Origin of the sequence: Algibacter aquimarinus, assembly GCF_039543265.1 — a bacterium.
GTDB classification, from domain to species: Bacteria; Bacteroidota; Bacteroidia; order Flavobacteriales; family Flavobacteriaceae; genus Algibacter_B; species Algibacter_B aquimarinus.
The window spans coordinates 1-57,671 of the sequence record NZ_BAABJK010000009.1 but is presented as its reverse complement, the minus strand read 5'-3'; the positions used below and the strand labels follow the sequence as shown (position 1 = coordinate 57,671).

General features: G+C 31.7%; 51 protein-coding genes and 1 other RNA gene (1 of these 52 running past the window's edge). 23 read left to right on the top strand and 29 right to left on the bottom strand.

All coding sequences use genetic code 11. The annotated features are described in order from the left end of the window. On the top strand, positions 1–2,343 hold the final stretch of the coding sequence (locus ABD939_RS12830; protein WP_345169351.1) for a T9SS type B sorting domain-containing protein. Its footprint begins 5,928 nt before the window's first position; 2,343 of the gene's 8,271 nt are visible here — the last part of the coding sequence; the start codon falls outside the window, past its left edge; its stop codon occupies positions 2,341–2,343. Between the two features lie 40 nt (positions 2,344–2,383). Then, positions 2,384–3,361: a PorP/SprF family type IX secretion system membrane protein gene (locus tag ABD939_RS12825; RefSeq protein ID WP_345169348.1), complete on the top strand. Its 978-nt coding sequence runs from the start codon at positions 2,384–2,386 to the stop codon at positions 3,359–3,361. A 22-nt stretch (positions 3,362–3,383) separates the two neighbouring features. On the opposite strand, the gene ABD939_RS12820 is transcribed toward ABD939_RS12825, so the two are convergent. Beyond that, positions 3,384–4,418, bottom strand: coding sequence for a glutaminyl-peptide cyclotransferase (locus ABD939_RS12820; protein ID WP_345169345.1), 1,035 nt, complete (start codon positions 4,416–4,418; stop codon positions 3,384–3,386). Between the two features lie 87 nt (positions 4,419–4,505). Between ABD939_RS12820 and ffs the strand changes: the two genes are divergently transcribed. The 3 genes from ffs to ABD939_RS12805 all read left to right on the top strand — a co-directional run bounded on the left by ffs (position 4,506) and on the right by ABD939_RS12805 (position 5,946). Continuing rightward, positions 4,506–4,604, top strand: an RNA gene (ffs, locus tag ABD939_RS12815) — signal recognition particle sRNA small type. A gap of 58 nt (positions 4,605–4,662) precedes the next feature. Continuing rightward, the gene (locus ABD939_RS12810) at positions 4,663–5,466 is read left to right on the top strand and encodes an SDR family oxidoreductase (RefSeq protein ID WP_345169342.1); all 804 of its coding nucleotides are present in this window, start codon (positions 4,663–4,665) and stop codon (positions 5,464–5,466) included. Between the two features lie 48 nt (positions 5,467–5,514). Next, entirely contained in the window at positions 5,515–5,946 is a 432-nt protein-coding gene (locus ABD939_RS12805) for a hypothetical protein (RefSeq protein ID WP_345169339.1), read from the top strand. Between the two features lie 5 nt (positions 5,947–5,951). On the opposite strand, the gene ABD939_RS12800 is transcribed toward ABD939_RS12805, so the two are convergent. Continuing rightward, complete coding sequence (locus ABD939_RS12800) at positions 5,952–7,376, bottom strand: TlpA family protein disulfide reductase (protein WP_345169337.1); 1,425 nt, start codon at positions 7,374–7,376, stop codon at positions 5,952–5,954. A gap of 195 nt (positions 7,377–7,571) precedes the next feature. Between ABD939_RS12800 and ABD939_RS12795 the strand changes: the two genes are divergently transcribed. Continuing rightward, a complete protein-coding gene (locus ABD939_RS12795; protein ID WP_345169335.1) occupies positions 7,572–9,197 on the top strand; it encodes an ABC-F family ATP-binding cassette domain-containing protein in 1,626 nt (541 codons plus the stop codon). On the opposite strand, the gene ABD939_RS12790 is transcribed toward ABD939_RS12795, so the two are convergent. From ABD939_RS12790 to pheT, 3 genes are all read right to left on the bottom strand, one after another. Next, positions 9,198–9,437, bottom strand: a complete 240-nt coding sequence (locus tag ABD939_RS12790; protein ID WP_345169331.1) for a putative signal transducing protein — start codon at positions 9,435–9,437, stop codon at positions 9,198–9,200. Between the two features lie 75 nt (positions 9,438–9,512). Beyond that, positions 9,513–10,370, bottom strand: a complete 858-nt coding sequence (locus tag ABD939_RS12785; protein WP_345169328.1) for a phosphatase PAP2 family protein — start codon at positions 10,368–10,370, stop codon at positions 9,513–9,515. A gap of 2 nt (positions 10,371–10,372) precedes the next feature. Then, positions 10,373–12,799 carry a phenylalanine--tRNA ligase subunit beta gene (pheT, locus tag ABD939_RS12780; RefSeq protein ID WP_345169326.1) on the bottom strand — a complete coding sequence of 809 codons (2,427 nt, stop codon included), beginning with the start codon at positions 12,797–12,799 and terminating at the stop codon, positions 10,373–10,375. A gap of 142 nt (positions 12,800–12,941) precedes the next feature. On the opposite strand from pheT, the gene ABD939_RS12775 reads away from it, so the two are divergent. Then, complete coding sequence (locus tag ABD939_RS12775; RefSeq protein WP_345169324.1) at positions 12,942–14,153, top strand: TlpA disulfide reductase family protein; 1,212 nt, start codon at positions 12,942–12,944, stop codon at positions 14,151–14,153. A 250-nt stretch (positions 14,154–14,403) separates the two neighbouring features. On the opposite strand, the gene ABD939_RS12770 is transcribed toward ABD939_RS12775, so the two are convergent. The 14 genes from ABD939_RS12770 to uvrA form a co-directional block, all read right to left on the bottom strand. Next, the gene (locus ABD939_RS12770) at positions 14,404–14,952 is read right to left on the bottom strand and encodes a DinB family protein (protein WP_345169322.1); all 549 of its coding nucleotides are present in this window, start codon (positions 14,950–14,952) and stop codon (positions 14,404–14,406) included. 100 nt (positions 14,953–15,052) lie between these two features. Beyond that, complete coding sequence (locus ABD939_RS12765) at positions 15,053–15,892, bottom strand: LytR/AlgR family response regulator transcription factor (protein WP_345169320.1); 840 nt, start codon at positions 15,890–15,892, stop codon at positions 15,053–15,055. A 34-nt stretch (positions 15,893–15,926) separates the two neighbouring features. Further along, on the bottom strand, positions 15,927–16,397 hold the full coding sequence (locus ABD939_RS12760; RefSeq protein ID WP_345169316.1) for a hypothetical protein: 471 nt from the start codon (positions 16,395–16,397) through the stop codon (positions 15,927–15,929). Positions 16,398–16,420: 23 nt separating this feature from the next. Then, positions 16,421–16,804 (bottom strand): DoxX family protein, encoded by a 384-nt coding sequence (locus ABD939_RS12755; RefSeq protein WP_345169313.1) that lies wholly within the window; start codon positions 16,802–16,804, stop codon positions 16,421–16,423. Between the two features lie 74 nt (positions 16,805–16,878). Beyond that, positions 16,879–17,247, bottom strand: coding sequence for a hypothetical protein (locus ABD939_RS12750; RefSeq protein ID WP_345169310.1), 369 nt, complete (start codon positions 17,245–17,247; stop codon positions 16,879–16,881). Positions 17,248–17,312: 65 nt separating this feature from the next. Beyond that, complete coding sequence (locus ABD939_RS12745; protein WP_345169307.1) at positions 17,313–17,774, bottom strand: GIN domain-containing protein; 462 nt, start codon at positions 17,772–17,774, stop codon at positions 17,313–17,315. Between the two features lie 6 nt (positions 17,775–17,780). Then, positions 17,781–18,170 (bottom strand): hypothetical protein, encoded by a 390-nt coding sequence (locus ABD939_RS12740; RefSeq protein ID WP_345169304.1) that lies wholly within the window; start codon positions 18,168–18,170, stop codon positions 17,781–17,783. A gap of 2 nt (positions 18,171–18,172) precedes the next feature. Next, positions 18,173–18,661 (bottom strand): hypothetical protein, encoded by a 489-nt coding sequence (locus ABD939_RS12735; protein WP_345169302.1) that lies wholly within the window; start codon positions 18,659–18,661, stop codon positions 18,173–18,175. Positions 18,662–18,667: 6 nt separating this feature from the next. Continuing rightward, positions 18,668–19,153 (bottom strand): DoxX family protein, encoded by a 486-nt coding sequence (locus tag ABD939_RS12730; RefSeq protein ID WP_345169299.1) that lies wholly within the window; start codon positions 19,151–19,153, stop codon positions 18,668–18,670. A gap of 102 nt (positions 19,154–19,255) precedes the next feature. Beyond that, entirely contained in the window at positions 19,256–20,254 is a 999-nt protein-coding gene (locus ABD939_RS12725; RefSeq protein ID WP_345169295.1) for a helix-turn-helix domain-containing protein, read from the bottom strand. 212 nt (positions 20,255–20,466) lie between these two features. After that, positions 20,467–22,878, bottom strand: coding sequence for an alpha-ketoacid dehydrogenase subunit alpha/beta (locus tag ABD939_RS12720; protein WP_345169292.1), 2,412 nt, complete (start codon positions 22,876–22,878; stop codon positions 20,467–20,469). 160 nt (positions 22,879–23,038) lie between these two features. After that, a complete protein-coding gene (locus tag ABD939_RS12715) occupies positions 23,039–25,795 on the bottom strand; it encodes a gluzincin family metallopeptidase (RefSeq protein WP_345169290.1) in 2,757 nt (918 codons plus the stop codon). 201 nt (positions 25,796–25,996) lie between these two features. After that, entirely contained in the window at positions 25,997–26,686 is a 690-nt protein-coding gene (locus tag ABD939_RS12710) for an LOG family protein (protein WP_345169287.1), read from the bottom strand. Between the two features lie 15 nt (positions 26,687–26,701). After that, a complete protein-coding gene (uvrA, locus tag ABD939_RS12705; RefSeq protein WP_345169283.1) occupies positions 26,702–29,533 on the bottom strand; it encodes an excinuclease ABC subunit UvrA in 2,832 nt (943 codons plus the stop codon). Positions 29,534–29,635: 102 nt separating this feature from the next. Here uvrA and ABD939_RS12700 point away from each other — a divergent pair, with 102 nt between their 5' ends. Then, positions 29,636–30,160 carry a hypothetical protein gene (locus ABD939_RS12700; protein WP_345169280.1) on the top strand — a complete coding sequence of 175 codons (525 nt, stop codon included), beginning with the start codon at positions 29,636–29,638 and terminating at the stop codon, positions 30,158–30,160. Positions 30,161–30,184: 24 nt separating this feature from the next. Here ABD939_RS12700 and ABD939_RS12695 read toward each other — a convergent pair whose 3' ends face one another. From ABD939_RS12695 to ABD939_RS12685, 3 genes are all read right to left on the bottom strand, one after another. After that, a complete protein-coding gene (locus tag ABD939_RS12695) occupies positions 30,185–30,904 on the bottom strand; it encodes a hypothetical protein (RefSeq protein WP_345169278.1) in 720 nt (239 codons plus the stop codon). 72 nt (positions 30,905–30,976) lie between these two features. Further along, positions 30,977–32,665, bottom strand: coding sequence for a gamma-glutamyltransferase (gene ggt / locus ABD939_RS12690; protein ID WP_345169275.1), 1,689 nt, complete (start codon positions 32,663–32,665; stop codon positions 30,977–30,979). Next, positions 32,652–33,260 (bottom strand): acyl carrier protein phosphodiesterase, encoded by a 609-nt coding sequence (locus ABD939_RS12685; protein ID WP_345169272.1) that lies wholly within the window; start codon positions 33,258–33,260, stop codon positions 32,652–32,654. Before ABD939_RS12685 ends, ggt begins: the two co-directional genes overlap by 14 nt. 77 nt (positions 33,261–33,337) lie before the next feature. On the opposite strand from ABD939_RS12685, the gene glmM reads away from it, so the two are divergent. From glmM to ABD939_RS12670, 3 genes are read left to right on the top strand one after another with little or no spacing between them, the layout of a single operon-like run. Next, positions 33,338–34,726, top strand: coding sequence for a phosphoglucosamine mutase (gene glmM / locus ABD939_RS12680; RefSeq protein ID WP_345169269.1), 1,389 nt, complete (start codon positions 33,338–33,340; stop codon positions 34,724–34,726). A 25-nt stretch (positions 34,727–34,751) separates the two neighbouring features. Next, the gene (locus ABD939_RS12675; RefSeq protein ID WP_345169266.1) at positions 34,752–35,288 is read left to right on the top strand and encodes an acyl-CoA thioesterase; all 537 of its coding nucleotides are present in this window, start codon (positions 34,752–34,754) and stop codon (positions 35,286–35,288) included. Between the two features lie 9 nt (positions 35,289–35,297). Further along, complete coding sequence (locus ABD939_RS12670) at positions 35,298–36,083, top strand: class I SAM-dependent methyltransferase (RefSeq protein WP_345169263.1); 786 nt, start codon at positions 35,298–35,300, stop codon at positions 36,081–36,083. Positions 36,084–36,088: 5 nt separating this feature from the next. Here ABD939_RS12670 and ABD939_RS12665 read toward each other — a convergent pair whose 3' ends face one another. Then, the gene (locus ABD939_RS12665) at positions 36,089–36,967 is read right to left on the bottom strand and encodes a lysophospholipid acyltransferase family protein (RefSeq protein ID WP_345169260.1); all 879 of its coding nucleotides are present in this window, start codon (positions 36,965–36,967) and stop codon (positions 36,089–36,091) included. A 62-nt stretch (positions 36,968–37,029) separates the two neighbouring features. On the opposite strand from ABD939_RS12665, the gene ABD939_RS12660 reads away from it, so the two are divergent. From ABD939_RS12660 to cmk, 4 genes are all read left to right on the top strand, one after another. Further along, a complete protein-coding gene (locus ABD939_RS12660) occupies positions 37,030–37,680 on the top strand; it encodes a rhomboid family intramembrane serine protease (protein ID WP_345169258.1) in 651 nt (216 codons plus the stop codon). A gap of 166 nt (positions 37,681–37,846) precedes the next feature. Continuing rightward, positions 37,847–40,297, top strand: coding sequence for an endopeptidase La (lon, locus tag ABD939_RS12655; RefSeq protein WP_345169256.1), 2,451 nt, complete (start codon positions 37,847–37,849; stop codon positions 40,295–40,297). A 108-nt stretch (positions 40,298–40,405) separates the two neighbouring features. Beyond that, entirely contained in the window at positions 40,406–41,425 is a 1,020-nt protein-coding gene (gene porQ, locus ABD939_RS12650; protein ID WP_345169254.1) for a type IX secretion system protein PorQ, read from the top strand. A gap of 29 nt (positions 41,426–41,454) precedes the next feature. Further along, positions 41,455–42,150, top strand: a complete 696-nt coding sequence (cmk, locus tag ABD939_RS12645; RefSeq protein WP_345169253.1) for a (d)CMP kinase — start codon at positions 41,455–41,457, stop codon at positions 42,148–42,150. 47 nt (positions 42,151–42,197) lie between these two features. Here cmk and ABD939_RS12640 read toward each other — a convergent pair whose 3' ends face one another. Continuing rightward, positions 42,198–42,575 (bottom strand): LysM peptidoglycan-binding domain-containing protein, encoded by a 378-nt coding sequence (locus ABD939_RS12640; RefSeq protein WP_345169250.1) that lies wholly within the window; start codon positions 42,573–42,575, stop codon positions 42,198–42,200. 332 nt (positions 42,576–42,907) lie between these two features. On the opposite strand from ABD939_RS12640, the gene rpsA reads away from it, so the two are divergent. The 6 genes from rpsA (at position 42,908) to ABD939_RS12610 (ending at position 48,083) form a co-directional block, all read left to right on the top strand. Beyond that, complete coding sequence (rpsA, locus tag ABD939_RS12635; RefSeq protein ID WP_345169246.1) at positions 42,908–44,755, top strand: 30S ribosomal protein S1; 1,848 nt, start codon at positions 42,908–42,910, stop codon at positions 44,753–44,755. Between the two features lie 131 nt (positions 44,756–44,886). After that, positions 44,887–45,426, top strand: a complete 540-nt coding sequence (pyrR, locus tag ABD939_RS12630) for a bifunctional pyr operon transcriptional regulator/uracil phosphoribosyltransferase PyrR (RefSeq protein ID WP_345169243.1) — start codon at positions 44,887–44,889, stop codon at positions 45,424–45,426. A gap of 9 nt (positions 45,427–45,435) precedes the next feature. After that, positions 45,436–46,365 (top strand): aspartate carbamoyltransferase catalytic subunit, encoded by a 930-nt coding sequence (locus tag ABD939_RS12625; RefSeq protein WP_345169239.1) that lies wholly within the window; start codon positions 45,436–45,438, stop codon positions 46,363–46,365. 4 nt (positions 46,366–46,369) lie between these two features. After that, complete coding sequence (locus ABD939_RS12620; protein WP_345169236.1) at positions 46,370–46,702, top strand: ribonuclease Z; 333 nt, start codon at positions 46,370–46,372, stop codon at positions 46,700–46,702. Continuing rightward, positions 46,703–47,173, top strand: a complete 471-nt coding sequence (locus tag ABD939_RS12615) for a DUF3291 domain-containing protein (RefSeq protein WP_345169233.1) — start codon at positions 46,703–46,705, stop codon at positions 47,171–47,173. 1 nt (position 47,174) lies between these two features. Then, the gene (locus ABD939_RS12610) at positions 47,175–48,083 is read left to right on the top strand and encodes a ribonuclease Z (protein WP_345169230.1); all 909 of its coding nucleotides are present in this window, start codon (positions 47,175–47,177) and stop codon (positions 48,081–48,083) included. Here the strand turns inward: ABD939_RS12610 and ABD939_RS12605 are convergent. Beyond that, the gene (locus ABD939_RS12605) at positions 48,076–48,489 is read right to left on the bottom strand and encodes a hypothetical protein (RefSeq protein ID WP_345169228.1); all 414 of its coding nucleotides are present in this window, start codon (positions 48,487–48,489) and stop codon (positions 48,076–48,078) included. The genes ABD939_RS12610 and ABD939_RS12605 overlap by 8 nt on opposite strands. Before the next feature lie 85 nt (positions 48,490–48,574). On the opposite strand from ABD939_RS12605, the gene pdxH reads away from it, so the two are divergent. Together pdxH and ABD939_RS12595 are read left to right on the top strand one after the other, a co-directional pair. Next, positions 48,575–49,222: a pyridoxamine 5'-phosphate oxidase gene (gene pdxH, locus ABD939_RS12600; protein WP_345169225.1), complete on the top strand. Its 648-nt coding sequence runs from the start codon at positions 48,575–48,577 to the stop codon at positions 49,220–49,222. Positions 49,223–49,388: 166 nt separating this feature from the next. Then, the gene (locus ABD939_RS12595; protein WP_345169222.1) at positions 49,389–49,886 is read left to right on the top strand and encodes a CAP domain-containing protein; all 498 of its coding nucleotides are present in this window, start codon (positions 49,389–49,391) and stop codon (positions 49,884–49,886) included. 287 nt (positions 49,887–50,173) lie between these two features. Here the strand turns inward: ABD939_RS12595 and ABD939_RS12590 are convergent, their stop codons facing one another. The 4 genes from ABD939_RS12590 to ABD939_RS12575 form a co-directional block, all read right to left on the bottom strand. Next, entirely contained in the window at positions 50,174–52,090 is a 1,917-nt protein-coding gene (locus ABD939_RS12590) for an OmpA family protein (RefSeq protein ID WP_345169219.1), read from the bottom strand. A gap of 69 nt (positions 52,091–52,159) precedes the next feature. Further along, positions 52,160–54,079 (bottom strand): OmpA family protein, encoded by a 1,920-nt coding sequence (locus ABD939_RS12585; protein ID WP_345169216.1) that lies wholly within the window; start codon positions 54,077–54,079, stop codon positions 52,160–52,162. Between the two features lie 10 nt (positions 54,080–54,089). Beyond that, positions 54,090–55,010 (bottom strand): PorP/SprF family type IX secretion system membrane protein, encoded by a 921-nt coding sequence (locus tag ABD939_RS12580; RefSeq protein WP_345169212.1) that lies wholly within the window; start codon positions 55,008–55,010, stop codon positions 54,090–54,092. A gap of 11 nt (positions 55,011–55,021) precedes the next feature. Further along, on the bottom strand, positions 55,022–57,671 hold a 2,650-nt coding region (locus tag ABD939_RS12575), incomplete at its 5' end, for an HYR domain-containing protein (RefSeq protein WP_345169207.1).

Here is a 57,671-nt window from a genome sequence, read left to right as displayed (position 1 = left end):
GGTAATTATACTGTAGTAGTAACAGAAACAGGCAGTCCATTTTGCTCTACAACATCAGGAACTGTAACTGTAGGTTCTCCTTTAGCTCCATTAACTCTTGTAGCTACAGAAACATCAAACGTAACTTGTGATAATAATAGCGGAACTATTTCTGCGGTGGCAAGTGATGGTTGGGGCTCTTATGAATATGAATTAACAGGAGCAGCTACTGTAGCTTACTCTCCAAATGGAACATTTACAAATTTATCTGCAGGAACATATACTGTTAATGTGAGAGATGCAGGAGGCTGTATTGCATCAGATGGTGCAACGCTTGTTATTCCTCCTCCAATAAACGCTACGGTTACAGCTAGTACAACAACGCTGTCTTGTTTTGGAGATACCAATGCTACAATAACTGTAACTACAGTTTCTGGGGGACAAGGAAGTAATTATTCTTATACACTTAATATGATTGCTCCAACAATAACATCATCTGGTCCTCAAACAACTCCAGTATTTAATAATTTAGGAGCTGGGACTTATAGTGTAGTGGTAACGGATGGATATAATTGTTCATTCAATTCACCAAATATTGTAATTACAGAGCCAACACAAATACAAGCGAATTTAGTTAAAGAAACGTCGCAAACTTGTACAACAAGTTCTACATTAAGATTAAGTGCAACTGGAGGTAACAGTCCATATACATATAGTGATTCTCCAACATTTACAACAGTTTTAGGAACTTTTACAACAGATGTAACTTTCCCTGTATCATCAGGAACATACATGTACTATGTTAGAGATGCTAACGGTTGTGATGCCAATGCGTCAAATGAAATTACAATTGATTTATTACCTGTACTTACTGTAAGTTTAGATGTAACTAACGCAACTATTAATTGTGCTGGAGATGATTCTGGAGTTATTGTAGCAATTGCTCAAGGTGGTTTGGGTAGTTACACTTACATGCTTCAAGATACAGCCGGAAACGACATCACACCTGTAACACAAAATAGTCCAGGAGTTTTCACAAACCTTTCTCCGGGAAATTATCAAGTACGTGTAGAGAGTGGCGACTGTTTAACTACTAGTGCTCAAATTCCAGTAACAGAACCTTTAGCGCCAGTAACTGCAACTTTTGTTGCAACAGACGTTACTTGTCCTGGAACTAACAATGGACGATTAGAAATTACAGCTTCTGGTGGTACCGGTATTATTAAATACGCCATATCACCTAGGTTAGATCAGTTTTTTGAATCACCAATTTTTGATAATCTTCCACCAGGAACTTATCAAGCTATAGCTCAAGATGAGTTAGGTTGTTTTGTTACTGATACATTCACTATTAACGACCCAGTTCCAGTTTCTTTAACTATTGTTGCAAACTCAATTATTCCAGAAGCTTGTGAAGGTGATTTAGACGGAGAGTTTAGCATTGATATATCTGGAGGAGAAATGCCATATAGTGTTAGTTTAGATGATATAAACGGAACTTATACTACCGGTGCTATAACTCAAACACAATTTGATTTTACTGGTTTAGCAGGTGGCGATCACATTGTTTTTGTAAGAGATAATTTAGGCTGCGAAACGGAATGGAATATAACATTCCCTAATTCAGTGTTAATAGAAGCAGAATTAGATATTGCTTACTGTACAGATAATACTGATGCCACAAGTAATATGGTTACTGTAACTGTAGACGATACATCGGTAAACCTTACAGATATTGATTATTCGTTAGATGGTGGTGCTTTTCAAATGAACAATACGTTTATGGATATTCCTGCTGGCAACCATTTTATTACCGTAAGACATTCTAACACCTGTGAGGAAATACTAGATTTTGTAATTGAGCAGTATGATCCGTTACAACTATCAATTGCTGATGGTAACATCAATGAAATTGTAGCTTCTGCAACAGGTGGGTCTGGAATTTATGAATACGACGTTCAATTTGAAACATCAACAATTGTAGAGCCTTATGGAGATACAAATACATTTACTGTTTATGAAACAGGAAATTACACAGTAACTGTTACAGATAGTAATGGTTGTATTGCCATAGCTACAGGATTCTTTGAATATATAGATGTATGTATTACTAATTATTTTACTCCTAATGGAGATGGTAATCAAGATGAATGGGGGCCAGGTTGTACCAATCAATATCAAAACCTAACTTTTGATATTTTCGATAGATACGGACGAAAAGTAGTTACATTAAGAATAGGACAAAAGTGGGATGGTACATATAAAGGAAGAGACCTTCCGTCAGGCGATTATTGGTACGTTGTAAGACTAAACGATAGAAGAGATGATAGAGAATTTGTTGGGCATTTTACGCTATACAGATAATTAATTAGTGACAATAAGCACTAAAATGAAAATAATGCAAATGCGAAAGTTAATTATATACGTTTTTATTCTAATCATGGCAAAAAGCTATGGGCAAGAGTTAAATCTACCTGTATTTACACAATATTTGGCTGATAATGATTTTGTTGTTTCACCAACATACGCTGGTATTGGAGATAACCTGAAGATTAGAGCGAATGGGTTAACACAATGGGTTGGTATAAAAGGTGCTCCAGACAATCAATCTATTTATGGTGATTTTAGAATTGCAGATCGCTCAGGAATTGGATTGTCTTTTTATAATGATAGAAACGGAAATACAATACAAACAGGTGCTAAATTCTCGTTCGCACATCATCTTATTTTAGATTATTACTCTAAACAATATTTATCATTCGGTATTTCTTATAACTTGAACAATTTCAGGATTGATATTAATAACTTTAACACCACTTACGAAAACCCTATTATTGATCCTTTTGTTACAGACGACAGAAGAACAACAAATCATAATTTTGATGTTGGTTTCTTGTACCGACTTAAAGGGTTCTTCTTAAGTTTTAATGTGAATAATGTTTTAGACAAAGATTTTGATAGCGCCATAAGAACATTGGAACCTAATTTACTTTTAAATTACCAAGTGTATTCTGGGTATAGATTTAGAGGTCCTAAAAAAAGCGGGTTAGAGTTTGAGCCTTCTATTTTTTATCAGATGTTTACAAGTGATAAACGATCTAGTACAGATTTAAATTTCAAATTTAGAAAGTATAACAGAAATGAAGATTACTATTGGGCTGGAATATCATACCGTTTCTTAAACGACCAACTTTTAAAACCATTAAATATTGGCCCTATGGTTGGGTTTCAAAAATCAATATTCTATTTTGGTTATGCTTATCAAATTACTACAAATGAGCTTTCTGCTTTTAATTCAGGAACTCACGTAATAACTATAGGTTTAAACTTTTTACAAGGTATTAGTAATTGCCCTTGTACACAAAGTGCGGTACATAAATAAAAGTCTTAATAATTTTCGTTTTTTACTTTTCAACAATTTCAACTTCGAAAATTTTGTCCCAACGCTTACCAGTTACAAATACTGTTTTTGTTTTAGGGTTGTATGCAATACCATTTAAAACGTCTAAACCATCATGTTGAGTTACTTTATTTTTAAGTGAAGTAAAATCGATAACACCTGTTACTGCGCCATTTTTTGGATTAATTATGGCCACACCATTTTTTTGGTATCTATTTGCATAAATTTTGTCATTTATCCATTCCATTTCATTTATTTCTATAATCTTACCCTTATTAGTATAAACTTGTATATAGTTTTCTTCTATAAGTGTTTCTGGGTTTAATATCCAAATTTTTTCAGTACCATCACTCTTATAAATTTGTTTGTCATTATTGCATAGTCCCCATCCTTGTTTACTATTTCCGTATTTAAAACTGCTTAATTTGTCAAATGAATTTATATCATAAACAAAGCCTAAACCTTCTTGCCATGTTAATTGATATACTTTGTCATTCAAAATGGTAAGACCTTCTCCAAAATATTCATCTGCTAAAGTAATTTGCTTTAATACTTTCCCTGTTTTGTAATCTAATTTTCTGAGTTTAGATTCTTTATACTGGCCAGTGCTTTCATAAAGTGTGTCGTTAAAAAACTCAAGACCTTGTGTGTACGAAGTAATATCGTGTGGGTATTCATTAATAATATTGTAGGTATAAATTTTTGGTGTTTCACTATTTAAAATTGTAATGGTTGTATTTACGGTTTGGTTATTGTTTTCAAAATAAACTACCGCTTGAATAGTTTGTTTGCCTAATTTAAAGTTGTTTAATGCTGAGGTTTTACTAATACTTTTTCCATCTAAAAAGTAATTTACAGAATCTATTTCATGATTTTTTTTATTTTTTAATGTAATCGTTAAAGTTTCGTTATTAGAAATATCACCCTTTTTCGCATTAGTTAGTATTGTAAAATCATTTTTTTTACTTCCTGAATTTGATCCACATGCAATAACTACCATTGCTAAAATTATGATTGTTAGGTTTTTAAATATCTTCATTTTGACAGTAAATTTGAAGCAAGGTATTTATTAAAAATCAGTTAAAAAAATCATTGTGAAAATTTTAAAAGGTTGTATCTTTGCAGCCGGCAAGTCCTACACAACCAGCTCCTGTTGAATCCTCCAGGTCGGGAACGAAGCAAAGGTAAATGGTCGTAGCGGTGTGATGTAGGTAGCTTGCCTTTTTTTGTGCTTTTTAGTTTGGCAAATCTTCCTATCTTTAAACTCTTAAATTACTTAAAAAATGTCTAAAGTTGTTTTAATAACTGGTGGTTCTTCTGGAATAGGAAAATCCATTGGAGAGTTTTTGGTTAAAAAAGGTTTTACAGTTTATGGTACTAGCAGAACTCCAGCAAATTATAAAGACAGCCAGTTTCCTATTTTAGCTTTAGATGTAAAAAAAACAGAGACAATTTCTAAAACAGTTAATACTATACTAGAAAAAGAAAAAAGATTGGATGTTGTAATTAACAATGCAGGAGCTGGTATTACTGGGCCTATAGAAGAAATACCAGAGGCAGAAATAAAAGCAAATTTCGATACTAATTTTTTTGGACCTATAAATGTTATTAAAGCAGTACTACCTCAAATGCGAACTCAAAATTCTGGTTTAATTATTAATATAACATCCATAGCTGGTTACATGGGTTTACCTTACCGTGGTGTTTATAGTGCTAGTAAAGGTGCCTTAGAACTTTTAACTGAGGCTTTTAGAATGGAAATTAAAGATTTTAATATTAAAATGACTAATGTTGCGCCAGGTGACTTTGCTACAAATATTGCCGCTGGTAGGTACCATGCGCCATTATTAGATGATTCCCCATACAAAAAACCATATGGTGATACTTTAAATTTGATGAATGAGCATGTTGATAATGGAAGCGACCCAAATTTAATGGCTAAAGCTATTTTTAAGGTCATTCAATCTAAAAATCCAAAAGTACATTACAAAGTAGGGGAGTTTCTTCAAAAATTTTCAATTGTTCTTAAAAGAATTCTACCAAGTAAGGTTTACGAGAAGATGTTGATGAATCATTACAAGATTTAGTATTCGTTTCGGCATAATATTTGATTAAGTTGTTTTAAACTATTAGTGATGAAACGATTTATACCTTTGATACTATTAACTTTATTCTTCTCTTCAACTAATTGTGAAAACATTTTAGACTGCATAATAAACGTAAGGCCAGAATTAAAAGACAAAACCTTAGAAATTGGTTTTGTTGATGGGAACTATTACGATAATATAACGGCGCAAATAAATAATGAAGCTAGAGACAATAATTACGATTATTATTTTGACGTTTCTGGTAGGCTACCTAGAGGAATAGTGGTAGACTACGATACATATAGAGAAGTTATTTTAAGGGGTGTGCCAAAAGAATCTGGGAGATTTAGATTTACGGTTTCGCTGGAAGTAGTGGCGCTTAATGAGTTTTATTATGATGACTTTGGAAACGAAGTTTATGATGACCCTTTATGTACTGATACAACTTCAAGAACTTATGTTTTGGTAATAAAAGATTAGGCTAACTACCTATTTATTAAACCCAATAATTGTTCCTCAAATTTTATAGAAAACATATTAGTATTACTGTTTACAATTTTCTTGTCTTTATCAATAATCATGGCTTTAGTCATTGGGTGTATAGCCAAAACTTCAATAGACTTTTCAGGGTTTTTAAAATAGTACTCATTATTAGACGAAAACCTATTATTTTGTAAAGACTTTTTAGACTTTTCTAATCCATAATCGTCAATATTTATAACTATAAAATTAACCTCTGGATATTTCTTTTTTAAGCTATTTATTTTATAATGACTTTTCTTAAAATGGTTGTAAAAGGTATGAGACCAGAAGCTTATTACTGTAGGCTTTTCTATTATTGAGTTTATATCTAGCTCAGAATTATTATAATTTACAATCGTTACATCAGGTAATTGAGAGCCTACTTTTAAATTATTTAAGGAATTTGTAAAACGAGTCATCATTTCCTTTCCTTTATCATTATTACTTTTACTTAAGTATGAACTTAAAACAGCTTCATTATTATCGTAATTATTACTTCTAGCTATATAGCTTACTGTAAAATGATACAATAAATCATCTTTAATTTTATTGTTAACAACCAAACTGTCAATAAGATTTAACCTGTCTAGATGATAACATAAAGACATTCTTTTAAATAGGTCACCAGAGTTACTATGTTCAAAATGCTTTTGTAGCGCTAAGTTGTTAAAATTTGATTTTAAAAAGGTGTTATAAATAAAATTATCTTTTAAAAATTCATCATTATAATTTATTTCATTTCTGTAATCATAAAAACCTTCTGGTAATGTTTTATAAATATCAAACTTATTATTAGTATAGTGCCAAAGCGGGTAGACTTCTTTACTAAAATAGTAGGTGTATTTATTGTTTGTTTCTGCTATTTTATTGAATAAATCTGATGTTTCATATTTATCTTGGAAAGCAGCTAATTTTGAAGTTTTTACAGATTTTAGTGAATCTATTTTATTGTTGTAATCATTGGCGCTTAACTGACAATATTGATAAATATCTCTTTCAATTTTCTCATTTTCTAAAAAATCGTTGATAAAGTAATTGTTTTTCTTGGCACCAATACCGGTGTAAACCAAAGACTCATCAAAATCTAATGTATTTAAACGTATTAGTATACTATCATTTGGTTCTAATAAAATCATCTGAAATTCACCACCATGCTTAAATGTATAAAGACCTTCTTCAAGGTTTTTTACTTTATACATAAATCTGTTCCTTCCATCAAGATCGATGGTGTCAACAACAGATTCAGCCTTAGATAGTATTATATAACGGTTATTCGGATTAATAATCTCGCCTCCTAAATAGGCTATTTCTCCATCAGTATCATTTGTGGTTTTTTTACAACCCAAAAGTATTATTGATGATAAAATGATATATAAATATAATTTCATAAATCCCTCTACAAATTATCAAGTGTTACAGTAAACAAAAATATGAGTTGTATTTATAAAGTCTTGTTAATGCGTTGTTAAATGTTTACTAGCGAATATGACTACAAATATGCTTCAAAATACTAAAAATAGATAGACTATGTTTTATCTTACCAATAGAATGTTTTACTTTTGCGCCAAATTAAAACACCCTATATGTTATCAGTATCAAACCTTTCAGTGCAATTTGGTAAACGTGTACTTTTCGATGAAGTAAACACAACTTTTAATAATGGTAATTGTTACGGTATTATTGGAGCTAATGGTTCTGGGAAATCTACGTTTCTAAAAATTATAGCAGGTAAACAAGAGCCTACTTCTGGCCATGTATCTTTAGAGGCTGGTAAACGTATGTCTGTTTTAGAGCAAAATCACAATTTATATGATGAGCATACAGTACTTGAAACTGTTTTAATGGGTAATAAACCTTTATTTAAAATTAAAACAGAAATTGATGCACTTTACGCTGATTATTCTGATGAAAATGCCGAAAAAATAGGAGAACTTCAAGTTAAATTTGAAGAAATGGATGGCTGGAATGCAGATAGTAATGCAGCTGCCATGTTATCTAATTTAGGGATTAAAGAAGAGTCTCATTACAATTTAATGGCAGATTTAGATGGAAAACAAAAAGTTCGTGTTTTACTTGCGCAAGCTTTATTTGGAAATCCAGATGTGTTAATTATGGATGAGCCTACCAACGACTTAGATTATGAAACTATTTCATGGTTAGAAAATTTCTTAGCAAATTACGAGAATTGTGTTATTGTAGTATCTCACGACAGGCACTTTTTAGATGCGGTTTGTACACATATATCTGATATTGATTTTGGAAAAATAAACCATTATTCTGGTAATTATACATTTTGGTATGAGTCTTCGCAATTAGCAGCAAGACAACATGCGCAGCAGAATAAAAAGGCTGAAGAAAAGAAGAAGGAATTGGAAGAGTTTATTCGTCGTTTTTCTGCTAACGTTGCAAAAAGTAAGCAAGCAACTAGTAGGAAAAAAATGATTGAAAAGCTTAATATAGCTGATATTAGACGTACTAGTCGTCGTTATCCAGCCATTATTTTTGAAAGAGAGCGCGAGGCTGGAGACCAAATTTTAAATATCGAAGGTTTGGCAGCTTCACTTGATGGTGAAGTTTTGTTTAGAAAAATAGACTTAAATTTAGCAAAAGGCGATAAGGTTGTTGTTTTTTCAAGAGATTCAAGAGCTACAACTGCATTTTATCAAATTATAAACCATAAAGAAAAGGCTGATGCGGGTAAATTTGCTTGGGGTGTTACAACAACACAATCGTATTTACCTTTAGATAATAGCGAATATTTTGATAATAATCTAACTCTGGTTGATTGGTTACGTCAGTGGGCAAAAACAGAGGAAGAGCGTGAAGAGGTTTACATTAGAGGTTTTCTTGGAAAAATGATTTTTAGTGGTGAAGAAGCACTAAAGAAATCGAATGTATTATCTGGAGGAGAAAAAGTGCGTTGTATGTTAAGTAGAATGATGATGGTTAGAGCTAATGTTTTAATGTTAGATGAACCTACAAACCACTTGGATTTAGAAAGTATTACTGCATTTAATAATTCGCTAAAAAACTTTAAGGGAACCATTTTGTTTACAACACACGATCACGAATTTGCGCAAACGGTTGCCAATAGAGTAGTAGAGTTAACACCAAACGGTATTATAGATCGCTACACCACGTTCGATGAGTATATGCAGGACAAAAAAATAAAGGAATTACGTGATAAAATGTATTCAGTTGAAGCGTAATTAATTTTGTAATTGAGACGTAATACTTTCAATAATTAAAACGGCTTTCTCGAGTTCATCATCGTGTACATAAATCTGTTGAAAGCCAGGAACGATTCCTCCACCAAAACCTGCTAAACGAGCAGATTCAGTTTGATCTTTAACAACTGGAATAATGTTTTCTTTTTCTAAATCAGAAACAATACGTTGTACAATAATAAAATCTCCTGTGTATATTTTTGTATAATTTGAATTTGACATGTTTTTGTGTTTTAGGTATACTTAAATATAGTGAATATAATTAACTTATATACTGTTCTTTAGTCGAATAAAAACCTAAAAGCTTCCAATTAAACCTACCTTATTTCCACTAAAAGTAAAATTCCAAGAAATCTTTTTTTCCTTTTTGCTGTAGTCGTAAGCTTTTGTATTGAATAAAAATTTATCAATAGAGTCTACAACAACAATACTTAATACAGCAGAAACACCAACATCTGTTAGCCAATGCGCACCAGCAAACAGCCTAGAAATAGGAGCAATAGAACCTAATGTGTATACCCCAATTTTTGACCAAGTATTATTAAATTGTTTAGCAATAGCATGTGCCATAGTAACTGATAAGACCGTATGTCCTGAAGGAAATGAGTGAAAAGCTGCTTCATTAGACCAAAACCTAAATTCGTTGCTTTTGTAACCATTTCCTGGTCTTACTCTCCCGAATGCTGTTTTACTTAAACTTTGTATTATTCCCGTTGTGAAAGATGATGAGATAATTAAAACACTGGTTTTTCTCAATTTTTCGTTTTTTGTAAATAAACCAAAACCATAAAGTCCAGCATTGGCAATAAAATAAACTTGCGGGCTTCCAAAACGTGTACCTGCTTCTTGGAATATATTAGGTACATGTTGTTCATTACGCACAAAAAGTGCACTTGCTTCATCATCAATAGTAGATAAAGCAAAAGCACCAACTATTACGGTGCCTAAGGTTGTGAAATCTTTCTTCTTCCAATGGAAAGGTCTTGAAAATGAATGACCTACACCTTTAATACCTTGCTTTAAATCATAGAGTGCTAATTGCCCTATGGAAGTTGTATCTTTTTGTTTTTCAGATTTTAATGTAGCATTTTGTGCATTAAGTTTTAAAGAAAACGAAAAGAATACGATTAAAAGAATACTATTTATAAGCTTCAAAATTATCTTAATTCTGCTCCTAATTGATTTTCAAAACCAGATTGTAGTTTATTCATAATCTTATCAATCTGTTTATCTGTAAGTGTTTTGTTTTCATCTTGCAAAGTAAAGCTCACAGCATAACTTTTTTTGCCTTTAGGTAAGTTTTTGCCTTGGTAAACATCAAATAAATTTACATTTTTAAGCAATCGCTTTTCACTTTGTTTAGCAAGTTTATAAATAGATTCGAATGTTACATCGTCATCTAATAGCAAAGCAAAATCTCTTCGTACTTCAGGATATTTGGTGATTGTGCTAAATGTAATTTTATTTCTTTTTACAACTTCCAAAATTGCATCCCAGTAAAAATTAGCAAAAAGAACATCTTGCGAAATATCAAAATGTTTTAAAATGGATTTTTTAACTAAACCAAAGTCAACCAATTTTGTTTTCCCTAAGTTTAGGGATAAACCTTCACTAAATAAGTCGTTTTTTATTGGTTTTTCATCATATCTGTTAATTCCTAAGCGCTCAAGTATTGCTTTAATACTACCTTTTACATAGAAAAAATCACTCTTCTTACTCCCATTAATCCAGTTTTCTTGCGATTGATTTCCAGTGGTTAATAATGATAGATGTTTGAATTCTTCTCGATTTTCGCCATAATCATGATACGTTTTTCCAAATTCAAAAAGTTTTAAATCGCCACGTTTTCTGTTAATATTAAATGATAACGCCTCCAAACCAGAGAATAATAAAGATTGTCTTAAAACCGATAAGTCATTGCTTAAAGGGTTGAGCATGGTAATATTATGATCGGCTTTTAATTGCTCACTTAAAGCGATATAATTTGGTGTGGTTAATGAGTTTGAAAGAATTTCAAAATACCCTTGTGATGCTAATTGATTACCAACAATATTTTGAATTTTATAATCTTCAAAACGAGATGTGGAAGAAATTGAAGCATTTAGTTTCTCGGTAATAGAAATATTATTATACCCATAAACACGAAGCACTTCTTCAATAACATCGGCCTCACGCTGCACATCGTTTCTGTAAGCAGGAACAGTTAGTCCTAATCCTGCTTCAGTAACGTTATTCACCTTAATATCTAAAGACGTTAAAATACGTTTTATAGTTTCCTTAGGAATTTCTTCACCAATTAGCTTTTTAGCATTCTCAAAACTCAAGCGTACTTCAAAGTCTTTAATTTTATTAGGATATATGTCTATAATATCACTTGTAATTTCGCCTCCTGCAATATCTTGAATTAACAAAGCAGCGCGTTTTAAAGCATATTCTGTAATATTAGGGTCAATACCACGCTCAAACCTAAAAGATGCGTCTGTATTTAAACTGTGCCTTTTAGCTGTTTTACGAATACTTACAGGGTTAAAGTATGCACTTTCTAAAAATATACTTGTTGTACTCTCGGTTACTCCAGAATGTTCGCCGCCAAAAACTCCAGCAATGCACATGGGTTTTTCAGCATCACAAATCATTAAGTCATCTTCGTGTAATTCTCTTTCAATGCCATCAAGTGTTGTGAATTTAGTTCCAGCCTTTAAAGTTTTCACTTCAACTTTATTTCCAGAAATTTTAACAGCATCAAAAGCATGAAGGGGTTGCCCTAAATCGTGCAATACATAATTTGTGGCATCTACAATATTGTTGATTGGGCTTAATCCAATGGCTTTTAAACGATCTTGCAACCAAGCGGGCGATTCTTTTACTTTTAAACCAGAAATTGTAACGCCACAGTAACGCGGTGCTAGTTCTTTGTTTTTTACATCAACATCCATTTTTAGCATTCGGTTTTCTATATTAAATGCACTTACAGATGGTGTGATTAATTCTAAATTAATATCTTTTTGTATTAATCCTGCTTTTAAATCGCGTGCAGTTCCTAAATGGCTCATGGCATCTGCACGATTTGGTGTTAAACCAATTTCAAAAACGTGATCATTTTCAATATCAAAAATATCAGCAGCTAACGTTCCAACTTTAATTTTAGAATCTAAAACCATAATACCGTCGTGAGATTTTCCTAGACCTAATTCATCTTCGGCGCAAATCATTCCATGGCTTTCTTCTCCTCTAATTTTGCCTTTTTTAATGGCCCAAGCGTCGCCTTCCTCAGTATATAAAATTGTTCCTATAGTAGCAACGGGTACTTTTTGTCCTTTATCTACGTTGGGTGCACCACATACAATTTGTAACGGAGATTCTAATCCAATATTTACAGTTGTTAGCTTTAATTTATCAGCGTTTGGGTGTTTTACACAAGTTAAAACCTCACCAATTACAACACCTTCTAAACCACCTTTTACAGATTGGTATGTTTCAACACCTTCTACCTCAAGCCCTAGGTCTGTTAATAATTCGCTAGTTTGTTCTGGTGTCCAATCGGTTTTTAAAAATTGCTTTAACCAGTTATATGAAATCTTCATAAATCGTTTTCCTAAATTTGACGACAAAGATAAAATATTGCGGTTAGCATTCAAACAATGCTTTTGTAAAAAGGATAATTATTAGTTTTTATTTGTTAGGATTAAGTTGTTTCTTCGAATAATCTTTTTCAAACGCATATTTATGAAGCATTTTGTATTTATTTTATTTGCCATATTCCTTGTTTCTTGCAAGAAAGAAACTAAAGAGAGTACTATAGATTTAGGTACTTATAGAGCAACCTTGAAAGTTAATGACACCTTAGATTTACCGTTTAATTTTGAAGGAGTTTCAAAAACAGAGCTACATATTTTTAATGCTGAAGAAGACATTAAAGTGACGGATGTTACATACAAAAATGACTCAGTTTATATAAAAATGCCAGTTTTTGAAGGTTTTATAGCTGCAAAAATTGAGGAAGACCATTTAAAAGGAAGTTTTATTAAAGCTGGTTTGAATAGAACAATGGTTTTTAATGCAGAAAAAAGTAGTTCTAGATTTCTTAATCTTGAAGAACCAAAAGCAAATATTTCTGGTAATTGGGAAACCGTTTTTAGTCCAGATTCTGAAGAAGACAGATACATTGCTAAAGGTATTTTTAAACAATATGGTAATAAGGTTACAGGAACATTTAGAACCACAACAGGCGATTACCGCTATTTAGAAGGTGTATTGAGTGGTGAAAGATTACAACTATCCACTTTTGATGGTGCACATGCATTTTTGTTTACAGGAACGGTTGTAAATGATAGTATAAGTGGTATGTTTTATTCAGGAAATCATTGGGAAGAACCATTTACAGCTGTAAGAAATGAAGCTTACGAATTACCAAATGCAAATAATTTAACCTATTTAAAAGATGGTTTTGATAAGGTAACGTTTTCGTTTCCTGATTCAAATGGGAAGCTAATATCTTTAAAAGATGAACAATTTAAAAACAAAGTAACTTTAGTACAAATTATGGGAACTTGGTGCCCCAATTGCTTGGATGAAAGCAAGTATTTTTCAGAATTTTATAAAGCTAGTAAAACTAAAGATTTAGAAATTATAGCTTTAGCTTTTGAATATGTAAAAACCGAAGAAGCGGCTTTTAAAAACATAAAACGTTTAAAAGAAAATACAGGTATAGAATATCCTATATTATTGGCGCAGTATGGCTCTTCAAGTAAAGTAAAAGCTAATGAAAAACTACCGATGCTTAATCATGTATTGTCTTATCCAACAACCATTTTTATAGATAAAAGAGGTACGGTTAGAAAAATACATACAGGTTTTAACGGACCAGCTACAGGTGATAAGTTTACTGAGTTTAAGATTGAGTTTGAGGGTTTTATAAAAGAGTTGTTAAACGAATAATTTTTGAAATGCGTTTAGCGGTATCGGCTATGAGGAGTTGTAACTTTGCAAGCATACCCCAAAGTAATCGTTTAGTAACAGTTACTAATAGCCAATGTTATTTTAGTCTTTTATCAATTCATCAGTCAAAATTTGTTCATCAACACTAAAATTATATTCAAATGTATAATTTCTATTTTCCATTAATTCTTCTCCAACAAAATCAATCGGTATCCAACCAAATTGTTCTACTCTGTAACTTTTTACAGATCTACTCTTTATTCAATATATCGCGTATAATCTTAAGGTGATGTTCAGTATGAATAACAAGAAACTTAATGGTTTCGTCTCTATTCATAGTCCCAAGAATAGGATGATTAAAGTGCTTATTTTCTGCAAGCAAAGGCAACTTTTCGACTTTAGCAAGCGCTTCATCATAATGCATTCGTAACGTAGTGATAGTTACGTTTTCTGCTGGTCTTACGGACTCTGGCGCAGAAACTTTTCCTCGAGGTAACGTATTTGAAGTAAAGACATAGTCACGTGTCTTATTTGATTCCGCTTTATAATTACTTTCATCAGAATACTTGAGCGCTTTGTATATTTGATTTACCATTAAATAAATGTGATCCATATGCCACGCAACAGAAGCTTCTGACACTTCAATGTTTATTGTATCGCGTACAGCAATATATGATGTCACTTCATTAAGTTTTACTTTTAGATTAGATTTTCCTTTGTCTGATTCTATACTTGGAGCGCTGCTTAATAATAAGAAACCTGTCATAAAGAATAAGATGATGTGAATACGATTTTTCATAAGTCTATTTTTAAAAATTATTTAGTCCAAAAATAGTCTTGAAATCAGTACGTTATAAAAAAACGGGATGAGTGTGCCATTTTTGTGATGAATGGGAAAGCTATTTAAAATCTGCTTTTGAAAAAGATCTAGAAACGGGAATATGTGTAGCAACGTTATTTAGTTGTATTATGAGTGATCTGGCATTACCATCAATAGATATTATATGTTCGGTATTAATAAGGTAAGAGCGATGACAACGTTTTATTTGAGAAAGATTTTCTAACTGTACTTTAAGCTGTTTTAAAGAAAGTCTAATTAGTTTATGCATCAATGTGCTACCGTCCAAATAATATAATGTTATATAATTCCCTTCTGATTGTGCGTATAGAAAATCTGATAATTGCATTACAATAGGTGATTCTTTTACACTTTCTTCTTGTATTTTAACTGTAATGGTCTCCTCTAACGCTACGGGCGGTAACTGATTAGAAAGTAATCGTGCTCTCGAGATATTGCGTTTTGAAAGTGTGCGCTCTTTAAAAAAGATTAAACCTATAATAGGGAAAATCCCTATCGAAATAGTGATTTTAAGAAAAATAAAAAAGTTTTGATATAAATCAATATCGCGCCACCAATTGTAATTGTGCAAGGAATTAAAAGCACTTATGATCAAGATGCACCAAAATTGTAATAGAATTTCTTTTGCTATGGTCCATTTTTCTGGGTAAAAAAACTCCCTAAATAGTCTAGGAAGAATAAAATAGGTGGTAGCCACACCAAGAAAAACTGAAACCCCAAAACCTGCCAAGAATACATATTTATAAGATATCGACTGAGCTGCACCAAAAGGTTCAAAAACAATCAAAAACACAAAAACAAAAAGGCCTGATAATAGAGCAAATAACCACTTGTCCTTTGGATTTTCTAATAAGGGATATGGTGTATTGAGCCACTGCATAATGAACTACTATATTTTATTGTGTGTATTAAATCTAAAAATCTTCAAGCATTATATTATAATCATATTGTAAATCTTCATGCAATCCGCTAATTATTTTTTTTACCAAAAGTAATTGCCTATTGTAAGAGTTTTGTAATTGTGTACTTCGTTTAATATTTGGTTTAAAATCTCTAAGTTTCTCACAAAAATAAAGTAGTAGTTCAACTTCTGTTTCCTTTTTTTGTGAATACCGAATATACTTTTTTACGTTTCGGAGAATTTTACGCACACTTTTTCTGATATAAAAAAAACTATCGATGTTAATACTTTCAAATTCATCATCTATATAGACTTTTACACTTTCTATATATCCAGCTTCATCATCAGATTCAAATAGTAAATAGGTAAGAAGCTCTTTGTTTTCTTTTTTAAACCTCGATAACCTTAAGCACAATTGCATCAACTCATCAGTTGACCTATGTTGCAACTCTTTTTTTATAGTAACTACAGAAACTGCTTTCATTAAATTAATGATTATAAATAGAATTAATAATTTTTATTACCATCAATAGAATATTTGCCCGGACCAACTAAAAATATAACTAAAAAGCACACTAAATAAAGTAATGCTTTCTCTTTTGTTCCAATTGGGTCACTAATATGAACAACAAAAGCAGCTACAAGCATGGTAATTATTGCAGGAATTGATGCTAATTTTGTTTTAAAACCTATTATAATTAAAACTGGTGCAAGAACTTCGCCTATTAAAGTGAGTATCAGAGAAGTTGTAGAACCTAAGCCTATTGGGTCTGCAAATTTTATAGGACTTTCAAATAATTTTGAAATTTTAGGAATTCCGTGAGTAAGCATAAGACCACCAGAACCAAGTCTTAATATTAATAGTGCAAGGTTTAAGAAGTTTTTATTCATAATTAGTTAAATACTTTAGTTTAATTTATAAATATAAAAAAACCATAGCAGGTGCCATGGTTTAAATTTGTTATTTACTCAAAAAGCTTGACGACCATATTTTCGTCCTCAGGTTTTATAGTAATAAGCAATTTTTTCAATCCTAATTTATTTGTCTTGTAAACTTTGGTGCCAACGGTCCAAGTTTCCTTTCTAGTTGCAAATGGCATCATAGGAAAACCATATCCAAATTTAGAGCCATCTTGCTTTGGTCCAACAACTTCAAAATGATTTCTATTAGCAGAATTATTTTTAATTTTAAAGTTAATGTATTTAGCTTCTGGATTTTTTATCTCCCCTGCGTCACTCAAATCCAATACTTTGCCTTTATTTTTGGTTTTAATATCTAGCTTTTTTGGTTTGGATACATAAAATAGTTTTCCACTATTAGAAACATCTGCCAAAAGTATATTGGTAACATTTACTTTTACCGTTCCCCAACTCCAAATATTTACATAAGCTTTTTCGGCTAATAGTTTTTAGCATCAATTTTAGAACCTTTAGAATCAATTTGTAACGTTTTTGTTTTTCCTTCAATGAATATGTTGCCGATGGGCGCATTTACTTTTAGCTCATCATTATCAACATTTATAATTTTAGTAATATCATGTGTGCCTTGTTCAATTCTATTTATATTAGGAGCACCAATAATTATTTTAGTGGTTTTTGAAGGAGAAATCCATTCTTTTTGATCTAAATATAATGTACCATCAACAACTTTTTTTTCTATGAGTTCAAACATGTTTGAATCTGTTGTAATAATTAATGATTCTTTTTTTGAGGCATCGATAGTAACGTTAGCATAAAAATTGATTTTTATATTTTTTATGTTTTCTATTGGAAACGATTTTGTTTCAATGTCACCATTTCCCTTAACCTGTGCTAGTGATGTTGTAACAACAAATACTAGCAATAAAGTGATTTTTTTCATAACTGTTTATTTTAAGATTGATGTTTCTGCTTCTGGATTATTAAATACAGTTTCATATAAAATCGTTTCAGGTTTATAATCAAACCTAATGCTTCTATTGTCTGAATCCCTTAATTCAAAATTGTTTTGTTGATTAACAAATTTGAATTCTATATCATAACTAGCAGATTCAAGTTCAATGCTAATTTCGAAAACCCCATCATTATTATTGTCTGTAAGTAATAGTGTTTTACCCCATGAGAGTGGGTAAGTGTCGCCTTTAATGCCAACATTAACAGGGTTTTCCACACCATTCATATCTAGTTTAAAATGAATTGTTTTTTTATGCTTTTTTTGAACACAACTAGTTAGAAATAAAACAATTAATATTATTGATATATATTTTAAAGCCTTCATTTTTAATTTGTTTTAGTGAATTTATAAGTATTTCGTATTAAGCTTTTGCCAGTATTTTTTAAAATTACTTTTTTGCTAATAGTTAAGTTTGTCTCATCAAATTCCCGAGTAATATACATTGTAGCTTTCTCTCCATTGTCTTTTCCTTCATAAGATGTTACAATTGTTCTAGTTTCATTTTTTATGGTATTTGAAATTACTTTTTCGTTACCATAAAATGTACCACCCTTTTTAATTTGAACCGAGCTTTTATTATTCTTATTAGGTTCATAAACATATTGCATATTGTATTTTATTTTGTTGCTTTCAATATTTATTTGAAGCTTAGTGTCTATGCTTGTTGGTTCTCCAGATTGATAGTCTATATAAGTTAGCTTTCCTTCCCATTCAGTATTATTTAGTGTTTCAAAATCTGATAATGATATTGAATCTTGAGCATTTAGTATTAAAGAGAATAGAATTGCTGATATTGTAAATAGTATATTCTTCATGATTTTTTATTTTAATTTTTTACTGATTAAATAATCTAACCCAAAACGGCCAGATCCTAAAAATAGATTGTAAATAGCTACCCATAGAAAACTCATGGCTGGAAGCATGTTCCAAAGCGGGCCATTTATTTTTTGACAAAGTATGGCTACTAACATGGTGCATATTATTAAAAAGGATGCTACTCGTGTTTTTAACCCTATTGCTAAGAAAACGCCTCCAACGGCTTCACTAAAAGCACCCATCCAAGCAAAAAATACTGGTGTAATTGCAAAAATACCACCGTATTGTGCTACATCTTCGGGGAACCATGCTGAAACCTCGAAAAGGTTAAGGTTTTGGCTTTCTGCCGTCCATGGCACTCCAAATTTATCAGCTCCAAAACCAATAGATAATCCCATGCCACATGCAAAGCGTACAATGGCAAAAATTAAGTCTGCAATCCAATTAGGATGTAACACGGGTGTAATAAGTGTTTTTAAAATCTTTTTCATTTTGTATATGTTTTTAATTTTGTTGATACAAAGATGAAACTCATTTAAGCTATTGGCGGCTTAAATAATTTTTAGAAGACCTAAAATACGATTTGAGACGTCTTATTTTGTATGAGTTTTTAAATATTCGGTAGGTGAGTAGCTGGTTAATTTTTTAAATACTCTATTAAATGTTGCTTTGCTATTAAACCCACATTCTTCAGCTATACCAAGTAAAGAGAGTTGTTTGTGTTTATTTTCGGCAAGCATATTTTTAAATGCTTTTACGCGATACATGTTAACAAAATCGTTAAAGTTTTTATTAAACCCTGAATTTATAATTTCTGATAATTGTGCACGAGACATATTAGCTTGTTTTGCCAAATCTGATAAATTTAAATCTGGATTTAAATATGCTTTATCATTTTCCATTAAGGATTTTACGGTATTTAAATCGGAACTTGAAACGGACTTAGTTTTACTCTGCTGTTGATTTTGTTCCGGAATCGCTTCTAGATTGGGTGAAAAGCTAAAACTCAATTTTTTTAACTTGGTTGTATCTGTAAAATAGCCTTTTATACCTACATAAAGTGTTACTAAAGCGGCAAGTAAATTAAGCCACCAACGTTGCTCGTAATTTAAATCCATTACAAACGAGCCCACTATAGTTTGAATGGTGTTATATAAAAATAGCAGAGTGAATAAAATTAGAAAACTTAAAATCCAATTTAGCTCTAGTTTGTATGTGTTCGAAAAATATTGCGTAATTCTTTTTCTATAATTATAAAATAATTGAAGGGTGAACGCTAGATACAATAGCATAAATGGTAATTCTATAAAACCAACAATAGGTTGCACAATAGCTTCATCTACACTAATTTTTAATATACCATTTTGTGTTTCATTAAAACCAGGTTGAAGCGCATCGTATGTAAAAATTATAATTCTGTATAATACAAATACAATTGCTAATGAAAAATGCCACCAATAGTTTTTCTTAAACTTAAAATTAGAGGTTGTAATAGATTTGACATATAGGAAAATTAATGGTCCAAGAACAATGGCTATATTATAAAGAAAATAGTTGATTTTTGTATTTCTAAATTCATTATACCAGCCCATAAAACCTACGGTATAACAAATTTGATTATAGCAAGTGAATAGTAAAATCAGACCTAAAAACAAATCAGAGATATTCCTTTTCTTTTTGTGTTTTATTAAAAGAAGTATTGAAAATATTAGTCCTTGCGAAACAAGAATTAATAACAGTGTACTGTAACTATTAAAATTTGGAAACAATAATAAAACTAATTTAGAAAACTAAAATAGTGTTATTATCTCAGTTTTGGAAAATCATTAGGACTCAATTCGTGCATAACGCTGTAAATTGCCTCAAAAATATCTTCTGCAGATGGTTTAGAAAAGTAATCTCCATCGTTTCCATAGGCTGGTCTATGAGCCTTTGCAGTTAGAGTTTTTGGTTGACTATCTAAATATTGATAAGCGTTTTGGGTATTTAAAATTTGATTAAGAATATATGCTGAAGCACCACCAGGAATATCTTCATCAATAATCATAACCCTATTTGTCTTCTCAATACTCTTAACAATATCATGATTCAAATCAAAAGGTAATAAAGATTGCGCATCAATAATTTCAATATCAATACCAACAGTAATTAATTCTTTGGCTACCTGTTCTACAATTCTTAGAGTTGAACCGTAAGAAACTATGGTAATATCTGTACCTTCTTTAATGGTTTCTACAACACCGATTGGAGTTTTTATATCATTTAAATTATTAGGCATTTTTTCTTTTAGTCTGTAGCCATTTAAACATTCTATAACAATAGCAGGATCGTCGCCTTGAAGAAGCGTATTATAAAAACCAGCTGCTTTTGTCATGTTTCTTGGAACTAATACATTTACTCCTTGTACCAGATTTAAAAGCGCTCCCATTTGAGAACCAGAATGCCATATACCTTCTAAACGATGTCCTCTTGTTCTAATAATTAGCGGTGCTTTTTGTTTGCCTTTAGTTCTGTAATGAGTTGTTGCTAAATCGTCACTTATAATTTGCAACGCATATAATATATAGTCGAGGTACTGAATTTCTGCAATGGGTCTTAAACCACGTAAAGCCATACCAATACCTTGACCAACAATAGTGGCTTCTCTAATTCCCGTGTCTGCAACGCGCAACTCACCGTGTTTTTCTTGTAAGCCTTCTAGACCTTGATTTACATCACCAATATTACCTGTGTCTTCACCAAAAACTAGAGCTTCGGGTATATTGCTAAAAATATTATCGAAATTATCGCGAAGTATAATTCTCCCATCTACTTGATAAGCATTTTCATCGTAAGTTGGCTTTACTTCTTTAATTAATGTGTTAGAGTAATTAGTTTCAGAATATAAATGAGAACTAAATTTAGGTTGAGAATTATCAAAAACGGTATTTATCCAATCTCCAAGATGTTTCTTTTCTGGATTAGTTTCACCAATAGTATATCTTAAAGCCTTTCTAGCATGAGATAGTATATCCTTTCTTGTTGGCTCGCTTATAGTTTCTAAACTATCCTTTAATTTAGATATAAATACACCATTGGCACTTGAAGAAGCTACCTGTTTTAATATCGTTATAAGTTCGTGCTGTTCTTTTTGTATAGGTTTTAAAAATCTTGTCCAAGCATTCTTTTTAGCTACTCTCACATCTCTTTTTATTCCTCTTTCAATTTCTGTGAGTGCTTCGTTAGTTGCTATGTTACTTTCAATAATCCAATCGCGCATTTTTGCGTTACAATCATGCTCAACTTCCCATGCTAAACGTTCGGCGCTTTTATAACGCTCGTGCGAACCAGATGTGGAATGCCCTTGTGGTTGTGTTAATTCTGTTACATGAATTAAAACAGGTACGTGTTCTTCTCTAGCAATGGCTCCAGCTTCTTGATAAGTCTCTATAAGGTTTGCATAATCCCAACCTTTAACTCGTAATATTTCGTAACCTTTATTATCGTTATCTCTTTGAAACCCTTTAAGGATTTCAGATATATTCTCTTTTGTAGTTTGGTGTTTTGCATGTACAGAAATACCATATTCATCATCCCAAACACTAATAACCATTGGAACTTGTAAAACTCCTGCTGCATTTATAGTTTCAAAAAACAAACCTTCACTGGTGCTAGCATTTCCTATAGTACCCCAGGCAACTTCATTACCGTTTTTTGAAAATTTATTTGTATTGATTCCATCTACATTCCTAAAAATTTTTGATGCTTGAGCTAAGCCTAATAATCTTGGCATTTGAGCAGCTGTTGGAGAAATATCTGCACTTGAGTTATATTGCTTTGTTAAATCTTTCCAATTGCCATTGTCGTCTAAACTATGAGTAACAAAATGTCCGCCCATTTGCCTACCGGCAGACATTGGCTCTAATTCTAAATTGGTGTTGGCATATAAACCTGCAAAAAATTGCTCCATGTTTAACTCTCCAATGGCCATCATAAAAGTTTGATCACGGTAATAACCAGATCGCCAGTCGCCTTTTACAAAGGCTTTAGCCATAGCTAATTGTGGAATTTCTTTTCCATCACCAAATATGCCAAATTTTGCTTTACCAGTAAGAACTTCTCTGCGACCAAGTAGACTACATTCTCTACTCATAACAGCTATTTTGTAGTCATTTAAAACTTCTGTTTTAAAATCCTCAAATGATATGTTATTTTTCAAGTCTGAAAAGGGTTGCATGGGTTAAAATTAAGCTCATGCAAAATTAGGTAATCTTTATCGGTTTTGCAATTTTTAAAGTAAGTTAATCATTATTGATAATTAAAAAATATACTTTTAAATGGTTTTATTTTATGAATTCAATACTAAAAAAGGCTTTTTAGTTAATATTATCTAAAAATCAATACCATCGTCGTCTAAAAAGACCGAGAAGAACTTGTGGGTCTACAGTAAACTTAAACCTAATTTTTTGATCGTAATTTTGCTGACCAATTTCCCATCCTAAATTAGAATATATTGGAAAATATACTTCAAAATAATCGGTAACTAAATTAATTCTGATACCAGAATCATAAACAATATGCGGAACATCAAATTTATTTTTTACCAAACCAATATCTCCGTAAGCTAAAATATATTTCCAGAGGGTGGTACTAGCATTTAGAGTTGTCATCCATTGATTTGCAAAAGGAGTTTCTAATTTAGATTTAAAACCGCCTTCAGCTTCAATAAATTGCTGGCTAAATATACCAGAATCCTCAGAGCGCCCTAGGTAAGCATAATCAAAAAGATAATCAGTAGGTCTGTCTAAAGCAAAACTAAAATAATCTGAGTCTGTTGGGTTGTTGTTTTTTAAGAACGCTCCAGCAAACACTCTTAAATTTAATTGACGATTACTTTCAAACAAACGCCTATATTCATAATTAAAAGATACTTTACTGAAGTTTTTTGCTACTTGAAAATCTGTATACCATTTATTGAAATTTATCAAATTATCATTAGAATGGATATAACGGGCATTTAAAACACCATAATTTGGTTCAGAAGAAGTGAGTATGTTATTAACGTCTCTATCTCGGTTAATATCTACATACCTTAGTACAATAGATTGTCTTTTATTTGATCGGAAATCATCATCTTCCCTAAATAAAAATGTAAGTGATGGAGAAATTTGTCTCACAAACAAATCTTCAGCATATGAGGAATAGCCGGCACCAATACCATATCTTATGGCGTAAAGGTCTGTGTTTTCTAAATAATGCGTCATTGAAATCACAGCAGATCCTGTTAGAGATCTAGATTTTAAAGAATATTTAGGTTCAATTTTATAATTGAGGCGCTTGCGTAACAATGTTTTATTATATGTTCTAACGCCAAGTGTTATACCGTCATATATATTGTTAAACTCTAAAACAGGCATAAAAAATACCTGGTTGTAATTAGGGTCTTCAATATCTTGAAAAACCCTAAACTGTAGTGGTTTGTTGTTAAAAAAGAAACCTTTTAGTGATTTCCAGTTATCTCTTAAATTAAATTCTGGAATAATTTTATTGTAGTTTAACACTAGTTTATTGGCACTATCGCGGGGTATTGTAATTGTTTTTGTTTTGTTTATGTTTTCTATCCAACGCTTAGATATTATGCTGTCGTTATTTAGTGTGTAAAGCGATACAGGCATGCTGTTATCTCTTTTGTTTTTTATAGTTAGAGTGATTGAGTCTTCGGTTTTAATTACTTTTTTAATTTTGAAGTCTATTTTCTTTCTAGTATTTAAGTAATCTGTAAAAAACCAATCAATATCCTTGTCGGTTCTTGATTTTAAAAAGGTTTCAAAGTCTTTTGTCGAGGTTGGCTTTAGCTTATTGTGATAGAAAAAGTCTTCAATACTAGTTTCTAATACATCGCTATTTATAAAATCATCTAAATATTTTAGTCCAACACCAGCTTTGTATCTACTGGCAATATTATAATTAAACTTTAAAAGCGAATCCTTTGGCATTGTTAATGGCTGGTCTCTATTTGTTCTTGCCATTAACATATGTCCAAGAACATATTTATCATTAAAAAGCATATCAGCAGCATGAAATGACCTAACACCCCAAAAATCAGCAATAGAACCTAAAAATTTCATGTTTGGATAGTGTTCATCAACATAATTCATTACATAAAAAATTTGAATACCATCTAGCAACCATTGTTCTGTTCGAGGGTTTATTAACAAGGTATTCTCAAGATAATTTTTTAATGCTATTTTTAATAGTTTCAATTCATATTGAAAATGATTTGGATAAGGCTTTATAAATTTTGGCAAAAAATTTAATCCATAAATAGGGTTTTTGTCATAATCTGTTTGTGTAACTAGAAGTTTTTTGTGTGGATATTGACCAAAATTTATTTTTAAAAAATTTGAAACTTTTTCAGTAATTAAAACTTTGTCTATAACCTCTAAGCCTTCGTCATTTATATTAGAAACTAAAGTAAAATCATCACCTTGAATTGTGTTGAATGTAGATTGCTTACTTAAAAATAGTTTAGTGTTTATTCTGTCTTTTCCATTAAGTTTAACTAATTGATTGTCTTTGTTTTGAGTAATATTACTTAAATCCAATTCTGAAGTTAAAGCGTATCCGTTTGGTAACTTAACTTCCATATTAATTTCTGATTTAGGAATATACAAATCGTCTAAATCCTTATTGCTATAGTACTGCCATTTGCTATTGTATATGGCAGGAGTTATGTACCAATAACGTAAATTTAAATCCCCAGAATCTGTTAAGCCATAGCTAGTAAATTTGCTATTTGGTACTTGAACTATATATTCTAATTGAATAGTGTAAGATTCATTGGGTTTAATTGGGTTTAATAATTCAACTTCTAAAACATCAATTTGTTCTTGTAATGGTTGAAAACTTAGGTCGACATCCTTCTGTTTAATTGATGTTACTATAGAAAAGCCTCTTTCTTTATTTTTTGCTAAATGGAAATTATTGTTAAACTCATCAGCAATTCTTATTGCCAAAGGTGTTTTTTTTGTGGCAAAACTATTTGCCCAATTGTTTAAGTAAATTGTTTTTAAAACGTCTTTAGAAGTATTCTTATATCGAATTGTTTGTGATATTTTAATCTGTTTGTTTTCAATATCAAAATCTGCCTTCAAGTCAATTTTGTTTTGACTAGAGCCTAGAAAACATATTACAGAGAATATGCTAAAAATATAAAGGCGGAATTTCAATTTATAAACATTAAGGGTTAATAATTCGATAAAGGCGACGCAATATAATAAATATGAGTGAACACCTAAGTGTAAGTCGTTTAATATGGCAAAGATTACGCCATAATCAAACAAAAAGTGTTTTTATTAAAAATTCGGACTTAAGCCAGAATCTTTATAGAAGGCATCCAAAATAGCAATTACTTCATCTTCCGAATCAACTAGGTGAATTAAATCTAAATCTTTGGGGCTAATATTTCCAAAAGATTCTAATAATGTTGATTTAATCCATTCCATAAGGCCTTTCCAGAAATCTGTTCCTACTAGAATAATTGGGAATTTACCAATTTTGTGAGTCTGTATTAGGGTCATTGCTTCAAAAAGCTCATCTAAAGTTCCAAAGCCTCCTGGCATTACCACAAAACCTTGAGAGTATTTAACAAACATTACTTTTCGAACAAAAAAGTAATCGAAGTCTAAGCTTTTATCATGGTCTATATATGGATTGTCATGCTGCTCAAAAGGTAGATCTATATTTAGTCCAACAGAAGTACCTCCTCCTAAATGAGCACCTTTATTTCCAGCTTCCATAATACCTGGGCCACCACCAGTAATAACACCATAACCCGATTCAACAATACTTTTTGCTACACTTTCGGCTAGTTTATAGTATTTGTGGTCTGGTTTAGTGCGTGCTGATCCAAAAATAGAAACACATGGTCCTATTTTACTGAGTTTTTCGTAACCATTGACAAATTCGCCCATGATTTTAAAAATAGCCCAAGAATCGTTTGTTTTTATTTCATTCCAACCTTTGTGACGTTGTTCTTTTCTCATATTTATTATTTTCTTCTAATGTAATTCTTTTTTCAAGAATTTGGCTGTATAACTTTTTTTGTGTTTTATTATTTCTTCTGGCGAACCTTCTACAATAATTTGTCCGCCACCTTTTCCTCCTTCGTAACCAATATCAATAATATGATCAACGGTTTTAATAACATCTAAATTATGTTCTATAATCAATACAGTGTTCCCTTTATTGGCCAATTTATTTAAAACTAACATTAAAACTCTAATATCTTCAAAATGTAAGCCCGTTGTAGGTTCATCTAAAATATAAAAGGTGTTACCTGTATCGCGTTTGGATAATTCTGTGGCTAGTTTTATGCGTTGAGCTTCACCACCAGAAAGAGTTGTACTTTGTTGCCCCAAAGTAATATAACCTAAACCAACATCTTTAATAGTTTTAAGTTTTCTAAATATTTTAGGAATATGCTCAAAAAACTCAACAGCCTCATCAATAGTCATGTTTAAAACATCACTGATTGATTTACCTTTGTACCGAATTTCTAAAGTTTCACGATTAAAGCGTTTACCTTGGCAAGTTTCACATTCTACATAAACATCTGGAAGGAAATTCATTTCTATTACACGTAAACCTCCACCTTTACAGGTTTCGCAACGTCCTCCAGCTACATTAAAACTAAAACGTCCAGCTTTATAGCCCCGAATCATAGCCTCAGGAATTTTAGCATATAAAGCTCTAATTTCACTAAATGTTCCAGTATAAGTAACTGGGTTGCTTCGTGGTGTTCTACCAATTGGAGATTGATTAATATCAATTACTTTATCAATATGCTCTAAACCTTTTATGCTTTTGTAAGGCATTGGTTTTTTAACGCCATTAAAATAATGTGCATTTAAAATAGGGTAGAGTGTTTCGTTAATTAAAGTAGATTTACCACTACCTGAAACACCAGTTATACCTATCATTTTACCTAATGGAAATTTAACAGATACATTTTTAAGGTTATTACCTGTACATCCTTTTAACTCCAAAAACTTACCATTACCCTTGCGGCGTTTTTTTGGTATTTCAATTTCTTTATTTCCGTTTAAATAATCTGCTGTTAAAGTTTTATGTGTTTTTAATTCGTCTGGATCTCCAATGCTTATTATTTCTCCACCATGTTTTCCAGCTTTTGGCCCAATATCTATAACATAATCTGCACGTTCTATCATGTCTTTGTCATGTTCTACAACGATTACAGAATTTCCAATATCGCGCAGCGACACTAAAGAATTAATAAGTTTTTCATTATCGCGTTGATGCAAACCAATACTGGGCTCATCCAAAATATATAAAACACCAACTAGTTGAGAACCAATTTGAGTAGCTAGTCTAATACGTTGTGCTTCGCCACCAGATAAAGACTTTGAACTTCTATTTAGAGATAAGTAAGTTAAACCAACGTCCAATAAAAACTGTAATCTAGATTTTATTTCTTTAACTACTTCCTCAGCGATTTTTAATTGTTTTTCAGATAAGTGGTTGTGCAAATCGTTAAACCATTCAGATAGTTCAACCACATCTGTATTTGCAAGTTCTGCAATATTTTTATTATTAATTTTAAAATAAAGCGATTCTTTTTTAAGACGAGAACCCTCACAAACAGGACATTTAATTTTGTCCATGTAATCTTTTGCCCAACGTTTTAATGAGGTAGAATCAGCAGTTTTATATTGGTTTTCAATAAAATTTGCAACGCCTTCAAAATCTATTTTGTAATCACGTGTAACACCTAAAGTTTTACTTTCAATTGAAAACTTTTCATTACCACCATAGAGAATAACTTGTTTAGCCTCCTCTGGAATGTCTATAAACGCATCGCTTAACTTAAAATTAAAACGTTGTGCAATGGTTTCAAACTGTTTAAAAATCCAGCTATTTTTTTCTGGGCCATGTGGTGCTAGAGCGCCATTTTTTATGGAAAGGGTAGGATCTGGGATAATTTTATCTTCATTAACTTGATATAATTCTCCAATACCATTACAATTGCTACAAGCTCCTTTTGGTGAGTTGAAAGAAAAATTATTTGGTTCTGGATTTGGGTAAGAAATTCCAGAAGTAGGACACATTAAACTTCTACTAAAGTAACGTGTCTCATTGGTGTCTTGATCAATAACTAACAGTACATCTTCACCATGATACATGGCTGTATTTATGGTTTCAGTTAGTCTTTTATCATTATCAACTGTATTGTCAATTTTAAGTCGGTCTATTACAATTTCAATGTCATGTGTTTTGTAACGATCTAATTTCATGCCTTTTACAAGGTCTTTAATCTCACCATCAGCACGTACTTTTACAAAACCTTGCTTTGCTATTTGCTCGAATAATTCCCGATAATGACCTTTTCTTGAGCGTATAACTGGTGCTAAAACATTTATGCGTTTACCATTAAAATCTTTAATAATAAGCGCTTTAATTTGTTCATCGCTGTAGCTTATCATTTTGTCGCCAGTGTTGTAGCTATAAGCATCACTTGCACGAGCAAATAATAAACGCATGAAATCGTAAATTTCGGTAATAGTGCCTACCGTAGACCGTGGCGATTTACTTGTTGTTTTTTGCTCAATGGCAATAACAGGCGATAAACCATCAATTTTATCAACATCTGGTCGCTCTAAACCGCCTAGAAATTGACGTGCGTAAGCCGAAAAAGTTTCAATGTATCGACGTTGTCCCTCTGCATAAATAGTATCAAAAGCAAGAGATGATTTCCCACTTCCAGATAAGCCTGTAATAACAACAAGTTTTTCTCTGGGGATAGATACATCAATATTTTTAAGATTATGGACACGGGCTCCTTTTACCTCAATAAATTCGTCAAATTGGCTCATAAATTTGCAAAAGTGCAAAGTTACGATTTTAGATGTTAAATTCTTGTGAAGTTTTATTTCAGTTTTATTATAATTGTACAGGAAATTTATAGAGAAACAGTTATGAAATTATTAGGAATTAGTTCAAGAATTAACCACCCCGAATTTGGTAAAGGTGTAGTTACCAATGTTACATCTCAATATTATTGGGTTACTTTTATTGATAGCGGTCTAGAAACCATTGATTTAGATAGCAATTTTGAAGTTATAGAAGCTGCTCAGGATGATGTTGACACTATTAGCTTTTTTGAAGTTGAAAGTAGCTTGGTTAAAATTTTAAAAAAATGGGGTGATACCAGTGAAATTATACCTATTGCAGATAAGTATAAAGGCGGAAAATTAATTTTAGAACCAGCAGACTCCAATTTAAAATCTTACGAATTACCAATTGATAAGTTTTTTCATAAAATAATAATGGTTCGCGATAGATTACGAGTCATGGAACAACGCATAAACTCGAGTAATTTAGACGAACAAAGTAAAATAGATTTACAACAATATATTACTAGAATTTATGGGAGTTTAACCAGTTTTAATGTATTATTTAAATCTGACAGCCATAAGTTTGTAGGTCAAAGAAATAAGTGATTATTTGTTTAAATCAAAAAATATCTAAAATGTTTTAATTCCTTCAATTTCTAAGCCTATTACTAATAGCTTATGAAACGTTGGTAGTTGAGCTCCAGTTTCAGTAATTGTCCAATTACTCCAGGAAGCTTCTAAACCTTGAATTGGTAAAACAGAAGTCCACATTTTAAAGGCCACAGGTTTATCAGTGTCATCTAATAGCCATAGAAATGAATCTCCTGGAGTAGATCCGCCAGAAGTATAAGTAACTAAAAGCGCTTTACGATTATTGTTTGTTTTTACAAGCCTACGTTCAACACCTTTATCAAAAACTTTATAGGGTGCAACTAACCAAAATGAATCGTTATTAAAATAGTTTAATGCTTTTTGAATGAGTTCATCAGATAGTTCACTATCAATAGTAAAACCATGCACGTAAACTTTACTATTAGATATAGTATTCAAATCCAAATTTACTTTATATTCTTTCCAATATACTTCACAAGTATTATTGTTTTTATCCCATATGTAGTGATGTCGTTTTTTAAAAGTCCATTCAATTACATTAGTGTTTTTGTAAGCTTCATAATTCAAGGCTTCAAGCATATTATATGCTAAAGCATCTGCTTTTTCACCTTGAAAACCTGTTGGCAAATCTTCATTGTATTTAAAATACAGAAACCCAAAAAACAACAAGCTTGGAAGTGTTAAAAAAACAATGATTCCAGTAGTTATTTTTAATATTTTTTTAGGCTTAACTGCCACAATATGGAGTTTAGTTTTGAGTTTGTAATAACCTAAATTATTAAATACTATTGGTTTAGAAAAAAAAAAGGTTTAAAAACCGACCGCTGTATCATCACCTCGATAATCTGCACCACCCTCTAACGTTTTATCATTTAAAACCAGTATTCCATCGACTATACCAATTACTGGAGATATACCTTCATTAATTGTGTAGCCTAACTTTTCAAGTTCATCTATAGTTTTTGGATCGAAAACATTGGGTTCCATTCGAATGTAATCAGGTAACCACTGGTGATGAAATCTTGGAGCTTCTACAGCTTCTTGCATTGTCATTTTAAATTCATGAACATTTAAAATAGTTTGTAGCACAGATGTAATAATTGTAGATCCACCCGGAGTACCAACAGACATTAATAATTCTCCATCTTTTTCAACAATGGTTGGCGTCATAGAACTTAACATCCGCTTTTCTGGGGCTATACTATTTGCTTCAGCTCCAATAAGCCCAAACATGTTAGGAACTCCTGGTTTCATGCTAAAATCATCCATTTCGTTATTTAAAAAGAAGCCTAATTCTGTACAATATAATTTAGAACCGTAGTATGCATTTAAAGTTGTTGTTGCAGAAATAGCATTTCCAAACTGGTCTATAATAGAATAATGAGTTGTTTCATTACTCTCAATAACTTGAACTTTCCCATGAGAAACATCACTGGATTTAGTTGCTTTTTCAAATGAAAAATTAGACATTCTATCTTTTAAATAGTCATCGCTAATTAATGCATCAATAGGGATGTTTACAAAATCTGGATCTCCTAAATAATAACTTCTATCTGCATATGCACGACGTTCTGCTTCTGTTAGTATTTGAATAGCTTTTGTTGAATTATGTCCAAATTTTTCTAAATCAAAAGGTTCTACCATTTTCATAATTTGTGCTAAACAAACACCACCACTTGAGGGTGGCGCCATAGAAATAATTTTCAAGCCGTCATAATTAAACGTAATAGGAGTTCGCCATTTGGCCTCGTATGAAGCTAAATCTTCTTCGGTAATAATACCTCCATTATCTTGAATAAACTTGGCTAGTGTTTTGGCTATATCTCCTTTGTAAAAAGCATCGCTTCCGTGAAGCATAACTTGCTGTAAAGTATTTGCTAACGCAGATTGTTTTAAAGTGTCATTTTCTTTGTAATTATTTAAAAAGAGTATCGAGTCTTTATTTACATCACGGAAATCACTTTGCTTATTTTTAATTCTGGCTTCTTGTTTTTTAGTAATAATAAACCCTTTATTTGCTAGTTCCATAACAGGTGTTATAATATCTTCAATGGGCAGAGAGCCTAATTTTTTGTGAACTGCAAATACACCCGCTATTGTTCCGGGAATACCAACAGCTAAAGCTCCTTTAGTACTTTTATTAGGTATAACATTTCCTAAGGAGTCAAGGTACATGTCTTTTGTTGCAGCTTTTGGGGCTTTCTCTCGGTAATCAATTCCACCAATTTCACCATTACTTTTTCTATAAACCATGAAACCACCACCGCCAATATTACCTGCACATGGATATGTTACAGCCAAAGCTAATTCTGTTGCAACCATAGCATCAAAGGCATTACCTCCTTTTTTTAATATGTCGGAACCAATTTTTGAAGCTTCTTCTCTAGCTGAAACCACCATAGCGCTTTCTGTAATTAAACCACGTTTTTTTGTTTCCACTGTTTTTTTACATGAAACAAAAAGTAACACCACAACAAATAAATATTTAATATGCTTCATAAATATCTTTTTTTATTTTTTTTAATTTTTTATTCGAGAAGCTAATTAGTTCATCAAAAAATGAAGTGAATTCGTTTTCAAACTCTTCATAAAATTCTTCTAATTCATTTATGGCTTTATCCATTCCAGATCGGTTTTTTGTACGCCTATTCATCCCTGATAATACCTTTGAAATCCCATCGATAGAGGCATAACTCAATAGCCAATTATCGGTAATCATATAAGGCATCATTTTTTGTATTCTGTTAGGTAATATCTCGTAATGCTGCTCTAGTGAATCATAAAAGGAGTTGACGTATTCCTCTAATGGAACATTACTATAATTTCTCCAGTTTTTGGCTAAAAAATGATCGTAGAGAATGTCTACTATTATTCCAGAATAGTGCCCATAATTTTTATGCAAACGTTTTGTGCTCTTCCTAACCGTTGGGTGCGCATCAGTAAATGTGTCAATATTTCTGTGTAATAAAATACCAATTTGAACATCTTTTTTGCGTTTTTTATAGGTTTTTCCTTTAATACCATCGGCAATAAAATTCCCTATAGTTACTAAATCGTTATCTCCAGAAAGATAAATGTGAGCGAGGTAATTCATTTGTGAAATTTACGAATTACCATTTAAGAAATGCCACTTGTAATTGTATATTTGTTTTTTAATTAGAAAAAATAACTATGACACTTATAAAATCGATATCAGGAATTAGAGGAACTATTGGCGGACAAGTAGGTGAGAATTTAACCCCAATAGATGCTGTTAAATTCGCATCTGCATATGGTGTTTGGCTTAAACAAAACAGAGAAAAAGACCGCTATAAAGTGGTTGTTGGAAGAGATGCTAGAATATCTGGTAAAATGATGCAAAACTTAGTTATGAACACCTTAATTGGTTTAGGAATAGATGTGGTTGATGTAGGCTTGTCTACAACACCAACCGTGGAAGTGGCAACTACGTTAGAACATGCTGATGGTGGTATTATTTTAACAGCAAGCCATAACCCAAAACAATGGAATGCTTTAAAATTACTTAATGAAAAAGGTGAGTTTTTAGATGCGGTTGAAGGCGCTAAAATTCTAGATATAGCAGAAAGTAACACCATGAATTTTGCAGATGTTGATAGTTTAGGAAAGATAACAAAAAATAAAGCCTACATAGATTTACACATTATTGAAGTTTTAGATTTAGACTTGGTTAATGTAAAAGCTATAGAAGAAGCTCGTTTTAGAGTGGTTGTTGATGGTGTAAACTCGACTGGAGGTATTGCAATTCCCTTATTGCTTGAACGTTTAGGTGTTGATGTTATTAAACTGTATTGTGAACCAAATGGGCATTTTCCTCATAATCCAGAGCCATTAAAGGAACATTTAACCGATTTATCGGATGCAGTTAAAAAACATAGAGCTGATTTTGGTATTGTAGTAGATCCAGATGTAGATCGTTTAGCTTTTATGGATGAAAATGGTGATATGTTTGGAGAAGAATACACACTAGTAGCTTGTGCAGATTATGTATTGAGCAGAACACCTGGAAATACGGTTAGTAATATGAGTTCAACCAGAGCATTGCGTGATGTTACAGAAAAGCATGGTGGAACTTACGAAGCCAGTGCAGTAGGAGAGGTGAATGTAGTGCAATTGATGAAAAAAAATAAGGTTGTTATTGGTGGTGAAGGAAATGGTGGTATTATTTATCCAGAGGCTCACTATGGTCGAGATGCTTTGGTTGGTGTTGCACTATTTTTAAGTTTATTAGCAGATAAAAACATGAGTGTAAGCCAACTAAGAAAAACATATCCAAACTACTTTATGAGTAAAAAGAAAATTCAATTAACACCAGACTTGGATGTTGATGGTATTCTTAAAGCCATGGAAGATCGTTACCAAAATGAGCAACTAACAACCATTGATGGGGTAAAAATTGATTTTTCAGAAAGCTGGGTACATTTACGCAAAAGTAATACAGAGCCTATTATTAGAATTTATACTGAGGCAAAATCTCAAGAAGAGGCTGATGATTTAGCGGATAAATTTATTGAAGAGATTGGTGCAATTGCCAAGAATTAGCAATTAATAACTTCAGTTTTGTTAAATGAGATGGATTAGACTTTTATTAACCTTAGTAAAAGCAAAGCTTAAACCAAAAGCAAATGCAACAGATACCTTTGTTATTTCATTTCGTGTTTGGATTACTGATATTGATGTTTATATAATGAATCATGCTGCCATTTTAACTGTAATGGAAACAGGACGATTAGATCTTATGGTACGCTCTAATTTTTTTAAAATAGCTTCTAAAAACAAGTGGTATTTTCCAAGTCAAGCTATAAGTGTTCAGTATTACAGACCATTAAAAATATTTCAAAAAGCTCAATTACATACAAGAATTTCTTATATAGATGAAAAATGGATATATGTTGAGCAAAAGATTGTTCGAAATGAAAAAATTGTAGCAACCTGCTTAGTAAAAAGTACTATTAAAAAGGGAAGAGAAACAATACCAACTTCAGAAATTATAGACCTTTTGAAAATTAAAAACGTTCCAACAAAAAGGTATGATTTAATTAATACTTATGAATTAGAAAGCGCACAGATGAGTAGTCGTTTGGTTGATAATTGGAAAGAATAATTACTGCATATGTCTGTTAAATATGATAAAATAGGAATTAATTACAATCGTACTCGAAAAGCAGACCCTTATCTTGTTAGTAAATTGATTGAAAATTTACAACCAGATAAAAATAAGATTTATTTAGATATTGGTTGCGGAACAGGTAACTACACCAGCGCATTACAAAAAAGAGGTTTTAAATTTATTGGTATAGATCCTTCAAAGGAAATGCTTGAAAAGGCTAAAGTTAAAAACCCTCATATTGATTGGAGAATTGGAACCTCAGAAAACACAGGCTTAGAAAATAACACAATTGACGGTATTATGGGCTCGTTAACCATTCATCATTGGTCTGATTTGGATAAAGCCTTTTCAGAACTTTTCAGAATTCTTAAAAGAGACGGAGAAATTGTGATTTTTACTTCAACTCCTAAACAAATGAAAGGGTATTGGTTAAATCATTATTTTCCAAAAATGATGAATGATTCTATTTGTCAAATGCCTTCTTTAGAGGTTGTGACATCTGCTATGACTAAAGCTGGATTCAAATTAAAAAACACAGAAAAATATAATATTAAACCAGATTTAGAAGACCAATTTTTGTATTGCGGTAAACAAAATCCTGAATTATATTTTAATACTAAAATAAGGCACGGAATCTCTTCTTTTTCGTCATTAGCGAATAAAGAAGAAGTAGAAGCAGGGTTACTAAAATTAAGAAGTGATATTGATAAAGGAAAAATTGCAGATGTGATGAAAGCTTATAAAAATAACTTAGGCGATTATTTGTACATTATAGGTAAAAAACATTAGTAAGTTTATTTCTTTTTCCCTTTATGTTTCCAGCGCTTATGTGTCCAAAAATAATATTCTGGTGCTTCATAAATTTGTTTTTCAACTTCTCTTAAAAACATATCGGTTAATTCGTAGTTCTTGTATTCTTTAGGGTTTTCTGTAAGTGTTAAAATTTCAGCTTCATAATAACCACGTTTTATTTTTGTTACTTTTAAATATGCTATTGTTAAATCTAATTTTTTAGCCAAACGTTCTGCACCAGTAAAACATGGAATATCAATATCCATAAATTTTCCCCAATACACCTCCTTGGTTAGTCTTGGAGATTGGTCGCTTAAAAATGCAATAATGCTCTTTATGTTATTTACTTCATTATTATTTATGGTGCTAATGGTCTCTTTAGTATTTATAAGGGTAGTTTTAAATTTTGAACGAATATCTCTAACCAATTTATCAAAATATGGGTTAGCTAGTTTTTTATAAACACCAAAACCTTTGTAAGCTACATAGTTTTGTATTTCTACAGACCATTCCCAACTGGCATAATGCCCGTACATGAGCAAAATACTTTTGTCTAAAGATTCTAAGCGTTTTAATTCTTCAGGATTTATTAATTTGAATCTCTTTTTTAATGATGCCCTAGAAATACTCATAGTTTTAGCCATTTCTAAAAACATATCGCATAAATGCTTGTAAAATTTTTTTCTAATTAAAGAAACCTCTTTCTCAGATTTTTCGGGAAAAACGAGTTTTAAATTATTGTTAACTACTTTTTTTCTATAGCCTATAATATGGTAGAGGAATATATATAAACCATCAGATATTAAGTATAATAACCTAAATGGTAATATAGAAATTAACCATAAAAACGGATAAACTATAATATAAGCTAGAAATTGCATTAAATAATTTTAGATTTGTAGAGGCAAATATATGTTAAATAGAATTTAAACGTTTACACCACATGGGGAATTTACATTTAGTAACCATAGCTATAATTGCAGCAAATGTTATTATATCTTATAAAGGTTTTGGTGATTATAATTTTTTTGAGAAGTATAAGTTTCAAGTGGGGCCAATACAACGCGGAGAGAAGTTACGTATGTTTAGTTCCGGTTTTTTGCATGCCGACACACAACATTTGCTATTTAATATGCTTACGCTTTATTTCTTTGCAGATGTTGTTATACAATTATTGAGTCCGTTTTATTTTTTGGTTATTTATCTAGGAAGTCTTTTTTTAGGTAGCGCTTTATCGTTCTATTTTCATAGAAATGAATATCATTACAGTGCAGTAGGTGCCAGTGGTGCAGTTACAGGTATACTGTACTCTGCAATTTTGTTGCAACCAGATATGAGCCTATATATGTTTTTTATACCTATACCAATTCCAGCCTATATTTTTGGTATCGCTTATTTATTATATACTATTTATGGTATGAAAAGTAGAATTGGAAATATTGGACATGATGCACATTTTGGTGGTGCGATAGGTGGTTTTGCAATTACCTTAATTTTATCACCATGGTTATTTCAAACTAATTTATTAATGATTGGTTTACTTGCTTTGCCTATAGTGTTGCTTTTCATTTTAAAGAAAATGGGTAAAATATAAATTCTAAGTCTTCAAAATTAGAAATGGCATAGCTATTGAATTTGTATGTTAGTTGAATATCATATCTATATTGTATATGCCTGATATTCAGAAAACTAATAATTTTAATAAATTCTAAAAACAGAAGTTTAATTTGTTTTAATGACAGATTGACTTACATAGATATATGAAAAAATCAAAATTTACTACGCTTGACAGTTTGTCATTACAGGAATTTGATGAAAACTCAGAATTAATTCCGTTAATGACACCTGAGGATGAGGAAGCGATAAACAACGAAGAACTGCCTGAAACTTTGCCTATACTTTCTTTAAGGAATACGGTGTTGTTTCCCGGAGTTGTAATTCCCATTACTGCAGGTAGAGACAAATCTATTAAGCTTATTAATGACGCAAATAAAGGCGGAAAAGTTATTGGTGTTGTAGCTCAAAAAGATGAATCTATTGAAGATCCTTCTGCAAATGAAATACATGGAACAGGAACAGTAGCTAGAATTTTACGTGTTCTAAAAATGCCTGATGGCAATGTAACTGTAATTATTCAAGGAAAAAAACGGTTTAAAGTTGCTGAAGTATTAACAGAGCAGCCATATATGAATGCTACTATTAGAGATATTCCTGAAGCAAAACCAGCATTAAAAAATAAAGAGTTTTCAGCCATTATAGATTCTATAAAAGATTTAGCTCTAGAAATTATAAAAGAGAGTCCGAATATCCCTAGTGAAGCCTCTTTTGCTATAAAAAATATTGAAAGCAACTCGTTTTTAATAAACTTTGTGTCTTCCAACATGAATTTGTCTGTTTCAGAAAAGCAGCAACTTTTAGAAATGGACGATTTAAAAAAACGTGCATTAGCAACACTTAAATTCATGAATGTTGAGTTCCAAAAACTGGAACTTAAAAACGATATCCAATCTAAAGTTCAGATGGATATGAGCCAGCAACAGCGAGAGTATTTCTTGCATCAGCAAATGAAAACCATTCAAGAGGAGTTAGGTGGTGTTAGTCATGATGGCGAAATAGAAGAAATGCGAGCAAAGGCAAAGGATAAGCTTTGGGATGAAAAAGTAGCGAAGCATTTTGAAAAAGAAATCGCTAAAATGCAACGCATGAATCCGCAGGTTGCAGAATATTCAATTCAACGTAATTATTTAGAACTGTTTTTAGATTTACCATGGAATGAGTTTAGCAATGATAAATTCGATTTAAAACGCGCCATGAAAATCCTTGATAGAGACCATTTTGGTTTAGAGGATGTAAAACGCAGAATCATAGAATATTTAGCCGTTTTAAAGCTTCGTAACGATATGAAATCGCCAATTTTATGTTTATACGGCCCTCCTGGAGTTGGAAAAACTTCTTTAGGGAAATCAATAGCTGAGGCTTTGGGGAGAGAGTATGTTCGTATTTCATTAGGAGGTTTGCGTGATGAAGCAGAAATTCGTGGACATAGAAAAACATATATAGGTGCCATGCCTGGACGTATTATTCAAAGCTTAAAAAAGGCTGGTACTTCAAATCCGGTTTTTGTATTAGATGAAATAGACAAACTATCAAACTCGCATCAAGGCGATCCGTCTTCGGCCATGTTAGAAGTTTTAGACCCTGAGCAGAATAGTGAGTTTTATGATAATTTTTTAGAAATGGGTTACGACCTGTCTAAAGTTATGTTTATTGCTACTTCCAATAGTTTATCAACCATACAGCCAGCATTACGTGACCGTATGGAAATTATAAATGTTACCGGTTACACGATAGAAGAAAAGGTTGAAATTGCTAAGCGTCATTTGTTGCCAAAGCAATTAAAAGAACACGGTTTAACAGATAAGCATTTAAAAATAGGAAAACCGCAACTAGAAAAAATTGTAGAAGGTTACACTCGAGAGTCGGGTGTTCGTGGTTTAGAAAAGCAAATAGCAAAAATGGTTCGTTATGCAGCCAAAAATATTGCTATGGAAGAAGATTACAATATCAAAATTTCAAATGAAGATATTATTGAAGTTTTAGGCGGACCAAAATTAGAGCGTGATAAATACGAAAACAATAATGTAGCTGGTGTAGTTACTGGTTTAGCCTGGACCCGTGTTGGTGGAGATATTTTATTTATAGAATCTATTTTATCTAAAGGAAAAGGCGCTTTAAGTGTTACTGGAAATCTGGGTAAAGTAATGAAGGAATCTGCTACTATTGCTATGGAGTATATAAAATCAAACGCAGATACATTTAGTATAGACTCTTCTGTTTTTGATAATTACAATGTACATATTCACGTTCCAGAAGGTGCTACTCCAAAGGATGGTCCAAGTGCTGGGGTTACGATGTTAACATCATTAGTGTCATTATTTACGCAGAAAAAAGTTAAGAAAAGTCTAGCAATGACTGGTGAAATAACACTCCGTGGAAAAGTATTACCAGTAGGTGGTATTAAAGAAAAGATTTTAGCAGCAAAACGTGCTAGGATAAAAGAGATTCTTTTGTGTGAAGATAACAGACGAGATATTGAAGAAATAAAGCCAGAATACTTGAAAGGATTAACCTTCCATTATGTAACAGATATGAGTGATGTTATTAAACTAGCACTAACTAATCAAAAGGTTAAGAATCCAAAAAAATTATAAAAATCATTATAAATTAAAACCTCGATAATCTCGAGGTTTTTTTATGTTTTAAAATAAAAGAATCATGCAGCCGTTTTAAGATAGATTTACTTACTTTGTGTCGTAAATATGCTAAAGAAGATTATCACTTTTTTTTGTTTCTCTATTGGTTTACTCGTTACTGCGCAAGTAGGAGGTGAGGCTACGTATCAGTTTCTTAATTTAGTATCATCGCCAAGGCAAGCAGCTTTGGGTGGAAAAGTGTTTACTAATATAGATTATGATGTTACTCAAGCACTTTTTAATCCTGCAACAATAAATCCAGAAATGGATAATCAATTCGCATTAAATTACACAAATTATTTAGGAGGTATTAGTTATGGTACAGCAGCTTATGCATATACTGTAGATAGACGTACACAGACCTTTCATGCAGGTATTACCTATGTGAATTATGGCTCTTTTGATGGCTATGATGAAGCTGGAAATTCAACTGGAACCTTTAGTGGAAATGAAGCTGCATTATCTATTGGTTATTCACTTCAAATTGGTTATTCAGATTTTTATTTCGGTGGTAATTTAAAGTTAATTACCTCTAAATTAGAACAATACACGTCTCTTGGCGCAGCTGTAGATTTAGGTTTGGTATATGTAAACGATTATTTAGATTTTAATGCAGCATTAGTTGTTAGAAATTTGGGTTCGCAAATAACTACTTATGCAGGTTTAAATGAACCACTTCCTTTTGAGGTCGCTTTTGGAATGTCTCAGCGTTTAGAGAATGTTCCAATCCGTTGGCATGTTACTTTTGAAAATCTTCAAGATTGGCCTATTGCAAGACCTAATCCTGCCCGCGCTACAAGTGATTTAGGCGGAAATCAAACCTCTGAAAAAATCGGATTTCTAGGTCAAGTGATTCGTCATACTATTTTAGGAGCAGAAATATTTCCCGAAGGTGGATTTAATATTAGATTGGGTTATAATTTTAGAAGAGGAGAGGAGTTACGGATTATAGACCAACGTAATTTTTCAGGCTTATCTGCCGGATTTTCAATTAAAATGAACAAAATGCGCTTTAGTTACACACATGCAAAATATACAAGTGCAGCAAATTCAAACTTCTTTGGTTTACAAATAGATTTGCAATAAATACCTATTTTTGTTTAATTCTATAAACTATGAATAAAATTACTATAGCCATAGATGGCTACTCATCAACTGGGAAAAGTACTGTAGCTAAACAAATTGCAAAGTATTTAGGTTATGTTTATGTAGATTCTGGTGCTATGTACAGAGCTATTACTTATTTTGCTATGCAAAAAGGGTTTATTAATAATGATGATTTTAATAAAGAAGCTCTCATTTATAATCTACCTAAAGTTAAAGTGAGTTTTAAGTTTAATGAAGATTTGGGTTTTGCTGAAGTTTATTTGAATGATGTAAATATTGAAAATGACATTAGAACATTAGCAGTTTCTAATTTTGTTAGTAAAGTTGCTGCAGTTAGCGAAGTGCGAGAGCAATTAGTAAAACAGCAACAACAAATGGGAGAAAACAAAGGCGTAGTTATGGATGGTAGAGATATTGGAACTGTTGTTTTTCCTAGGGCAGAATTAAAATTATTTATGACAGCTTCGGCAGAGAAACGAGCGCTAAGGCGCTATGATGAGCTTATAGAACGTGGAGATGCAGTAAGTTATGATGATGTTCTAAAAAACGTTCAAGAACGGGATTATATAGATTCTAACAGAAAGGATTCACCACTTATAAAAGCTAAAGATGCTATAGAAATTGATAATTCTAACCTGAGTTTAGATGAACAATTTAATAAGATTCTTCAATTGGCTAAAATGACCATTGAAGGTCTTGAATAAAAAAAGCGACCAAAGGTCGCTTTTTTTTATAATTTCTATACTTAATATTATAAGTTAGGTATAATTAATTCTTGATCTGGATGAATTAAATCTGGATTCTTTAAAATATCAGAATTAGCTTTAAAAATATCTTGATATTTAGATGCTTTTCCATAATACTGAATAGCTATTTTACCTAGCGTTTCTCCACTTTTTACGGTATGTCTTGCATAAACAGTATCATCTGCTACTGATATATTTGCCATAATATCTGAAGGACTATCTCCTCCAATTTCCTTTATTTTATCCCAGAGAATGTCTTTTTCGTAAGGTGTATTTGCTGTTCCTTTAATTTTTAGAACACCGTTTTCTTCTGTTACTTTTCCGTCTTGAATATTTAATTCTTCACCCAAGTTTAATACGTCTTGATACTTTGCTTTAACCATGATTTTTAAATTTTAATTGTAATAATTTGTATGAACAATATAATAAAATATTCGAATGTTTTAATTAAATATGGAATAAGATATTGTTTCTATGAGTTTAGACCCATAATATTTATAAAAGTCACAAGTATTTATTTTTTCATTTTTAGGTAATTATATCAATAATATGTATTTTTGCACTCCTTTTAGCGAATCGTTGGAAAGATAAAAGGAATGAAATTAAAAAATAATATAACACTTCTGTGTGTTATTCGCTTAAATTTTCCAAAGCATAACAGAATACAAAACGTAATGTTAGAGTTTTTATACTTAACATTACAGAATTAAATTAAATGGCTGATAAAGCAAAACAAGCTGAAGTTGAAGCAACTGAAGCAACAACTGTAGAAGCTCCAGTAGTATCTGAAGCAAAAGCAAACCCTGAAAAATTCTTAAAAGAGTTTAACTGGCACAACTACCAAGAAGGTATTGATGAAGTTGATGACAAACAACTTAAAGAATTTGAAAAACTAGTAGCAGAAAATTTTGTTGACACTTTAGATGATGAAGTTGTTGAAGGTACAGTAATTCACATGACTGAACGTGATGCAATTATAGACATCAATGCAAAGTCTGAAGGTGTTATTTCTTTAAACGAATTTCGTTACAATCCAGATTTAAAAGTAGGAGATAAAGTTGAAGTATTAATTGACGTGCGTGAAGATGCAACAGGACAATTAGTATTATCTCACAGAAAAGCAAGAGTAATTAAAGCATGGGATCGTGTAAATAAAGCACACGAAACTGGAGAAATCGTTAATGGTTTTGTAAAATGCAGAACTAAAGGTGGTATGATTGTAGATGTTTTTGGAATTGAGGCATTCTTACCAGGTTCTCAAATTGACGTGAAACCTATTAGAGATTACGACCAGTATGTAAACAAAACTATGGAATTTAAAGTTGTGAAAATCAACCACGAATTCAAAAACGTAGTTGTATCTCACAAAGCTTTAATTGAAGCTGATATTGAAATCCAAAAGAAAGAAATAATTGGTCAATTAGAAAAAGGTCAAGTATTAGAGGGTATTGTTAAAAATATTACTTCATACGGTGTATTTATTGATCTTGGAGGTGTTGATGGATTAGTTCATATAACAGATTTATCTTGGTCTAGAATCAATCATCCAAATGAGATTGTTGAGTTAGACCAAAAATTAAATGTTGTAATCCTTGATTTTGATGAAAACAAATCAAGAATCCAATTAGGTCTTAAACAATTATCTAAACACCCATGGGAAGCTCTTGCAGAAGAGGTGAAAGTTGGTGATAAAGTAAAAGGTAAAGTAGTTGTAATTGCTGATTACGGTGCATTTATTGAAGTAGCAGATGGTGTTGAAGGATTAATTCACGTATCAGAAATGTCATGGTCTACTCATTTACGTTCAGCTCAAGATTTCGTTTCTGTTGGAGATGAAGTTGAAGCTCAAATTTTAACTTTAGATAGAGAAGATCGTAAAATGTCTCTAGGTATTAAGCAATTAACACCAGATCCATGGACTGATATTACTGCTAAATATCCGTTAGCTTCTAAGCACACTGGTATAGTACGTAACTTTACAAACTTTGGTGTTTTTGTTGAATTAGAAGAAGGTATTGATGGATTAATTTACATCTCTGATTTATCTTGGACTAAGAAAATTAAGCACCCATCTGAGTTTTGTGCAGTTGGCGATAAGTTAGACGTTGTAGTATTAGAGTTGGATGTTGAAGGACGTAAATTATCTTTAGGTCATAAACAAACAACTGAGAATCCTTGGGATAAATACGAAACTGAATTCGCTTTAGAAACTGTTCACACTGCTGAGATTTCTGAAATTGTTGACAAAGGTGCAACAGTTGCATTCAATGAAGATATTGTAGCATTTGTTCCTTCTCGTCACCTTGAAAAAGAAGATGGAAAGAAATTGAAAAAAGGAGAAAGTGCTGAGTTTAAAATCATTGAATTTAACAAAGAATTTAAACGTGTTGTAGCATCTCATACAGCAATATTTAAAGCTGAAGAGATTAAAAACGTTAAAGCAGCAGCTAAGAAAGCGGCAAGTGCAGCAGCAGAAGCAAAACCAACTTTAGGTGATGCAAATGATGCTTTACAAGCTCTTAAAGATAAAATGGATGGTAAAACTACTAAAGCTAAAAAGTAGTAGTAACTAATCTTATTCTATAGCACAAAAGCCTTCAAGAAATTGAAGGCTTTTTTTATTAAGCAATTTTATAAAGTGTCATTTTAAAATTTTGCATTACCTTTGCTTTCCAGATACGTTTGGATAGTAATATGAGTCAAAAAGTTTTACTTAACGCAAAAGAGGTAAACATCATTCTTCACCGATTGGCTTGTCAACTTATTGAAAAACACAACGACTTTTCTAACACTGTGCTTATAGGATTACAGCCCCGAGGTGTATTTTTAGCAGATCGTTTAGCTAAAATTTTAAAAGACGATTATAAAGTTAAAAATATCCAATTAGGACATTTAGATATTACGTTTTACAGAGATGATTTTAGAAGAGGAGATAAGACTTTAGAAGCTAATACAACTAAAATTAACTTTTTAGTTGAGGATAAAAATATTGTTTTTATTGATGATGTATTATATACAGGGCGTAGTATTAGGGCTGCATTAACCGCCATACAATCTTTTGGACGACCTAACGAAATAGAATTACTCACGTTAATAGACAGACGATTTAGCAGACATTTACCTATTCAGCCAGATTACCGAGGGCGGCAAGTAGATGTTATTAATGACGAAAAAGTTAAAGTGAACTGGGAAGAATACGATAATGAAGATTCAGTTTATTTAATAGAAAAATAAAAGTAAACAATGAGCGAATTAAGTGTAAATCACTTATTAGGAATTAAATATCTCAACAAAAAAGATATTAAACTTATTTTTGAAACTGCCGATCATTTTAAAGAAGTGATTAATAGACCAATTAAAAAAGTTCCATCGCTTCGAGATATTACCATTGCAAATTTATTTTTTGAAAATTCTACAAGAACAAAATTATCTTTTGAACTTGCTGAAAAGCGTTTATCTGCAGATGTTCTTAACTTTTCTTCTTCACAATCTTCGGTAAAAAAGGGAGAAACTTTAATTGATACGGTAAATAATATTTTATCAATGAAGGTTGACATGGTCGTTATGCGCCACCCAAATCCTGGAGCTGGAGTATTTCTCTCAAAACATGTTAACGCGAGTATTATAAATGCTGGTGATGGCGCTCATGAACACCCTACACAAGCGCTTTTGGATTCTTATTCTATTCGTGAAAGGTTGGGTGAAGTAAAAGGAAAAAAAGTGGTTATAGTTGGTGATATTTTACATAGTAGAGTAGCACTTTCTAATATATTTGCCTTGCAACTTCAAGGTGCAGAAGTTATGGTTTGTGGCCCAAAAACCTTAATTCCAAAATATATTAATGATCTTGGAGTAAAAGTTGAAACAAATTTACGTAAAGCTTTAAATTGGTGTGATGTAGCTAATATGTTGCGAGTTCAAAATGAACGCATGGAGATTAGTTATTTTCCATCTACAAGAGAATACACTCAGCAATTTGGTGTTAATAAAGACTTACTAAATTCTTTAGATAAAGAAATAACTATTATGCATCCTGGTCCTATAAACAGAGGAGTAGAAATTACTAGCGATGTGGCAGATTCTAATCAAGCTATTATTTTGGATCAGGTTCAAAATGGAGTAGCAGTTAGAATGGCAGTGATATATTTATTAGCTTCAAAAATAAAACAGTAAAGTTATGATTATTGATTACAACGGTAACATTGCTATAATTACTCAAGAGAATGCGACTATTATAGAGTTAGTAAAAAAACTACAAACTTTATATCCTAAATTCGAGAATAATAATATCATTGTTCATTTAACTACTTTAAAAACCTTAGCAGCAAAAGATATTGTTGAGTTTTTAGTTATTTCAAATATGCATCGAGACAATAAACATTCCTTTGTAATTGTTAGAGATAATTTAGATTTAGATGAATTACCAGACCAACTAGTAGTTGTGCCTACATTACAAGAGGCTTATGATATGATTGAGATGGAAGATATGGAACGTGATTTAGGCTTTTAAATGAATAACTTCAATCTAGCTCAAGTAAACATAGCCAAACGTTTAGCGCCAATGGATGATCCCATAATGCAAGATTTTGTGAATAATGTTGAAAAAATTAATGCAATTGCGGATGCAAGCGATGGTTTTATTTGGAGAATGCAGGATGAGGATAAAGATTTAGGTGTAGCAGTTTTTAAAGATGATTCAATACTAATTAATATCTCAGTATGGAAAGACTTAGAATCACTTTTTAATTACACATATAATTCAGGGCATATTGAAGTTTTTAAGCGAAAAAAAGAATGGTTTAGTAAAATAAAAATGATGCATATGGCTTTTTGGTATGTTCCCGAAGGTTACGAGCCAACATTTCAAGATGCTAAAAACAGGTTGGATTATTTAAATAATCATGGAGATACGCCTTATGCTTTTTCATTTAAAAGTAAATTTTCAAGTCAAGATTCTTTAAACTATAATCCAATTTTATAATATGAAGCTCACTATTTTAGGCTGTTATAGTGCCACGCCACGAGCTTTAACAAATACTACGTCGCAGGTTTTAGAAATTAATAATCATATGTTTTTAATAGATTGTGGAGAGGGAACACAAGTACAACTTCGCAAGCACAAAATTAAATTCAGTCGTATTAAACGTATTTTTATATCGCATTTACATGGCGACCATTTTTTTGGTTTGGTTGGCTTAGTCTCTACATTCAGACTACTAGGGCGTGATACCGATTTACATATTTATGGACCAAAAGGAATTAAAGAAGTGGTAACACTACAAATGAAATTGGCAGATTCTTGGACAAACTATAACTTATATTTTCATGAATTAACATCTACAGAATCAGAATTAATTTTTGAAGATGATAAAGTTGAAGTATATACTATTCCATTAGAACACCGGGTTTATACAAACGGTTATTTGTTTAAAGAAAAAGAAGGAGAACGTAAGTTGAACATTGCAGCTGTAGAAAAAGCAAATATTGATATCTCCTATTATAGAAAGTTAAAACAAGGTTTTGATGTGCAGAATGAAAAAGGTGAATTGATAAAAAATAATTTAGTCACTAAGCCTGCAAACAAGCCCAGTAGTTATGCATTTTGTAGTGATACTGTTTATAGAGAAGATATTGTTCCTATTATAAAAAATGTAGACGTATTATATCATGAATCTACTTTTTTAGATAAACACGCACATTTAACACAAAAAACAAAGCATTCCACTGCAAAAGAGGCTGCTATAATTGCAAAAAAAGCTGGTGTTGGTAAATTAGTACTCGGTCATTATTCTACAAGATATGATGGCTTAAATCAATTTAAAGAGGAAGCTGAAATGGTTTTTGATAATGTTGAATTAGCAGAAGACGGCAAGGTATTTGATTTTACTTAAATTCTTCTAAACCATACATCCACTCAATAGCTTCTGTTAAACTTGTACAACGCTTTATACTTTTTTTAAAAAAACGTTTTTCTAAATCAGCGTTCATTAGGGTCATTGTAGAATAAACAACTATGGCGCTGGCTACTATTATATTAAATGTTTTATCAACTTTATCCCAATAATGTGGATTTACTGAGTAAGAATTTATCCTATTAGGAATATACCCTAATTTTGCATCTTTACCATAAAACTTAATTAATTCAGCAACAACATCTTCAATTTTCTGCCAATCAAAATGAATACCTTCGTTTAGTTCAGAAATAAAAAACTTTTCACACAAATAAAAATTACCAAATGGCATTTCTAATTTGTGGGCTTTTAAGCTTTTAAAGTAGTGCGATTCTTCAAATTTCATAGTATTTTTTTTGGGCATGCAAAAATATAAAGTTAACCAATATTAATAAGCTTAAAAAAATTAAAATTTTGTTAATTTGTAATCTATGGAGAAAGATCTTGGTAACTACAGAAAATCTTATGAAAAAGGAGCATTACTTTTAAATGAAGTTCCTGATAATCCTATGGAATTATTCCAAAAATGGTTTTATGAAGTTGATACTCATTTTGCTGAAGATGAAACAAATGCGATGACTATATCCACTATAGGATTAGACGGTTACCCAAAGAATAGAGTAGTATTGCTTAAAAAATATACCTACGAAGGTTTTATTTTTTACACCAACTATAAAAGTGAAAAAGGTAAAGCTATTGCGGCTAACCCAAATGTGTGTTTGTCATTTTTTTGGCATGGAGCTGAAAGGCAAATTATAATTAAAGGAAAGGCTGAAAAAATAGCTGAAAATTTAAGTGATGGTTATTTTGAGTCTAGACCAAGAGGTAGTCAATTAGGAGCTTTAGTATCTAATCAAAGTGAAGTTATTGAAGATAGAGAGTATCTTGAAAACAAACTTTCTGAGTTAGAGAAAAAACATGAAGGCAAAGAGATTGTTAGACCAGTTTTTTGGGGTGGATATATAGTAAAACCCATAGAAATTGAATTCTGGCAAGGACGCCCAAATAGACTACATGATAGAATTAGATATCAATTACAAAAAGATTATAGTTGGCTAATTCATCGATTATCTCCATAAAAAAAACGATGAAATACAAAAATATTGATGTTTAAATTACATTTAATCGATAAAAAATGTTTTTAATCGATATTTGAAATGTATTTCATCGATTTCTAATACATAAATAGGCTAAACTGTGTTTTGGTGAATAACTTTATAAAACCGAAACTAAATTTACCTACTTATGAAGTTGTTAACAAAACTGCCTTTATTGGCTTTATTTGTTGTGTTTGCATTTACTTCTTGCACAACAGATAGTATTGACGAGAAAGCTCAAGCACTTGAATTAAAGGTTACTACACCAAAAACAAAAACAATTGAAGTTGAAATTTTAGAGCTTATTAATAATCATAGATTATCAATGGGATTAAATTCACTTTCAGATATGACTGTTGTAAAATCTGTAGCTTTTACTCATACGGATTATATGGTTGATAATAATGAAGTATCGCATACCAACTTTTTTATGCGAAGCGAATATTTAAAAAGTAACGCCGGAGCAAAACGTGTTTCTGAAAACGTAGCCTACGGTTACAGTTCAGCAGAATCTGTTGTTAGAGCATGGTTAAAAAGTGAGGGGCATAAAGCCAATATTGAAGGCGATTATACAAATTTTGATGTCTCTGCAGAAAAGAATGAAGAAGGGAAGTGGTATTATACCAACATATTTATAAAAAAATAATAGTACTCTAAATTTTAGAGTAATTACAGTATAACCTTTTAGTGTCCTGATTAATAGCCATAGTGTACAAGTCATTTTTGATATTGTGAAATCAAGGAATTAATAGGTTATTTATTAATAACTTAAGTGTTATTAAATTTAGCTTTAGGTATTAAATCCTCTCTTTATGAGAGGATTTTTTAGTTTATAGTTTTGTTAGTAAAATGAAGAATAGTTATAATAAGATTATAAAAAAAAACCATCAAAAGACATGCTTTTGATGGTTTTGATTTATTAAAAATTCTAAATTATTTCATTCTTACTACAATAAATTGAGTACGTCTATTTAATTGGTGTTCATCTTCCGTACAGCTTATAGTCCCATCACATTCATTTGCTAATTTTTGTTCTCCATAACCTTTGTATTCGGTTATTCTATCAGGATTAACGCCATGTTCTATTAAGTATTTATAGGTAGCATTCGCTCTTTCTTGCGACAATACATTATTATAAGAAGCAGTTCCTCTAGAATCTGTATGTGATTCTATTTTAATAACCATGTTAGGATACGTATTCATCATTAAATCCACAATTCTATCCAATTCAACAGTGCTATCTCTTCTAATATTATACTTGTTAAAATCGAAATAAATTGCATATAATTCTGCGTCTGGTAAAAGTTCTTCTTTTTTAGGGTTTAATACAAAATTGGCACTAATACTTGTAATACTTCTAGCAATACCCTTTGAGGTTACAGATTTTATATTATCTATGAATCCATCTTTCTTGGTATTTAATTTATAATCGGTATCTCTATCAATGTTAATTTTATACTGACCTTCGTCATCTGTTTCTAGATATGCAATTTTGTTTCCATCGTTATCTAATAGTTCAACTACAACATTTTCGATTGGATTATTATTTTCGTCAGTAACCGTTCCTTCAATTTTTAATTGCGGAATTCTATCATAAGCATAAATATCATCGCTTCCAACACCACCATTTCTATTAGAGGCAAAAAATCCGGATAAGCCATCATCACTCATAAAAAATGAGAAATCATCTTTACTTGAGTTTACAGGAACTCCTAAATTGATAACGTTAACAATGTTGTTATCTTTATCTGTAACTGTTCCAAAAATATCTAATAAGCCTAATCCTTGATGCCCATCAGAGGCAAAAAATAAACTACCTTCGCTATTAATAAAAGGGAAACGCTCGTTCTTATCGGTATTAATAATGTTTCCAGCGTTTTTTGGTTCGGCAAAAGTGCCATTAGAATTTATATCTACAAAGAAAATATCTGTTCCACCAATACTTCCTGGCATATCTGAAGCAAAGTATAACTTAGTACCATCAGCATTTAAAGCAGGGTGGGCGGTAGAGTAGTTGTTACTGTTAAATGGCAGTTCTTCAATATTTGTCCATTGATCATCAAGTAACGAAGCTTTATAAATTTTTAGGTTGGTTATACCTTCATTGTCTTTTCCCAGGGTCTTTTTATTAAAGTCGTTTCTTGAAAAATAAATTGTTTTACCATCCTTTGTAATAGTTAAAGGACCTTCGTGATAAATTGTGTTTACATCACCTTTCAATCTTGATTTATGATCTACAATGCTATCAGTACGATTTGCAGTTGTATAAATATCTAAAAAAGGTTCTTTGTTCCAACCATAAATATGTTTTGATGATACTCCTTCATTTCTAGATGATGCAAAATATATTTTACCATCATGTTCGTAAGCTCCAAAATCGCTATACTTAGAATTGAAATTTACATCAGTTAAAAAATACTGCTGTTTGGCATTAAAAATTGAACTTATAAAATCACTGTCTTTTGATAATTTAACATCATTTATTCTCCCACCAGCTTTTTTAAAGTTTCGCATCCATAATCTGTAACCTTTATAATCTTCAACTCCTCTTAAGGCTTGTGCATAATTATAATAATATTCAATAGGTACATTGTCTTGTTGTACGGCTTTTTTGTAGTAAACAACTGCACTGTCTGGATTTCTTAAAAATGCATAACTATCTGCTAATTGCCTAGTAGCATAATCTACATTGTATTCTTTATCAATGAGATCATGGTACAATTCTGAAGCATTAACAAAAGAAAACTTGTTAAATAAATTATCTGCTCTTTTTTGCGCTCCATATTGTGCAAAAGCTGTATAGCCAGCAAATGATAGCAAACAAACTAGTATGTAGTTTTTTAGTTTCATGGGGTTTATATTTTTAAAAGGCTAGGTAACCTTCTATTTAATTATTCGCAAAATAGTATTGCGATAATTTTATTCCATTTGAACAACAATAAATTGAGTACGCCTGTTTAACTGATGGTCTTTTTCTTCACAGTCTTCTCCGTCTTCACAACCATTTGTTAATCTACGCTCTCCAAAACCTTGATGTTCTGTAATTCTTTCTGGATTAATGCCTTTAGAAATCAAGTAATCGTATGTAGCATTGGCTCGATCAATTGATAACTTATCGTTATATGTTAATTCTCCTCTAGAATCTGTATGCGACTCAATACGTATTACCATTTCCGGGTAATCGTTTTGCATTAAGTTCACAATTTTATCAAGCTCTAAAGCAGCATCTTCTCTAATATTATATTTATTAAAATCGAAGTAAATAGTATTTAATTCTGCAAGTTTTACCACATTAGGAACAGGGTTTAATAACAAATTAGCGTTAATAGTTATAAGTTCTGTTTGTATGTTTTTGGAGGTAAATGTTCTATAATCATCAATATATTTATCTTGGCTGGCTACAATCTTATAATCTTTATTTCTATCTATATTGATTTGATAGTAACCATTTTCATCGGTTACCATATCAGCAATTTTATTTTCTTTGTCGTCAAACAATGTAATTACTGAGTTTGGTATGGGATTGGTGTTTATGGCATCTGTAACAACGCCTTCAACATGAAGTACAGGCTCTCTGTGAAATGCATAAATATCATCACTACCTCGACCACCTTTTCTGTTAGAAGCGAAATATCCTGTAATACCATTGGCATTCATAGAAAATGAGAAATCGTCTTTATTAGAGTTTACAGGAACGCCTAAGTTAATAACATCAACGATGCTATCATCTTTATCACCTTTAATAGTTGCGAATACATCTAATAATCCAAGACCTGTATGTCCATCAGATGAAAAGAATAGTACACCTTCATTGTTTAAAAATGGAAAACCTTCGGCACTTTCAGTATTTACAACGTCTCCAATATTTTGTAAGTTTATAAGAAGCCCATCAGGACGTATGTCAACAGTCCAAATATCAGAACCTCCTTTCGTTCCGGGTCTGTCTGAAGCAAAGTATAACTTAGTGTCATCATTATTTAAAGCTGGATGTTGCGTAGAGAAATTATCGCCATTTATTGGTAAATCTTCAATGTTTGTCCATTCACCATCTACTAAAGTAGCACGGTAAATTTTCATATTTGTTAAGCCTTTTCGGTCTTTAGTTTCAATATCTTCATTGAAATTATTTCTAGAAAAATACATGGTTTTACCATCTTTTGTAATGGTAATTGGTCCATCATGATATATTGAATTTACATCTCCTTTAATTTTTCCTGTATGGTCTACATTTTTTTTGCTTCCAACTTCTGTAACATATACGTCTAAAAAAGGTTGTTCATTCCAACCATAAAGACGTTTTACAGTTACACCTTCGTCTCTTGCAGAGGTAAAGTATATTTTTCCATCTTGCTCAAAAGCACCAAAATCACTATACTTAGAGTTAAAACGAACTCTATCTAAGAAATACTGCTGTTTTGCGCCAAATACGCTTGTAATAAAATTAATGTCTTTAGAGAAATCGTTAGCAGTTACAACACCACCAGAATCTTTAAAGCGCTGAAGCCAGATTTGAGAGTCTTCGTATTTCTTCATACCACGAAGCGACTGTGCATATTTATAATAATATTCAACAGGAACATTTTCTTGTTTTACTACACTTTTGTAATATCTAGAAGCATTTCTTGGGTCTCTTAAAAATGCATAACAATCTGCAAGTTGCCTTGTCGCATAGTCTTTATTATAATTATTTTGAATAAGTTCTCTGTAAACTTTAGCGGCTTTTACAAAAGAGAATTTATTAAATAATGTGTCTGCTCTTTTTTGTTTTCCTTGTTGTGAAAAAGCACTAAAACTTAGCAAAAATAGGATACAAACTAATATGTAATTTTTAATTTTCATATAAAATTTATTAGAAATATCTAGGTGATTTTAATTTAGAGCTTAAGAATTTAAATTCATAAATAAGCAAAATTTCATGGGTTCCAGAGGTAAAACTTGATATATCTGATATTGGTTTTTCATAAGCATAACCAATACGTAATTGTCTAGATACCTGAAAGTCTGCTATACCACCAATGGCAGCTGTTTGTTCATTAATTCTGTACGATCCACCTAACCAAAACTTTTCGTTGAATAAGAAATTAGCTGTTAAATCATATGAAACTGGAGCACCATTTGTAGCTTTTATTAAAGCTGCAGGTTTAAATTTAATGCTATTACTAAAGTCTATTACTCCACCAACAGTAAAGTAGTAACTTAACCTATCTAGAGCTTCAAATCCATCATCAGTATTTTTATCTGTATTTAAAACTCTTGGTACAGATAAACCAGCATATATTCTATTAGTACTCCAATATACACCCAGACCTAAATTAGGTGTCCATCTGTCTTCAATACCAAATATTGAAGGGTCGAAACTTTCTGATTGTCGAAAATCAGGGTCTAAGCTATATTGAGTAAATCCAGCTTTTAAACCAAACGCTAACTTACCATCAACACCGGTAGGTATTGCATATGAAAAGTCTCCATACAAATAAGTGAAGTTTTCTGGACCTAAATCATCTTCTATAAAAGATAATCCCAGACCAATTCTATCATTTCTAAGTGGTGTATGTATTGAAAGTGTTTGCGTAATAGGACCGCCTTTAAAACCAACCCACTGGCTTCTGTGTAATCCAACAATACTTAAAGCTTCTCTACTTCCTGCATAAGCGGGATTTATAGAAATTGTATTGTACATGTACTGTGTGAATTGCGGTAATTGTTGCGCAACCCCAACCGTACAGCTTAACAATGCAATAGCAATTATGTTATGTTTTATAAGTTTCATAGGTTAATGTTTTATTTGGTTCCTAGGTAAACTGGACCTGTTATAGGATTTAATCCACTATTTTTTAGAATAATTATATAGTAATAAGTTCCGTTTGGTACTTTACCAGCAGACCCAATAGAGTTTATGGCTTTACCATTCCAATCGTTTTGGTAATTAAGTGATTCGTAAATTAAAGCACCCCATCTATTGAATATTTTAACTTCATATTGGAAACCACATAATTCTATTCCACTAATTTCAAAGAACTCATTATAAGCATCTCCGTTTGGTGTTACTGCTTTTGAAACCACTACATCATTTTCACCACAAGGTAGTACTACACAATCTGCATTAACATTCATTGTTATCTCTGTAATGCTAATACATCCAGCATCAGTAGTTGTGTATCTAAATTTATAGTCTATTCCACCATCTTCAGGTAAAAATGTTTCACTAAGTTCTAATCCTGTTGGATCGAAAATTCCATTTTCATTTACAGTAGCTACAGGATCTCCTTCTAAAAGTTCCCATACACCATTAGTATTTAAATCTCCTATAAAATCATTTAGGTTAACTATACCATCATCATAACATCTATCTTGAACAGTAAACTCTGTAATTACTTCATCTAGCGCAACAAATAGCGTTTGTGTGTATGTTTCTTCATTATTACACTCGTCTCTTACAGTCCAGGTTCTTACAATTTCATAATCTGCAAAAACATTTTCATCAAATGAATTTGTTTCATTGAATACAACTATAACATTAGAAGAACAGTTGTCTGTAAATTCTAATTGAGGTGCATCAGGAATATCTATACAGCTTACATTTAATGTTGATTCAAAATTAGATGTTGGCACTGGTGCTGTAGTATCTTGAACTGTTATTGTTTGAGTATGTCTTGTTGTTAAACCACACTCATCAGTAGCCGTCCAAGTTCTAGAAATGATATAGTTGTTAGGACAATCTCCATCTGTTCTAACATCGGCAACGGTTACTACAGCGTCTCCGCAATTATCTGTTGCTGTTATAGTTTCTGCACTAGGTATAGCATCACATTCAACTAAAATATCAGTTGGTAAGGCTTCAACAAATTCTGGAGGCGTAGTATCTTGAACAGTTATTATTTGAGTATGCGTTGTTGTTAATCCGCATTCGTCTGTAGCTGTCCAAGTACGTGCAATAGTATAATTATTATCACAATTACCATTAGTAATAATGTCGGCCACAGATACTGAAGCTGAACCACAAGTATCAGTTGCGGTTAGTGTTTCTGCAACTGGCACAGCATCACATTCTACAACCAGATTAACCGCTGGTAATGTTTCTACAAATGTAGGAGGGGTAATATCTACTACTGTTATAGTTTGTACATGTGTATTTGTTAAACCACAATCGTCCGTAGCTGTATATATCCTAGTAATTATATAGTTATTTGGACAATTACCATCTGTTCTGGTGTCATTTACAGTTACTTCAGCATTACCACAATTATCAGTAGCAGTTAGTATTTCTGCTGCTGGTACTGAATTACACTCTATAGTTAAATCCTGTGGTAAGTCTTCTACAAATTCAGGAGCTGTAGTGTCTGATGTTGAAATTATTTGATCTGCCGTAGAAACGTTTCCACATTCATCAGTTGCTGTCCAAGTTCTAGTAATTGTAAAAGTACCTGAACATGCTCCATTCGTTGTTACATCAGAGTATGCTATTACAGGATTTGCATCACAGTTATCAATTGCTGTTGCAAAGCCAAACATTACAGGCGTAAGGTCTGCACTACACTCTGCCGTTACATTAGCAGGTAAAGATAAAACAGGAGGTGTATTGTCTTCAACTGTAACTATTTGAATATGTTGAGTTGAATTATTACTTGTATCTGTAGCTATCCATGTGCGAGTTAATATGTAAGTTGATGAACATGAGCCATCAGTTCTTACTTCGGTAAAAGTTACATCAGCAGAATTACAATTATCAGTAGCAGTTAATACTACTGCATCTGGAACTTGATCACATTCTACAGTAACATCTACTGGAAGTGTTTCAACAAAAACCGGAGCTTCATCATCAGTAATATTAATTGTTTGTATACATGGTAAACTTGTATTATTATTTTCATCAGTTGCTGTCCAAGTAATTGTTGTAACACCTACAGGATAAGCATCAGTTAATTCTAAATTATCTGAACGAATTCCTTCAAATACAAATGTTGTTGAACAATTATCAGTTGCTGTAGGGTCTACTATACTAACTGCAGACGCACATATTGCAGAATCAGCTTGTTGACTAATATCAGCAGGACATACAATAACTGGTAATTCATCATCAGTAATTATTACAGTAAAACTACATGTAGCAGTATTTCCAGTTGCATCAGTAACTACATAAGTATTTGTTGTTGTTCCTACTGGGAACAAGGAACCAGAAGGTAATCCAGCCGTTTGCACTGTTGTTACACCTGGAGCATTATCTGTTCCTACGGGAGCAACGAATGTAACTATTGCACCACAAACTCCAGCATCAGCAGTTTGGTTAATAGGAGCTAAACATACTATTGTTGGGTTTTCGTTATCAGCAACAGTAACTGTAAAGCTACAGGTTACAATATTTCCTGAAGCATCTTCCACTTGGAAAGTTACTGTAGTGGTACCAATAGGGAATAATGACCCAGAAGCAGGA

What these genes read in the sequence shown, in the direction of transcription:
- cmk (WP_345169253.1), top strand. Translation starts at nt 41,455, where the DNA reads ATGAATAAAATTACTATAGCCATAGATGGCTACTCATCAACTGGGAAA.
- ABD939_RS12640 (WP_345169250.1), bottom strand. Translation starts at nt 42,575, where the DNA reads ATGGTTAAAGCAAAGTATCAAGACGTATTAAACTTGGGTGAAGAATTA.
- ABD939_RS12755 (WP_345169313.1), bottom strand. Translation starts at nt 16,804, where the DNA reads ATGAATAAAAACTTCTTAAACCTTGCACTATTAATATTAAGACTTGGT.
- ABD939_RS12620 (WP_345169236.1), top strand. Translation starts at nt 46,370, where the DNA reads ATGATTATTGATTACAACGGTAACATTGCTATAATTACTCAAGAGAAT.
- ABD939_RS12670 (WP_345169263.1), top strand. Translation starts at nt 35,298, where the DNA reads ATGTCTGTTAAATATGATAAAATAGGAATTAATTACAATCGTACTCGA.
- ABD939_RS12605 (WP_345169228.1), bottom strand. Translation starts at nt 48,489, where the DNA reads ATGAAATTTGAAGAATCGCACTACTTTAAAAGCTTAAAAGCCCACAAA.
- ABD939_RS12720 (WP_345169292.1), bottom strand. Translation starts at nt 22,878, where the DNA reads ATGCAACCCTTTTCAGACTTGAAAAATAACATATCATTTGAGGATTTT.
- ABD939_RS12700 (WP_345169280.1), top strand. Translation starts at nt 29,636, where the DNA reads ATGAAATTATTAGGAATTAGTTCAAGAATTAACCACCCCGAATTTGGT.
- ABD939_RS12825 (WP_345169348.1), top strand. Translation starts at nt 2,384, where the DNA reads ATGCGAAAGTTAATTATATACGTTTTTATTCTAATCATGGCAAAAAGC.
- uvrA (WP_345169283.1), bottom strand. Translation starts at nt 29,533, where the DNA reads ATGAGCCAATTTGACGAATTTATTGAGGTAAAAGGAGCCCGTGTCCAT.
- ABD939_RS12745 (WP_345169307.1), bottom strand. Translation starts at nt 17,774, where the DNA reads ATGAAAAAAATCACTTTATTGCTAGTATTTGTTGTTACAACATCACTA.
- ggt (WP_345169275.1), bottom strand. Translation starts at nt 32,665, where the DNA reads ATGAAGCATATTAAATATTTATTTGTTGTGGTGTTACTTTTTGTTTCA.
- glmM (WP_345169269.1), top strand. Translation starts at nt 33,338, where the DNA reads ATGACACTTATAAAATCGATATCAGGAATTAGAGGAACTATTGGCGGA.
- ABD939_RS12595 (WP_345169222.1), top strand. Translation starts at nt 49,389, where the DNA reads ATGAAGTTGTTAACAAAACTGCCTTTATTGGCTTTATTTGTTGTGTTT.
- ABD939_RS12685 (WP_345169272.1), bottom strand. Translation starts at nt 33,260, where the DNA reads ATGAATTACCTCGCTCACATTTATCTTTCTGGAGATAACGATTTAGTA.
- pdxH (WP_345169225.1), top strand. Translation starts at nt 48,575, where the DNA reads ATGGAGAAAGATCTTGGTAACTACAGAAAATCTTATGAAAAAGGAGCA.
- ABD939_RS12625 (WP_345169239.1), top strand. Translation starts at nt 45,436, where the DNA reads ATGAGCGAATTAAGTGTAAATCACTTATTAGGAATTAAATATCTCAAC.
- ABD939_RS12765 (WP_345169320.1), bottom strand. Translation starts at nt 15,892, where the DNA reads ATGCAGTGGCTCAATACACCATATCCCTTATTAGAAAATCCAAAGGAC.
- ABD939_RS12660 (WP_345169258.1), top strand. Translation starts at nt 37,030, where the DNA reads ATGGGGAATTTACATTTAGTAACCATAGCTATAATTGCAGCAAATGTT.
- ABD939_RS12775 (WP_345169324.1), top strand. Translation starts at nt 12,942, where the DNA reads ATGAAGCATTTTGTATTTATTTTATTTGCCATATTCCTTGTTTCTTGC.
- ABD939_RS12615 (WP_345169233.1), top strand. Translation starts at nt 46,703, where the DNA reads ATGAATAACTTCAATCTAGCTCAAGTAAACATAGCCAAACGTTTAGCG.
- ABD939_RS12580 (WP_345169212.1), bottom strand. Translation starts at nt 55,010, where the DNA reads ATGAAACTTATAAAACATAACATAATTGCTATTGCATTGTTAAGCTGT.
- ABD939_RS12730 (WP_345169299.1), bottom strand. Translation starts at nt 19,153, where the DNA reads ATGAAAAAGATTTTAAAAACACTTATTACACCCGTGTTACATCCTAAT.
- ABD939_RS12590 (WP_345169219.1), bottom strand. Translation starts at nt 52,090, where the DNA reads ATGAAACTAAAAAACTACATACTAGTTTGTTTGCTATCATTTGCTGGC.
- ABD939_RS12710 (WP_345169287.1), bottom strand. Translation starts at nt 26,686, where the DNA reads ATGAGAAAAGAACAACGTCACAAAGGTTGGAATGAAATAAAAACAAAC.
- lon (WP_345169256.1), top strand. Translation starts at nt 37,847, where the DNA reads ATGAAAAAATCAAAATTTACTACGCTTGACAGTTTGTCATTACAGGAA.
- pyrR (WP_345169243.1), top strand. Translation starts at nt 44,887, where the DNA reads ATGAGTCAAAAAGTTTTACTTAACGCAAAAGAGGTAAACATCATTCTT.
- ABD939_RS12675 (WP_345169266.1), top strand. Translation starts at nt 34,752, where the DNA reads ATGAGATGGATTAGACTTTTATTAACCTTAGTAAAAGCAAAGCTTAAA.
- ABD939_RS12790 (WP_345169331.1), bottom strand. Translation starts at nt 9,437, where the DNA reads ATGTCAAATTCAAATTATACAAAAATATACACAGGAGATTTTATTATT.
- ABD939_RS12760 (WP_345169316.1), bottom strand. Translation starts at nt 16,397, where the DNA reads ATGAAAGCAGTTTCTGTAGTTACTATAAAAAAAGAGTTGCAACATAGG.
- ABD939_RS12810 (WP_345169342.1), top strand. Translation starts at nt 4,663, where the DNA reads ATGTCTAAAGTTGTTTTAATAACTGGTGGTTCTTCTGGAATAGGAAAA.
- rpsA (WP_345169246.1), top strand. Translation starts at nt 42,908, where the DNA reads ATGGCTGATAAAGCAAAACAAGCTGAAGTTGAAGCAACTGAAGCAACA.
- ABD939_RS12740 (WP_345169304.1), bottom strand. Translation starts at nt 18,170, where the DNA reads ATGAAGGCTTTAAAATATATATCAATAATATTAATTGTTTTATTTCTA.
- pheT (WP_345169326.1), bottom strand. Translation starts at nt 12,799, where the DNA reads ATGAAGATTTCATATAACTGGTTAAAGCAATTTTTAAAAACCGATTGG.
- ABD939_RS12725 (WP_345169295.1), bottom strand. Translation starts at nt 20,254, where the DNA reads ATGGGCTGGTATAATGAATTTAGAAATACAAAAATCAACTATTTTCTT.
- ABD939_RS12805 (WP_345169339.1), top strand. Translation starts at nt 5,515, where the DNA reads ATGAAACGATTTATACCTTTGATACTATTAACTTTATTCTTCTCTTCA.
- ABD939_RS12735 (WP_345169302.1), bottom strand. Translation starts at nt 18,661, where the DNA reads ATGAAGAATATACTATTTACAATATCAGCAATTCTATTCTCTTTAATA.
- porQ (WP_345169254.1), top strand. Translation starts at nt 40,406, where the DNA reads ATGCTAAAGAAGATTATCACTTTTTTTTGTTTCTCTATTGGTTTACTC.
- ABD939_RS12585 (WP_345169216.1), bottom strand. Translation starts at nt 54,079, where the DNA reads ATGAAAATTAAAAATTACATATTAGTTTGTATCCTATTTTTGCTAAGT.
- ABD939_RS12795 (WP_345169335.1), top strand. Translation starts at nt 7,572, where the DNA reads ATGTTATCAGTATCAAACCTTTCAGTGCAATTTGGTAAACGTGTACTT.
- ABD939_RS12820 (WP_345169345.1), bottom strand. Translation starts at nt 4,418, where the DNA reads ATGAAGATATTTAAAAACCTAACAATCATAATTTTAGCAATGGTAGTT.
- ABD939_RS12610 (WP_345169230.1), top strand. Translation starts at nt 47,175, where the DNA reads ATGAAGCTCACTATTTTAGGCTGTTATAGTGCCACGCCACGAGCTTTA.
- ABD939_RS12800 (WP_345169337.1), bottom strand. Translation starts at nt 7,376, where the DNA reads ATGAAATTATATTTATATATCATTTTATCATCAATAATACTTTTGGGT.
- ABD939_RS12770 (WP_345169322.1), bottom strand. Translation starts at nt 14,952, where the DNA reads ATGAAAAATCGTATTCACATCATCTTATTCTTTATGACAGGTTTCTTA.
- ABD939_RS12665 (WP_345169260.1), bottom strand. Translation starts at nt 36,967, where the DNA reads ATGCAATTTCTAGCTTATATTATAGTTTATCCGTTTTTATGGTTAATT.